The organism is Listeria weihenstephanensis (genome assembly GCF_003534205.1).
Taxonomy (GTDB): Bacteria; Bacillota; Bacilli; order Lactobacillales; family Listeriaceae; genus Listeria_A; species Listeria_A weihenstephanensis.
In genome coordinates this window covers 2,684,250-2,741,920 of the sequence record NZ_CP011102.1, presented here as the reverse complement: position 1 = coordinate 2,741,920, position 57,671 = coordinate 2,684,250, and the positions used below count along the sequence as shown (strand labels likewise).

The window sequence follows — 57,671 nt, the reverse complement described above, 5'->3', positions numbered from 1 at the left end:
AAATCAGGCGAAACGTTCCGCGGCAAGGCTTACATGACGAAGGTTTTGAAAACATTTGGTGCGGGAGATTCTTATGCTTCGGCGTTCCTGTACGCGCTTATTACTGGAGAATCGATTGAAACAGCGCTGAAATTTGGAAGTGCTTCGGCTTCGATCGTGGTTAGTAAACATAGTTCATCTGAGGCGATGCCAAGTGTTTCGGAGATTGAAGATTTGATTGCGGCACAAGTTTAAAAAAAGAGGTGGAAGATAAAATGGGAACGATTCGCCTAACAACGGCACAAGCTTTAATAAAATTTATCAATCAGCAGTATGTCGCGATTGATGGCAAAATTACGCCATACGTCGAAGGGTTATTTCAAGTTTTTGGACATGGGAATGTGGTCGGAATCGGTCAGGCATTGGAAGAAGATCCAGGTCATTTGAAAGTGATCCAAGGCAAAAATGAGCAAGGAATGACACATGCAGCGATCGCTTTTGCGAAACAAAACTTGCGGAAAAAGATCTTTGCGATTTCCACATCGGCAGGTCCTGGATCGGCGAATCTAGTGGCGGCAGCTGGGACGGCATTTGCGAATAATATTCCTGTATTGCTTTTGCCAGCGGATACATTTGCGACGCGACAACCAGATCCAGTTCTGCAACAATTGGAGCAGGATTATAGTGCGGTGGTGACGACGAATGACGCGCTGAAGCCAGTTTCTCGGTATTGGGATCGGGTGACGCGTCCCGAGCAGTTGATGAGCAGTTTGTTACGCGCTTTTGAAGTGATGACGAACCCGGCAACATCAGGTCCTGCAACGGTTTGTATTTGTCAGGATACGGAAGGCGAGGCGTACGATTTTGACGAAGCATTTTTTGAAAAGCGGATTCATTATATCGATCGCAAAGCACCGACGGAACGGGAACTTGTTGGGGCGCTGGAACGGATCAGGGAAAGTAAACGACCTGTGATCATTGTTGGCGGTGGCGCGCGTTATTCGGAAGCTCGCGAGGTATTGATCGCTATTTCGGAAAAACATAATATCCCGCTAGTGGAGACGCATGCTGGGAAATCAACGGTAGAATTTCAATTCAAAAATAACCTAGGTGGGACGGGAATCCTCGGTACAAGTGCTGCCAACTCGGTGATTCGAAACGCAGATTTGGTGATTGGAATCGGCACGCGATATACGGATTTCACGACGTCATCAAAAACGGCTTTTAATTGGGACAAAACACGCTTTTTGAACATCAATGTGAGCCGCCCGCAAGCGTATAAATTAGATGCTTTCCAAGTGGTGGCGGATGCAAGAGTGACACTCGAACTTCTTGCTGAACGACTCGGTAATTATGAAACAACGTATGGCACGGAAGTGGCGACTTTGAAAGCAACATGGCTTGTAGAGCGCGATCGCCTTGCTAATATAACGTTTAAGCGTGATAATTTTGACCCAGAAATTAAGAACCAATTTTCACAAGAAATTTTAAATGAATATTCGGATGCGCTAAATACGGAATTATCGCAAACGGCAGCGTTTCTTGCAATTAATGATACAGTTGCCGAAGATAGCATCGTAGTTGGGGCAGCTGGCTCTTTACCTGGTGACTTGCAACGACTCTGGAACCCACTTGTTCCAAACACGTACCATTTAGAATACGGATATTCGTGCATGGGGTATGAAATTTCCGGTTCACTGGGCGCTAAACTCGCTGCGCCAGAACAAGAAGTATATGCGATGGCGGGTGACGGCAGTTTCCTAATGCTTCATTCCGAGTTTATCACGGCACTGCAATATAACCACAAAATCAACATTCTGCTGTTCGATAACTCCGGTTTTGGCTGTATTAATAATCTGCAAATGGAGCACGGCAGCGATAGTTATTTCTGTGAATTTAGAACGGCGGATAACCAGATTATGAATATCGATTACGCTAAAGTAGCAGAAGGTTATGGCGCGAAAACTTACCGTGCTAACACAATTCCTGAGTTAAAAGCGGCACTTGAGGATGCTAAAAAGCAAACGGTTTCCACGCTGATCGAAATGAAAGTCCTACCGAAAACGATGTCAGATGGCTATGATGCTTGGTGGCACGTTGGCGTTTCAGAAGTTTCCACGAAAGATAGTATTCAAAAAGCGCATGAAGCTATAGAAAAGAAATTGGAGAAAGCTAAAAAATACTAATACCATAGGGGGTATTTGCTCATGATTACATGGGGAATCGCGCCGATCGGCTGGCGCAACGATGATATACCGGAAATTGGAGCAGGAAACACGTTGCAGCATCTACTGAGTGATATCGTAGTCGCTGGTTTTGAAGGCACGGAAGTTGGCGGTTTTTTTCCAGAAGCGGACGTTCTAAATAAAGAGCTCGCGCTTCGGAATTTGAGAATCGCCGGGCAATGGTTTAGCAGTTTTATCATTCGTGATGGTGTCGATTCGGCAAAAAAAGCGTTTACGGAGCACTGTGCTTACTTGAAAAAAGTGAACGGAAATGTCGCGGTTGTATCGGAACAAACGTATAGCATTCAAGGATTGACGAAGAACGTTTTCACGGAAAAACCACATTTCACCGAGCAAGAATGGACGCAATTATGCGAGGGACTCAATGAACTTGGTACGATTGCTGATGCGCATGATTTGAAACTGGTATACCATCATCATTTAGGAACTGGTGTCGAGACGCTTGCAGAAGTGGATCAACTGATGGCTGGTACGGATCCCGCGCGCGTTCATTTGCTTTACGATACAGGTCATATTTTCGTCGCGGAAGGCGATTACATGGCGCTGCTTGAAAAACATATCGATAGAATCGCGCACGTTCATTTTAAAGATGTAAGAAAAGACGTGATGGCTGCGTGTAAACAAGAAGGGCTCTCCTTTTTGCAGTCGTTTTTAAAAGGCATGTTCACCGTACCTGGCGATGGTTGCATTGATTTTGTCGAAGTATACAATCGCTTACAGAAATCTGGATATAGCGGCTGGATTGTCATTGAAGCAGAGCAAGATCCCGCTGTGGCCAATCCTTTGGAGTACGCCTTAATTGCTAGGAAATACATTGATGAGAACTTGCTACAAGCAAAAATAGGGGAGCGATCGATATGAAAAGTCCAGAACAAGCGGGTCCGGAAGTAGCTTTGGAACAGGCGCCAGCGAATAAACGAACGCCGAAAGCTTACTTGCGACTAATCACAATTATTTCAACATTTGGTGGTTTGTTATTCGGTTACGATACAGGTGTTATAAACGGAGCGCTTCCCTACATGTCAAAAGCAGGTCAACTGAATTTATCGCCTGCCGGAGAAGGTATTGTGGCGAGTTCCCTCCTATTTGGAGCTGCATTTGGTGCCATATTTGGCGGTAGATTATCCGATCGTAGTGGTCGTAGACGAAATATCATGACGCTGGCGATTATCTTCTTCATCGCGACACTTGGCTGTACATTTGCGCCGAATATGGGTGTCATGGTCATTTTCCGTGTGTTACTAGGGCTTGCAGTCGGTGGAGCTTCGGTAACTGTACCAACATACTTAGCAGAAATGTCCCCCGCGCATAGACGGGGTCGGATGGTAACGCAAAATGAATTGATGATTGTAACCGGTCAATTGCTTGCCTTCACGTTCAATGCTATCATTGGAACAACGCTTGGTGAAGATGGCAACGTATGGCGTTACATGCTTGTGATCGCAACGATTCCAGCCGTTATTCTGTGGTTCGGAATGCTGATCTTACCAGAAAGTCCACGTTGGCTAGCTTCCAAAGGTAAAATTGGCGATGCCTTGCGCGTGTTACAACAAATTCGAGAAGAAAATGAGGCGAATAATGAGTTAACAGAAATCAAAGATAACATCGCCGCTGAAAAAGAAATTCAAAAAGCGACATTCAAAGATTTGAGTGTCCCTTGGGTGAGGCGAATTGTCTTTATCGGAGTCGGAATCGCGATTGTCCAGCAAATTACCGGCGTCAACTCGATCATGTACTACGGCACTGAAATTTTGCGAGATGCAGGGTTTGGGACCGAGGCAGCGCTGATTGGGAACATTGCGAATGGCGTCATATCTGTGGCCGCAACCTTCCTAGGCATTTACTTGCTTGGAAAAGTAGGACGGCGACCAATGCTGATTACCGGGCTGATAGGCACGACTTGCGCCTTACTTTTAATTGGAATTTTGTCGATGTTACTACAAGGAACTGAAGCGCTACCATATGTAGTTCTAAGCTTGACGGTCACATTCCTTGCGTTCCAACAAGGCGCGATTTCACCAGTAACGTGGCTGATGCTTTCTGAAATTTTCCCGCAACGATTACGCGGAATAGGCATGGGAACCACCGTATTTTGTTTATGGATTACGAATTTCCTCGTTGGTTTTTCATTCCCTATTTTACTGGCAAACGTTGGCCTATCCGTCACATTCTTCATGTTTGCAGTACTCGGCGTTTTTGCGATTCTTTTCGTTAAAAAATACTTACCAGAAACAAAAGGTCATTCTTTAGAGCAGATCGAATATTATTTCCGGAACTATATTAAATTTAAGTAAATGAAAGCGCTATAAATCTATGAATTGGAGGAATAAATGATGAATTTACGATTTGGAGTTATTGGAACAGGTGCCATTGGACGCGAACATATTAAACGGATTAGCCACACGCTAGCAGGTGCTGAGGTCGTTGCTGTAACCGATGTCAACCAAGCTGCCGCACAACAAGCCATTGAAAATTTTAACTTAAATGCCAAAGTATATCCAGATGATAAAGCGCTAATCGCGGCCGAAGATGTCGATGCGATACTCGTTTCTAGTTGGGGACCAGCGCACGAAGAGAGCGTACTTGCGGGCATCGAAGCAGGGAAATACATTTTCTGTGAAAAACCGCTAGCAACAACAGCAGAAGGGGCACGCCGTATTGTCGACGCGGAAATGAAACACGGAAAACGCTTGGTGCAAGTGGGTTTTATGCGCCGATACGATCATGGTTACGTCAAATTGAAAGAAGCGATTGATGCGAACGAAATCGGTGAGCCGCTAATGATTCGCTGTGCCCATCGAAATCCTACTGTACCAGAAACGTATTCAACCGATATGGCCGTGACGGACACGCTGATTCATGAAATCGATGTTTTGCATTGGCTTGTAAATGATGACTATGCCAGCGTTCAAGTCGTTTATCCGAAGAAAACCAAACATGCGCTACCGCACTTACGCGATCCACAAATTATGATTATTGAAACAAAAGGCGGCATCTCGATTACTGTAGAAGTTTTCGTGAATTGCCAATACGGTTACGACATTCAGTGCGAAGTGATCGGCGAAGAAGGCATCGTGAAATTACCTGAGTTCTCCAACATCATCACTCGCAAAAGTGGCAAGCTGAGCCAAGATATTTTGATGGATTGGAAAGACAGGTTCCTAGAAGCTTACGATATCGAAATTCAAGACTTCATTGATTCCATTCACAAAGACGGCGCACCACAAGGGCCAACATCATGGGACGGCTATATTGCATCTGTCACAGCCGCTGCATGCGTGAAAGCCCAAGAATCAGGCACAACCGAATCTATCGAACTCGATGAACGACCAGCATTCTACGAAGAAAAAGGAGCGAAAAAGAATGAAGTTAGCGCTTGATCCAAGTATGTTCCGCGATAATATGACGATCGAACAAATGATTTACAAAACCGCAGAACTTGGCTATAAATACATCGAACTCAGTCCACGCGAGGATTTCTGTCCGTTTTATAAATATCCAAAAGTCGACAAAGCAAAAATAAAACTCGTGAAAAAATGCTTGCGAGATACTGGCCTTGAAATCTCGTCCCTGTTACCGCTCTACAATTGGGCGGGACCAGACGAGGAACGTCGTGTCGCTGCGGTTCGCAATTGGAAACGCGCCATCGAAATCGCCGTCGAACTAGACGTTGATTTGATGAATAGCGAGTTCAGTGGCACGAAATACAATCCGGTCGTATGCGAAGAGAAGTTCGTAAAATCAATGGATGAGCTCATGCCTGTTTTCGAAAAAGAAGGGGTGCGTCTGAACCTGCAGGCCCATCCACTCGACTTTATCGAAACCAATGCTGGAGCTATCGATATGATTCGCGCCTTGGATAAAGATTGGATTAAACTCGTCTACTCAACGGCGCACACGTTCTTTTACGATGACGGCGTTGGTGATGTTGGCAAAATGCTAGACGAAGCCGGCGATCTGCTCGATCAAGTCCTGTTTGCCGATACATTTAACCACAAAGCTGCGTATGGCCTGCGCTACATTGTGAATCCACCCGATGCCGAAGTGACGATTCACCAACATCTCAACATCGGACAAGGCGAGGTCGATTTTGATACGATTTTCCGTAAAATGCGCGAGATGAAATTCGATGGAATCGCGACAAATGCGGTTTTTGCTTGGGTTGATAAAGCCGATGAATCCAGTGATTTCATGCTAAAAACGATGAAAAAAGGTCTAGGCCTTAGCTAAATAAGAAAAGAGGAGACACACGATGAAGTTATGTTTCAATGAAGCAACGACACTTGAAAACTCTAATTTAGAAAAAGATTTAGCGATTTGTGAAGCGAATGGCTACGATTATATCGAAATTAGGAGTATGGACAAACTGCCAGAGTACTTAGAGACACATAGCATTGACGAGCTCGCTGAGTATTTCAAGACACATCACATTAAACCGTTAGCTCTAAACGCGCTTGTATTTTTCAACAATCGTGACGAAGCTGGTCATGCCGCAATCATTCAAGAATTTAAAGAAATGATGGCAATCTGTGATAAAATTGGCGCGAAATATGTTGTGGCAGTTCCACTCGTAACGACCGATAAAATTTTGAAAAAAGACATCAAAGCAAGTAGCGTAGCGGTACTCGAGGAACTATCCGACATTGCAAAAACACATGGCGTCAAGATTGCCGTTGAATTTGTTGGACATCCAGAGTGCACCGTCAACACATTTGAAGATGCGTATGATATCGTTCAAAGTGTCAATCGCGAAAATGTAGGTCTCGTATTTGATTCCTTCCATTTCCACGCGATGGGCTCTAATATCGATAGCCTAAAAAACGCAGATGGCTCCAAAATCTTCATTTTTCACATCGATGACACCGAAGATTTCCAAATCGGCCTGTTAACCGATGATGACCGCGTTTGGCCAGGCCACGGTGCGATAGACCTTGACGCGCACATCCAAACCTTAAAAGAAATCGGGTATTCCGACGTTGTTTCCGTAGAACTTTTCAGGCCAGAGTATTACAAATTAACACCAGAAGAAACGATCCGAAAAGCAAAAGAAACCACCGTCAAAGTAGTGTCCAAATATTTCAGCATATAGCATAGAAATCCACGAGTGGCAACAAAAGCTCGTGGATTCTGTTTCAATACGAGGAGGTATAATATGTTAGTAACTCTAAACGAAGTACTTAAAAAAGCGCACAGCGAAAAATACGCAGTTGGCCAGTTCAACATCAATGGCTTATCATGGATTCACGCCATCCTAATCGCCGCCGAAAAAGAAAAAGCCCCCGTTATCATCGGCGCGTCAGATCGAATGATAGACTTTCTAGGCGGATTCCAAACGATCACATCGATGGTTAAAAATCTAATCACAGAATACAGTATTACAATCCCCGTCGTGCTCCACTTAGATCATGGAACCACCGTCGCGCGCTGCAAACAAGCTATCGATGCCGGCTTCACATCCGTCATGTTCGACGGCTCCAAATATCCGATTGCAGAAAATATTCGCCTAACCAAAGATGTCACCGATTACGCCCACGCGCACGGCGTCGATGTCGAAGCAGAAGTAGGCACGGTTGGCGGCAACGAAGACGGCTTAATCGGCAACATCAATTACGCCGACCTAGAAGAATGCGTCATGCTCACCAAAGAAACCGGCATCGACGCACTAGCAGCAGCACTCGGTTCCGTCCACGGCAACTATCAAGGCGAACCCGTCCTAGGATTCCGAGAAATGGCCGCCATCCAAGACGCCATCCAGATCCCGCTCGTTCTCCATGGCGCATCCGGCATCCCGCCCCACCAAATCAAACGCGCCATCACGCTTGGCCACGCCAAAATCAACGTCAACACCGAGTGCAATAAATCCTGGCTCACAGCAATCCGCCAAGCACTCACCGAAAATCCCGACACACACGAACCCCAAGTCATCTTAGAACCAGGCCGCAAAGCAATCACAGCAACCGTCCAAGCAAAAATCCAGGAATTCGGCTCCACAGGCAAAGCATAGTTAATTTTTGAAACCCCCTCCGAATCTTGCTATACTAAACAAGCAATCAAAAAGCAATAGAAAAGAGGAATTAGAAATGATTCATAAAATCGGTCAAGTCATGCTTTACGTCAACGATCAAGAAGCATCAGCAAAATTTTGGACAGAAAAAGTAGGTTTTGTCATCACCTCCGAAAGCGCACCAACAGACGGACAGCGCTGGATTGAAATCGCACCAACTAAAGATTCCGCAACAAAATTCGTGCTCCAAGACAAAGTAGCCGTTGCCAAAATGCAACCAGAAATGAATCTAGGAACACCATCGATCCTCTTGTATGGAGAGAACCTTGATGCCATGTACGAAGATTTCAAATCAAAAGGCATCACAGTTGGCGATCTAATCGACGTCCCAAATATGGGCCGTGTCTTCAACTTTGCTGATAATGAAAACAACTATTTTGCGATCCTTCAAAAATAACATCCAAATAAGCCTAGCTGCTCATTTTTCATTAACGAGCAACTGGGCTTATTTTATCGGAGCCCCCTATAAAATACAAAGAAGTTATTCCATCACATAAGAAATCTGTCGACCACCAGTAACGCAAAAAAGTGGGGAGATCGACAGATTTTGATAAACGATTGCGCTGGAAGGGATTTGGTGTTTTTGATGGGATGGAGGAAGTGGAGTAGGTAGGGAAAAAACAATTTTTTCTGGAGGTCGACAGATTTGGGGTGTTGAGGTATGATGGGAGTAGGGACGAAATGGAACGGGTTTTATCTAAGTAATGTGAAATGTAAATATTGGTATATACTACCTGTGTATTCACGTCAAATGTTTTATCTAAGTAATGTGAAATGTAAATTTCGAAAAAACGACGGACATTCGTGTCATAAGCCCAGTTTTATCTAAGTAATGTGAAATGTAAATCGCGAAATTAAAGATGAAATTGAAAAAGTAGGGTTTGTTTTATCTAAGTAATGTGAAATGTAAATGTGCTTATTTTTGCGTTGACCTTGATTTCGTGCATTGTTTTATCTAAGTAATGTGAAATGTAAATACAATCGCATTTGCAGCTAAATCAGCTTGCCCAATGTTTTATCTAAGTAATGTGAAATGTAAATTTGGTAGCACATGCTGATATCCCATCGGATTATGGTTTTATCTAAGTAATGTGAAATGTAAATCTGACACTAATATTTCACGTTTTGTGATTTCGATGTGTTTTATCTAAGTAATGTGAAATGTAAATACTTTATTACGGCAGGCACCCTTCAAGCTATCGACAGTTTTATCTAAGTAATGTGAAATGTAAATTCGTTTACACCCATCGCATCAATTGAGAAATCCCCGTTTTATCTAAGTAATGTGAAATGTAAATGTTCCTTGTACCGCACAAGAAACAGCAGCAGAGAAATCTTTTATCTAAGTAATGTGAAATGTAAATCCGAATACGAGATATTTAGATCAGCTGAAGGCGGCGGTTTTATCTAAGTAATGTGAAATGTAAATACGCATCATCATATCATCACCAAACACAATCGAATGGTTTTATCTAAGTAATGTGAAATGTACATTCTTTTGTTCCCCATACGGGATTGATGCTGCACCACCGGTTTTATCTAAGTACTGTGAAATGTAAATAAGCTAACATCTACACTAACGATCGTTCCCCCTAGTTGTTTTATCTAAGTAATGTGAAATGTGAATTACTTCCATGCTTTTTTTAGTGCAAATATAGTTTGGTTTTTATCTAAGCAATATGAAATATAAAATCCACTGCCGACGTAAATGCCCCCCATGCCATGATCATTAACCTCCACACAAAAAAGCCCCGTAAAATCGTCGAATGATTTCACGGGGCTTTCACATTTATAATTATTTAGAAGTTGATGTTTCAGTTGAACTTGACGCAGATCCATCATATTGCGTGAATGCATCTTTCAAGTCTTTATCATCGATTTTAACGTCTGCTTTTTTGTACAGTTTTTGTAGTGCAGCAGTTTTTGCTTCAGCAGTTACTTTCGATGCCAAGTAGTCTTTCTTCACTTGTGCTTTATCTTTCTCGAAAGTAGTTTTTGTTGGGTGGTCTAGCATCTTGATGATGTGGTAACCAGCGTCTGTTTTAGTAACTGGGCTGATGTCACCTTTGTTTTTCAAAGCGTAAGCAGCTTTTTCGAATTGTGGTAACATTTTACCAGGACCGAATGGAGCTAATTTACCGCCTTCAGTAGCAGAAGCTGTATCAGTTGAGTTAGCTTTTGCTAATTCTTCAAAGTTACCGCCAGTTGTTACTTTTTTGTGAAGTTCGTCTGCTTTTGCTTTATCAGCAACTAAGATGTGTTCTACAGTGATCTCTGGTTGCCACGTTTTGTAATAAGCTTCTAGCGCTTTATCACTTGTGTCAACAGAAGCTTCTGCAGCTTTTGTGCTTAGTAGATCGAATTTCAGGTAATCAGATTTAAATGTTTTTTCAGTGTAACCACTTTGTTGTAACATGCTTGCAAGTTGGTCACCATATTGATCTTGGAAAGTTTTGTATGCAGCATCAATTTCTTTGTCTGATACTTTATATTTATCTTCTAAGATCTTAGTCATTGCTAATTGTGATACGTATTGATCGCCAACTTTAGCTTTCATAGCATCATATAGTTCTTGTTGTGTTACGTCGCCTGCTTTGGTTTCAACAACGGCGTCATTTGCGGAATTTCCACAAGCTGCTAAGCTGAATAGACCCATCATTGATACCATACCTAATACTAATTTCTTCTTCATTAAATAATACACGCTCCTCAAAGTTTTAAATACGTTCTGCTTAACTACACATTTATCATACCACATAATAGGTGATAATAAAGTAAAATGTCAAAAATCTAATCTATTTCTAATTTTGTGTTTCGCTTCTCTCATTAGGACAATACAATTCCTTCAAGCGCCGCTGAAAAGAGAAGTAACAGGACAGCAATATTTACAATTCGATAAAATAATTGACATTGCTTTGGGTTGAACTCTTGTTTTGTAGCATATCGCTCGACTAGCAAATTATAAGCAAATAAAGCGATCACGCCAAATACGGTATATAGGACGTAAAGTAACACTATAACCCTCCTTACTCTTCTGAAACAAGTACCGAAAAGCCACGATCAGCATCTTCTACAAAAGTATGTTTTGGTGTTCCGATAATGTTTCTAATATGAAGAAAATCTGGGTAGCACATACCTGCATGAACCGCGACCAAAATAATAAACAGTGGCGAATGAAACACAGGTGTTAGGATCATCGCTAAGATTAACCCTACCGAGATTAAAAGGAAAGGTAGACTAAGCGATATGATATAGCGCCATTTTGGGATAACCCGGCGAACTCTTACTTGTAAGCACGGCAAAACATAAAAGTGTTGTTTGAAGCGCATTTGCACGTCCTCACGATAACGCAAGAAGGCGAGTAAATGTAACCCTTTATGAATCGGATACAAAAAAAGTAAGGCTAGGAACGTCGGCATTGCAAAAATGGGGACGAACTGACCTGGGAAAACCAGATTTTCAATTAAAAAAAGCACACACATGACAGCAAGTGAAACCAAACTGGATTTAAAAAAGACGCGGTTGTATTCATCTTTTCGTTCCACATTTATTGTCTTTAAACAACGCATGGCTAACATAGCCTCCATTACAATAGAAATAGGTGACCTTACCATAAAAATGTGTGTTATTGCAACATACAAACTTACTGATCACTTTAGTATTGTAGTCCCTGTGGCTACTTTTTTCAACCCTTTTTTAGGAATATTTCTAGCCTTGTGAATAATGTGTGACCAATGTGGCATTTTATACGTTTTAAAAAGGCGCAAATGCACTACGAGAGAACAGTTTGCGCCTTTTTGTTTAATTGGTTTCTTTTTTGTCTTTTTTAAGTGTTTTTTCTAAATCTGAGATCGTTTTTTGCATATCTTTAATCTCTTCTTTTAGACGTGCTTTCTCGGGTTCCATTTCTTCGTTCCAATTGGCAACCGATTCTTTAATATCTGTAGATAGATCTTTTAGTAAAGTTGTGCCTTCTGTACCTAAAACTTGAACAGATTGTAGCAAGTCTGTGGCGTTATAGGCAAGTTCTTTCAAGATGACACCAGCTTCACCAGATTTAGACATGATATCTTGGCGTAAGTCGCGCCCTGATTTAGGTGCGAGGGCAATCGCGGTCACAGCACTCGTGATACCACCGATAAGTACACCGATTAATACGGATTTTGTGTTCATAAGTCAATCACTCCTTTAAACTTCTTTAGCAATTTTGTCGGCTAGTTCTTGAAAGGCAACTTCTGTATACCAGTTAGCGTTATCTGCCCATTTCAAGCCGAAATCATCTTTGTGCGAGTAACGCGGAATCAGATGGATATGGTAATGAAAAACGCTTTGTGAGGCGATTTCTTCATTATTATTCAAAATGTTGAGTCCTTTTAAGGGTAAGGCTTTTTTGAGACCCGCAGCAATCTTTGGAACACGCCTGAAAATTTCTGCAGCTGTTTCTTCCGGTAAATCAAAAATGTTGCGTGCATGTTGCTTTGGAATGACAAGTGTGTGGCCTTCTGTTACCTGCCCTAAATCAAGAAAAGCGTATACTTGGTCATCTTCGTAAACTTTAGCAGAAGGAATCTCGCCGTTTACTATTTTGCAGAAAATACAATCATCCATATATAGACACCTCCGAAAAATTTCACTCTCGTTCTATCTAATGTACCATAAAAGCACATAAAACGCATGTATGAAACAAGAACAAAATAGTTAATTTATAGCGAAAACGGTATCAACTGTGCTATTATAAGGTCAATAAGATGGATAATAGGAGTGATAACATGGCTTTAGTAGAGGTTCATAACTTAACTGGTGGCTATACGAAACGTCCAGTTTTAAAAGATATTTCCTTTGAGATTGAAGAACGTCAAATCGTCGGGCTAATCGGTCTAAATGGCGCTGGTAAAAGTACAACGATTAAGCATATTACTGGTCTGATGCAACAGAAAAAAGGCACGATCACGATCAATGGACACACGTTGACGGAAAATACGGAAGAGTATCGCAAGCAATTCGCCTATATTCCAGAAACGCCAGTATTATATGAAGAGTTAACGCTAAAAGAGCATTTGGAGCTAACGGCGATGGCTTATGGTTTGACGGAAGAGGAAATGAAGACGCGAATGGCGCCACTGCTTAAAGAGTTTCGGTTGGAGAAAAAGCTGAACTGGTTTCCCGCGCATTTTTCAAAAGGGATGAAGCAGAAGGTCATGATTATGTCGGCGTTTTTGATTGAGCCGAATTTGTATATTATCGATGAGCCGTTTGTGGGACTTGATCCGCTTGGTATTCAGTCGTTGTTGCAGTGGATTGAGGAGATGAAGGATACGGGCGCAAGTATTTTGATGTCGACACATATTTTGGCGACGGCGGAGAAGTATTGCGATAGTTTTATTATTTTGCATGATGGGATTATTCGCGCGCAGGGAACACTCGCTGATTTGCAGGCGGATTTTGAAATGCCAGGAGCCTCGTTGGATGAGATTTACGTACAATTAACGAAGGAAGAAGAGCAGGCCGATGAAGTTTGATGCGGTAGATTTATTTAAGAAGCGTTTTGGTAGTTATATGGAAGAAGTCAGCAGATATATGCGCTATATGCTGAATGACCACTTGCTATTTGTGCTGATTATCGGTGTCGGGGCGTTCGTTTACTCGTATTCTGGCTGGGTGAAGACGCTGACGCCAGTTTTTCCAGCTATTCCTTTGATGGTGATTTTGTTGACGGCGGCGATTGCGGTGACGACGATTAATACGTTGCTCAAACGGCCGGATGCGGTTTATTTGATCGTACAGGAAAAAGCGATGGATCAATATTTCAAAAAGGCGAACATGGCTAGTTTCTGGATGCAGATTTATATTTTTATTTTAGTTTTAGCGGCGTGTATGCCGATGTACGCTACGGTGACTGGATTTAGTTTTTCGCGATTTTTCCCGTTGTTGGTTGTGATGCTTTTGATCAAACTGTGGAATGTGTATTTCCAGTGGGAGACGATGAAGCTTGAAAATACGGATACGACGTGGTTGTTTACGAGAATTATCGTGAGTGCGGCGCTGATTTATTTGGTGCTGGCGTTCAACTTGATTTGGTCGATTCCAGTCGCATTAGTTGTGCTACTTGCAAGTTATATATGGATGAAACGCAAAACGGTAGGCCTAACGATCAAGTGGGAGTATTTGATTGATAAAGAAGAAGCACGGATGAATCGGTTTTATCGTCTGGCGAATTTATTTACGGACGTGCCCCATTTAAAAGGAACGGTGCGCCGTCGGATGTATTTAGATTTCTTATACCGTCCGATTCCGTATGCGAAAGAGAAGTCATTTGCGTATTTGTGGAGCCGTACGTTTGTGCGAACGAATGAATTTATGGGACTTTACGTACGCCTCACGGTGATTGCGTTCCTGTTACTCGTTTTCGTGCAAGGATTCTATCTCAATATTATCTTTTCGTTGCTGTTCATTTATTTGACAGGATTCCAGTTTATCCCGATGTTGCGCCATTTTGACGGGCAAGTAATGTTAAAGCTTTATCCGATTGATGACCATTTCAGACGACGCTCGTTCATTCATTTCTTGCGGATTTTACTCGTTGCGCAGGCATTGTTGTTTGGGATCGTTGGCATCGCACAAAATGGATCGATTGATGGCGTAATCATACTTGCGATAAATTTGGCATTTGTAGCTGTGTTTACGTTTGTGTATGTGCCTTATCGTGTGAAGAAAATTTATGCATAACAAAAATACGTTGTTGAGATCTTGCTTCAACAACGTATTTTTCAACTATTTAATTGAAACCCTACTTCTCGTCATGAATGTATTCAGGGAAGTGGAACACGTCAACATGTGAAAAGCCGCTTTGTGAACTGTTGTTACGAATAAGATCCATGATTTTGTTGTGTTCTGAGCCGGTTTTCCAATGTTGGTAATCGTCACCGCTATCCCAGAAGGTCAAAATTAAAAATTTGTTTTCCGTTTTAGATTTTAGCATTTGCGTGCATTGTAAACCGCGTGCTTCGTGCAATTTTAAAGAAACGGATTGGTATAATTTCTGGAAAATGGGAACTTCTTCGGAACGTAAATATAAGTATTCGAATGTCACGGTACCGTGGCCTTTAATTTCGCCGAAGTTCTGGTTGATGCGGTACGATGCGGCTTCTTTGAATACGGTTGGTTCGGCTGTTTCCTCAAGCAATACAGAGTCACCAAAGTTTTGTAGTAAAATGATGTTTCGTGTTGGATTGTCAGAAAGAATTTGACGGAGGTAGTGCTCGGTTCCACTTGTGATATAAGCATATTTCATGTTAATGGCCTTCTTTCTTAATAAGATAGTTTACTTCTATAGTTAGATAGTACATCTATATTCCACTTTCTGCAAAAATAAAACGTTATGGAGTCCGATATCTGGTTTTTGATTTGAAATTTTGGTATGCTGTAGATTGTAATAATTCCAAAGTACGCACGAATTTTATGTGCTTTAATGAACAATGAAGGGGTTTTGTTTATGAAAAAGTTAGAAAATGACTTATTTTTACGTGCCGCTAGAAAAGAAGCTGTGGATCAGATTCCAGTTTGGTATATGAGGCAAGCAGGGCGCTCACAGCCAGAATATTGCAAGCTTAAGGAAAAGTATTCATTATTTGAAATTACGCATCAGCCGGAGCTATGTGCTTATGTGACGCGTCTTCCGGTCGAACAGTATGGCGTGGATGCTGCGATTCTTTATAAAGATATTATGACGCCACTTCCTGGAATGGGTGTCGATGTGGAAATTAAAAGCGGTATTGGGCCAGTAATCGCAAACCCGATTCGTACGGGTCAAGATGTGGAGCGCTTATCGTTTTTTCAGGCGGACGAGCATGTACCGTATGTTTTGGATACGATTCGTTTGTTGACAGAAGAGCAGCTTAGCGTGCCGTTAATCGGTTTTGCGGGTGCACCGTTTACGCTTGCGAGTTATATGATCGAAGGCGGACCATCAAAGAGCTACCACCAAACGAAGGCATTTATGTACACGCACGAGGCTGAATGGCATATGTTGATGCAAAAATTAGCGGTGATGACAGCGGATTATTTGATCGCGCAAATCAAAGCCGGAGCAAGTGCTGTACAGATTTTTGATTCATGGGTTGGGGCGCTTAGTGCGGCAGATTATCGTACATATATTAAACCGGCGATCACGCAAATTGTGACGACAGTAAAGCAGTCTAGTCCTTTGACACCGGTTATTATGCAAGCGGTTGGCGCGTCACATTTGTTGCCGGAATGGCGTGACATGGATATTGATGTTGTTGGCGTGGATTGGCGAACGTCGATCACGGATGCAAGAGCGCGAGCTGGTGGCAAAGCGTTGCAGGGGAACCTCGATCCATCGCTACTTTTGGCGCGTGATAAATGTTTGACGCAAGCGGAACTTATTTTAGAAGAGGGCACGCAAGCACCTGGTTTTATTTTCAACTTAGGACATGGCGTTTTCCCAGAAGTATCGCCCGCGATGTTGAAAGAATTGACGGCATTCGTACACGCGAAAAGTGCAATTTTATTAAGGAGTGGAGAAAAGTGAGCAAAAAAGTTGGTTTATTAGTGATGGCGTATGGAACGCCGTATAAAGATGAAGACATTGAGCGTTATTATACAGATATTCGTCATGGTCGTACGCCAAGTCAAGATTTGATTGATGATCTTCGTTCGCGTTATCATGCGATTGGTGGACTTTCACCGCTAGCTAAAATTACGCAAGCACAGGCTTATGGTTTGGCGGAAACACTGAATAATATGCAGTCAGATATTGAATTTAAAACGTACATTGGCTTGAAACATATTGAGCCATTTATTGAAGATGCCGTTCAGGAAATGAAAAATGATGGCATAGAAGAAGCGATTTCAATCATTTTGGCGCCGCATTATTCGAGTTTTAGCGTGAAGGAATATAACGGTCGTGCGCTTAAAAAGACGGAAGAGATTGGCGGACCAACGATTAAGACGATTGATAGCTGGTATGATGAGCCGAAATTTATCGATATGTGGGCGAAGCGAATTAACGCGGTCGAGATTCCAAAAGATGAGCTGGATCAAACGGTTCTTGTTGTTTCTGCGCATAGTTTACCTGAGAAGATTAAAGAGCACGGCGATCCATACCCTGACCAACTAGCGGAAACGGCAGAATTAATTTTTGTGAATGTCGATGTACCGCATTATGCTTTAGGTTGGCAAAGTGAAGGCAAGACTGGGACGCCATGGCTTGGTCCTGATGTGCAGGATTTAACGCGCGCACTTTTTGAAGAGCATGGCTACAAACATTTTATTTATACGCCAGTTGGTTTTGTGGCGGAGCATTTGGAAGTATTGTACGATAATGACTACGAATGTAAAGTTGTGACGGACGAAATTGGAGCGACATATCACCGTCCGCCGATGCCTAATGACGACAAAGAGTTTTTAGATGTCTTGGCAACGGTCGTTTGGAAAAATTGGAAGTAATAAGATAAATATAAATAAAAAGGTGAGTGTTTCCTGTGGTTAAGAAAAAAATAGTTGTAATCGGTGGGGGGATTACAGGATTATCAAGCACATTTTATTTGAAAAAAGAACTCGAAAAACAAGGTTTAGATTATGAATTGGTGCTACTGGAAGCTGGAACGAAAGTCGGCGGAAAGATTGAAACGGTACGGCAAGATGGCTATGTGATAGAACGGGGACCGGATTCATTTTTACGTCGGAAACCAGAAATGAAGAAACTGGTAGCGGACTTGGATTTGGAGGATCAGTTGGTCGAGAATGCGACGGGAGATAATTATGTGCTCGCGAAGCAAGGTCTGCACCCGATTCCCAAAAGTTCCATTATGGGGATTCCAGCGCGCTATCGGCCATTTTTTAAAACGGGTTTATTGTCGGCAAGTGGTAAAATACGCGTGCTCGGAGATTTATTTGTAGGAAAGCAACAAGTGGATGGAGAAGATATGGCACTTGGAACTTTTTTGAGAGCACGTGTTGGTGATGAAATGGTGGATAATATTTTAGAGCCATTGATGTCGGGAATTTATGCTGGTGATCTGGATGAGATGAGTGCCGAGGCAACAGGTGAGCGGTTTTTGAATTTGGAACGGGAGTACGGGAGCCTGATTAAAGGGGTTCGCGGGATCTATGATAAAACGACGGCGCAGCAAAGCACGACATCTACTTTTCTGACGATGCGTGGCGGTTTAGCAACGATTGTTGAGGCTTTAGAACAAGAACTTTCTGCAAAAATTATTAAAAAAGGCAAACGTGTGCAGAAGATTACTAGGCAAGCGCGAGGTTATGAGCTGACGATTTCGAATCAAGAGAAGCTTCAAGCGGATAGTATTTTTATTGCATTGCCGTATCATGAAATTGTACCGATGTTCCGAGATGATTCGAATTTTGAGGAGATTGGTGAAGTTCCTGCTGCAAGTGTGGCGGCGGTGTCGATGATTTTTCCAAAAGATGCGATTGAGAAAGATATTAAAGGAAGCGGATTTGTCGTATCGCGAAATGAAGATTTTTCGATGACGGCGTGTTCGTGGATTCACCAGAAATGGCCTCACACTGTTCCTGATGACAAGGTATTGCTTCGCGCATTTGTTGGTCGTAGAAAAGAAGAATCTATTGTAGACTTGGCGGATAAGGCAATAGAAGAGACTGTTTTGAATGATTTGAATCGGATTATGACAATTAATCGAGCGCCAGATTATACGATGGTTACGCGGTGGCGGAATAGTTTGCCACAGTATACAGTTGGCCATGTACAGCGAAGAGAAGCGATTTTTGAGGAATTCAGGAAGTCGTATCCAGGAATTTTTGCGGGAGGTGCCTCTTTTGATGGCGTAGAGTTATCAGAGTGTGTGCGCCAAGGAATAGATGGAACGACCGCTGTTTTGAAACACTTGGAGAGTATTGAAATATAGAATGAAATAACAGTTATGAGTAAAGCTTGTTTATTAATGTCGTAGTTGGCATCGATAAATAAGCTTTTTGTTTCTAACGGACAAAATCTGTTGGGGCTTATATGAGGCATCATTTCTGGTGATATGGAGTTTTCAAAATGCATGGAAGTGGAGTGGTATGTAATCTATCGGCGGGTGCTATGGGCTGGATTTGGAGGTGGGTTGTGTTTTTTGTTGAAGTTTAGAATTTAGAGAAGGTGGGATCTCGAAATTCATGTGATTGTTTTTGTTTTGTGCCTTTGGATCCAGCTCCAGAAGCCAGCCCCTCGAAATTTTCGTAGCCTCCGAAAAATCCAAAAGATGGATTTATCTGCGCCTCCTAACAAATTTTTTCGGGTCTAACGGGCTTCTTCTGCTTTTCAGGTGATCCAGCTCCAGAAGCCAGCCTCTCGAAATTTTCGTAGCCTCCGAAAAATCCAAAAGATGGATTTATCTGCGCCTCCTAACAAATTTTTTCGGGTCTAACGGGCTTCTTCTGCTTTTCAGGTGATCCAGCTCCAGAAGCCAGCCCCTCGAAATTTTCGTAGCCTCCGAAAAATCCAAAAGATGGATTTATCTGCGCCTCCTAACAAATTTTTTCGGGTCTAACGGGCTTCTTCTGCTTTTCAGGTGATCCAGCTCCAGAAGCCAGCCCCTCGAAATTTTCGTAGCCTCCGCAAAAACCAAAAGCGGGTTTTCACTGCGCTCCCTAACAATTTCTGTCGAGGCTAAGCGGGCTTCTTCCGCTTTTCTTAATTTATTACCAGAATACTACCCAGTTTTAATCATATTCTCATTTTTCTCGGGCATAATAGCATTATAGACAAACCCACTACGGGAGGAAAAAACAATGAATAGATTAGAAAAGAAAAGAATTGCTGAGAATGTCAATTTATATATAAGGTTGAACGGCTTTACGAAACGCTCTTTTGCGAAGGCTACTAATTTTTCTCAAAGTACGGCGGAAGCGATTTTGAATGGCAAAGTCATAAGTAATGCGAAATTCAATAAATACATAGTGAATATAACGGAAACGCTAGGTTTGGATGCTCATTATTTTAAACAGGATAAGGAAACTATCTTGTCCATGCCGATTCATTATCAAGAGGAAGAAGATAAGATTCATATTGGTGACGAGAAGTACAATACGATTAGTGCAATGCTAAAAATTGGCGATGTCTATTATAGTAATTTGTAAGTGAGAACCGGTTGGTGTCCAAATAGGATGTCAATCGGTTTTTTTGATTGGAGAAATGAGGTACTGCAATCGTGTGCATGATGATCGAACTTGTGGTATTGTGAGAGGATATATTGTTTGAAGAAGGGATTTGATGAGTTGAAACCAGCAGCGATTTGTTTTTTTGATTTGGATGGGACGCTATTGACGAGTGAATCTGTTGTGGCGGAGAGTTCTGTGCGGGCGCTTAAGGAATTACGCGCGAAAAATGTTATGCCAATTATTGCGACGGGGCGGACGTTGTGTGAGATTGAACATGTTCTTCTGGCAACGGAAATGACGTCTGTGATCGCGATGAATGGGCAATATGTTTTATATGATGGGGAAGAAGTTTACACGAATCCAATTGATGTCGATGAGATTACGGCGCTACATGAAGGCGCAAAGTCTCAAGGTGTGGAAATGGCATTTTATACGGAGGCAAAAATTCGGGCAACGGTGCAAAATGATGTTATGGAGAAGCATTATCGTTTTTTGGGTGAGGAATCCCCTGAGGTCGACGGGGAACTTTACTTGAAGGAACCGATTTATATGTTATTGCTATTGCTTGAAAGTGGTGATGATTATTTCCCAGAGCGTTTCCCTTATTTTCAATTTGTGCGGAATACGCCATTTAGTAATGATGTGGTGCCAAAGGGTGGTTCTAAGGCGCAGGGCATTGCGAAACTTTTGGAAGTGATGGGTTTTGAGGATGTGCCGACTTATGCGTTTGGAGATGGCATGAATGATTTGGAGATGTTCGGGGCGGTTGACCACGCGATTGCGATGGAGAACGCGGTGCCGGCATTAAAAGAGAAAGCGGAGTTCGTTACTGCGGATAATAATAGCGGTGGGATTGAAAAGGGACTGCGATTGTGCGGTTTGCTTTAAATGCAGACATGAAAAAGCCAGATGATTGCTCATCTGGCTTTTTCTAGCGCCCTTAAACTGCCTTCCACAAAGCATTGATGTTTAAGGGGTTGGCAGTGGAATCTTCACACTGCTTGTAGGCTCATCGCATGAAGTAATCTTAACACGCGACTCTTTGAATGTAAAGGTTTATTTTGATAGAGATCTTAAATACGCTAGCGTGCGTTTACGATAAGTGGATCATTAGAGCTTCGTATGGTTGTAATACTAAGTTGGTTGTTATATCTTCACGCGGATAGTTGGATTCAAGAATTTGTAATGTTTTATCGTGGTGACGTGCAGGCAATTCCCAAGCGACTTCCTCTGCGCTAAAATTACCAACAACGATTACTGTTTCGCCATTCCATTGACGCTCGTAATCATAAATAATTTCGCTTTTTGCATCGAGTAATTTAAAATCACCATTTGCAAAAATATCACGGTCGCGACGCAGGGCAATAAGGCGCTGATATGTGTAGAAGATCGAATCAGGGTCAGCGAGTGCTTTTTCGACGGTCCAGTTATCCTCGTGAATGGGCGCTAACCATGGTTCTCCGTCTGTAAAACCGTGATGCTTTTCGTCATTCCATTGCATCGGGATACGGGAGTTTTCACGCGATTTTTCACGTAGAATTTGTAGTGCATCAGCTTCTGAAATGCCGTCTGTGAGCATTTGTTTATAGGCATTGCGAGATTCTGCGTCGTCATACTGCGAAATATCCGTGAAATTCGCATCGGTCATCGCGATTTCCTCGCCTTGATAAATATAGGTCGTTCCTTGTAAGCCGAACAGTATAATCGCTAAAAGTTTCGCGCTCTTTTCTCGGTAGGCTTGGTCATCTGCAAAACGTGCGAGTGCCCTTGGCTGATCGTGATTCGTCCAGAAAAGCGCGTTCCAACCGCCACCCTCTGCCATTTTCAACTGCCATTCTGCCATCACGCGTTTCAAGTCAGTGAGTTTGTATTTTGCGCTGGCCCATTTTTTACCGTCGGGATAATCGACTTTCATATGGTGGAAATTAAACGCCATGCTAAGTTCTTGACGCTCGGGATTCGTGTATTTAATACATTCTTCTGGTGTAGTGGAGGACATTTCGCCAACTGTGACGTGATGATACTTATCAAAAACGCGACGGTTCATTTGGTGCAAATATTCGTGAACGTGTGGCCCGTCAACGTAAAATTTACGACCATCATCTTGCGCGGTAGCAAGCGAATCATTTGGGAAATCAGGATTCTTGGAGATGTTGTTAATGACGTCTAGACGGAAACCATCGATGCCTTTTTCGCCCCACCAAGCCATCATTTGATAGATTTCCTCTTGTAGTTTTGGATTTTCCCAATTGAGATCAGGCATGCCGACTTCATATAGATGTAAATAGTACTGACCAGATGCGGTATCTAGTTCCCATGCGGAGCCGCTGAACTTAGAAAGCCAGTTATTCGGTGGTCCGCCGTCTGCCGCGGGATCTTTCCAAATATAGTAATCGCGATACGGATTATCCTTTCCTTTTAGCGCTTCTTGGAACCAGCGATGTTGGTAGGACGTGTGATTAACCACCATATCCATCATAATTTTCAAATCACGGGCATGAGCTTTTTCTAGGAGTTCGTCAAAATCGGCCATCGTTCCGTATTGGGGGTCCATCGCGTAATAGTCCGCAATGTCATAGCCATTATCGCGTTGTGGTGATACGTACATTGGTGTTAGCCACAGCAAATCAATGCCGAGTTTTGCTAGGTAATCTAATTTTTCTATAATGCCACGGATGTCACCGATACCATCACCGTTCGTGTCGTTAAAACTACGCGGGTAAATTTGATATACTGTTCCTTTTTGCCACCATTCGTTATTCATGTTTAAAATCCTCCTAGAATCCTGTATTTCCTTGTTTTCGTTTTGCCATGCCGATGATGAATGTTAGTACAAATGGTACGCCGATTGCGATAACCATGCCGATTGCGTAAGCGCCCCAGCCAGCTCGTGTGATCGAGAGGATTGAGAATAATCCACTGACACCGATAGATTGTGAGATGACGCCGTTGTAAGCGATGAAACCGCCTGCGAGTCCTGCGCCGATCATTGAGCAAACGAAGGCGTATTTGGCTCGTAAATTGACTCCAAACATGGCGGGTTCGGTGATGCCGAGATAGGCTGAAAGCGCGGATGTGAGTGCGATGCTGCGGTTCTTTTTATCTTGCGTTACGAATGCCATTGCCAGAGCTGCCGAACCTTGTGCGGTATCGGAAAGCGCCTGGATAGGCCAAAACATCGTTCTACCAGTTGTTGAAATAAGTTGTAAATTGACAGCAAGGAAGGCGTGATGCATGCCTGTGATAACGAGTAGGGCAAAACAGCCACCAAATAGGACGCCTGTAATGATCGGTGATACGTTTGATAGGCTTACAATACCGTCTGTAATCCAATTGGAAATCCATAATGTGATCGGACCAATCGCGATTAACGATAGGGCGCTCGTCACGAGAAGTGTCACGGGAGCAACGACGAGCAATTGGAAGGCATCGGCAACCACGCGACGGAGCGCTTTTTCAATGGAAGCGTATACCCAAGCGGCCACAAGAACTGGCAATACTTGACCTTGATAGCCAATTTGCGCGATTTCAAGTCCGAAGAAATTCCAATAATGAGGTTCTTTCACGCCAATATCATAAGCACTCATCAGCGCTGGATTCACGAGGACAAGCCCTAAAACGATCCCCATCAGCGGGTTTCCACCAAAATATTTCACGGCAGACCAACCGACAAGTGCTGGTAAGAAGGCAAAAGCGGTTCCGGCGATCATACTAATCATGCCAGCAATACCAGCCAGATTCGGATACATATCAACAAGCGATTTACCTTCCACAAAAATTCCTACACCAACGAGGACATTATTAATACCAAGTAAAAGACCACTAGCTACAATCGCTGGCAAAATTGGAATGAAGACGTCACCTAGCATTTTTACGATTTTTTGAAGCGGATTTAATTTCTTAGCGTTCTCATTTTTGAGTTCTGCCGTTGTAACTTCTTTGACATTTGTTTGGCGAACGAGTTCTTCGTAAGCTTTATCTACCGTTCCTTGTCCAATAACGACTTGATATTGACCGTTGGAGCTGAAATTTCCGCGAACGATGTCGATTTCTTTCAGCGCGGCTTCGTCTACAATGGATTCATCTTTGAGTTGAAAACGGAGACGCGAGATACAGTGCGTTGCCATGCTAATATTATCTTCGCCACCAATCGCTGCTATAATCGCCGCGACGTTCTTTTTTGTCACTTTTACCATTTTAAATTCCCCTCTTTCTGAGCTAACTATAAAATGTAATCGATTTCATTTTCAATAGGTTTATTATAAGTTGTTTAAACAACTTATGCAAGCCTTTTCTTTAAATTTGTTTAAACAAATTTAAAGAAACCCCGCCAAGGCGAGGTTTCAGGGTTAAAAAGTTTCGATTCATTGTTTTTCTTGCAGTGTTAACGTGATATCGGATTGTTTTGCAATGGATTTATTGGATGCTACTTGATGGCACATTTTAACGAGTGAAAGTGGAGTTCGTGGATTACCCTTTTAACCGCTGCGCAGAATCGAAAAATACAAACCGATCTGGGCGGTGTCTCGATTCGGTATATTCAAACATCGTGCCATTTGCATCGTACGCGTAATTTTTCACGACGGCAAGGCAATCATAGCCTGCTAAATCAAGATATTTTTTATCATCTTCTTGTGCTTTTTCAACGACGATATAGCGCTTCGAAGTTACGATTTTCACTTTTAGCTCCTCTTCAATATATTCATAAATCGATGCGGCCGCTTTTTCAGGTGTTAAATCGCGGACAACGGAACGATCAAAATAATTCACATCAAGAATCAGCGCCTCATCTTCAACTAAACGGAGCCGCTTTATATAATAAACTTCGGTACCGACCGATAGCATCGTTTTTTGAGCCAGCGCCTCATCCACCGTTAACTCCTCAAAATGAACGACCTCGGTCTGAAACGTTTTATGGTTGCGAACGAAGGATTCTTTCATGCTTTCCACGCCGCCAAACATGAACTCAATCGACTCATGTCGGTGAATGACCATGACCCCTTTACCGCGCACACTTTGAATATAACCATCTTTTGCAAGTTCGGAAATAGCTCGACGAACAGTGTTGCGACTGCAATTGAAGCGCTTGATAAGCACTTGTTCTGTTGGCAACATTTCTTTAAAAGCATATTGGTCTTCCTCAATGTCTTTTTTCAGCTCTAAATAGATATCATGATAAACAGCTTTTCCCAATGTATGTACCCCCGTTTTTGCTTATTTGTTTAAACAGCTTCATGTATGTATTGTACTAAAGATATTTTGATAAGGGAAGAGGATGCTTCTGTTGGATGTATTTGTAAAAAAGTGATATATTAGTATTGAATGGAAACAATCAAGAGGGGGATAGGGATGAGACTTAAAATTAGTTGCGAGTTGACGTCGGATAAGATTCCGGCAGATTATAGACGGAAAGTCGTCAGCGTGATGAAAGCGGGTTTATCGAAGTCAAATGAGGAAAAGTATAAAGAAATGTATGGCGGTAATAAACAGAAAAACTTTACATTCTCCGTATACCTTCCAAAACCAGTATTTAACGGGACTGTTATTGAGTTAGAACAGAAAAAATTAGTGATCAATTTTGCTACGGCCGATGCGGAGCTAGGTATTAATTATTACAATGCACTCATGAACGTGCGGAATAAATTACTGCCATTTTCAACAATGAATCAAATTCGAGTGAAAGATATTAAAATTGTGCGTGAAGAACCGATTGTTTCCGACCGAATCGCATTTAAAACGCTGTCGCCAATTGTATGCCGAGACCATAATAAAGAGACGAGAAAAGACTGGTTTTATTGGTGGGAAGAGGATGCTTTTGAAGCGATTTTAAAACGAAATCTATATTTTCAATTACGTGATAAATTTGGCGAATACGTAAAAGATGATATCGAGGCATTACAATTTAAAAAAGTAGCCATTAAAAAGACTGTTGTTGTATGTTATAATCTTCACGTTGCTTGCTCGCTCGGTAAATTTGAGCTTGTCGGCCAACCTTATTTATTAAATCATTTTGTCCAAGGCGGTATCGGCTCAATGCGCGGTATGGGTTTCGGCATGATCGAAACGATATAAAAAGAACCTTAATCTAATCAACATGAACGTGTTTCTTTACTACTTTACACTAATAAAATACGCCAACATTATCTTATTAATAATTGATAATGTTCATTTGCATGTCCGAAAATCCACAAAAATATATTATGTTGCCATGTTTGGTCTTGGCAGTGCGATTTTATCTCAATTTGGTTTATAGGTAACGGGGAATTTGTAAATGAAAGGTTTTCAAGCAATTCTCGTCATGGTATACTAAATTCATAATCCATGGATGGGAGAGAATTAGATGAATGATACGTATAGCAGTGCAGAACAAACAGTGACAGGCGCCACGAAGGCAGAAATTATGCAAAAGGTACTAAACTGGTTTGTCATTTCTTTAGTAATGGCGACGCTTGGGACGGTGATTGGTCGCGGGATTCCGATGTCGTTTTATATACCGCTTGTTGTTTTAGAATTTGCGTTATTGATCGCGATGATCTTTGTACGCCGTAGCAAGAGTGCCTCGAAAATAGGCTATGGTTTATTATTGGCATTTGCCTTTGTAACAGGTTTAGTTTTAGCGCCAACATTGCAATGGTATTTGGACGCAGGAGCTGGTAACGCGGTTCTGATGGCCTTTGCAACGGCAACGGTTACTTTTACGGTACTCGGATTTGTCGGTGCGAAGATGAAAACTGATTTATCTTTCATGGCAAAAGGATTATTCGCGGCATTGATTATTTTAGTTGTTATCTCGCTAATTTCGATCTTTTTCCCGCTAGGTTCGTTGATGTCAACGATTTTTGCAGGAGCAGGGACGTTATTGTTCTCGCTGTATATTTTATTCGATTTTAATCAGATTATGAAACGGGATGTTACGATGAAGGATGTGCCGGTACTTGCGCTGAGCTTGTATTTGGACTTCTTGAACTTGTTCTTGTTTCTTTTAAGGCTTTTCACCGGCCGCAACTAATTCATCAAAAGCGTGCCCGCCAAACGATCATTTCCGTCGTTAAAAGCTGTGCTCCGATGCTCATGTACAAATCGTACATTCCGCTTCGGTGCTCGCTTTTGCCTAGGAACTAATCATTTGGCGGGCACGCTTTGGTTTACTGGTGAATTCTGGGTTTTGGAGGTTTAGAGATTTAGGGAACATGGGCGCTTTGCTGCATGCTTTTATCATCGATGTCGAATTTTGGATTGAAGTAGGAGTTTGTTAATCCGTACTACTACATCATAATTTCTGCTATTTATGAGGACATCACAATAAGACTGTACGAGAGGTATACCAAGGAAAAATGCTCAAAATCTAGCTTTTTTGTGTGGACAAATATGTAAAAAGGGTCTATAATAATCATATGGTCAGTAAAGGTCAGTGATTCGAAAACTCCTTCTTAAAGCGGAGGAATTTTTGCGGCTGATCTTTTATAATAGAAAGAAACTAGAAAAGAGGTGCGTTATTCTATGGAAATGCAAAAATTTACACAACAGGTCCAAGAAACAATCGCGGCAGCTCAACAACTAGCTATTGAGGGTAAGCAACAACAAATAGATACGGCACATATTTTCGCATCATTGCTTGAACAAAGTGATTTTGCGAAGCGAGTATATGAGGTCGCGGAAGTCGATGTCAAAAAACTACAAGCTGTCGTGCAAGCGGAAATAGAGAAGTTACCGAGTGTAACGGGAAGCAATGTGCAATACGGCCAAGCGATGAGTCCATCTTTATACGAACTTATTGCGGATGCTGGAAAAGAGCAGCAAAAGCTCGAGGATGACTATATATCAACCGAGCATTTATTGCTTGCGATTATGAATCAGAAAAAGAATCCAATCACCGAGGCAATCGGGATTTCGAAAAAACAATTGAATGAAGCAATACTACAAATAAGAGGAGGAAAACGAGTGACAACACAAAACGCAGAAGAACAATATGAAGCACTATTAAAATATGGTCGCGATCTAGTTGCCGAAGTGCGCACTGGAAAAATTGATCCAGTCATCGGTCGTGACGCTGAAATCCGTAATGTAATTCGCATTTTATCACGTAAAACTAAAAATAACCCAGTTCTAATCGGAGAACCAGGTGTTGGTAAAACAGCGATCGTCGAAGGACTCGCACAACGGATTGTCAGAAAAGATGTACCAGAAGGCTTGAAAGATAAGACGATTATTTCATTGGATATTGGTTCTTTACTTGCTGGGGCGAAATATCGCGGTGAGTTTGAAGAACGTTTGAAAGCTGTTTTACAAGAAGTAAAAGACAGCGATGGCGAGATTTTACTATTTATCGATGAAATCCATACGATCGTTGGCGCTGGTAAAACAGATGGCGCGATGGATGCGGGAAATATGCTAAAACCAATGCTTGCCCGCGGGGAACTTCACTGTATTGGCGCTACAACACTCGACGAATACCGTCAATACATTGAAAAAGATCCAGCACTTGAACGGAGATTCCAAAAAGTGCTTGTTCCTGAACCAACCGTCGAAGATACAGTTTCCATTTTACGGGGACTAAAAGAACGTTTTGAAATTCATCATGGGGTTAACATTCACGATAATGCGCTTGTTGCAGCAGCGACACTTTCGAACCGCTATATTACCGACAGATTTTTGCCAGATAAAGCGATTGACCTTGTGGATGAAGCGTGCGCAACGATCCGCGTGGAAATTGATTCGATGCCAAGTGAGCTCGACGAAGTAACGCGTAAAGTGATGCAATTAGAAATCGAAGAAGCCGCGCTAAAAGAAGAGAAGGACCCAGCGAGTGAACGCCGTTTGGAAATACTCCAAAAAGAGCTCGCAGATTATAAAGAAGAAGCCAACAAGATGAAATCAAAATGGGAATCTGAGAAAAATGAAATCGGCAAAATCAGAGAAGTTCGTGAACAAATCGAACATTTACGTCATGAATTAGAAGAGGCCGAAAATAATTATGATTTAAATAAAGCCGCAGAACTTCGCCACGGACGGATTCCAGAAGTGGAGAAAGAACTTGCCGCTTTAGAAGAAGAAAATCGGGAAAAAACAGAGAATGAGGATCGACTTTTACAAGAAGAAGTGACCGAGAATGAAATTGCAGATATCGTCGGCAGATGGACAGGAATTCCAGTGAATAAACTCGTAGAAGGCGAACGTGAAAAACTGTTGAAACTCGCTGATTCGCTAAAAGAAAAAGTCATTGGTCAAGAAAACGCAGTACAATTAGTAAGTGATGCTGTGATTCGTGCACGTGCCGGAATTAAAGATCCGCGTCGCCCGATTGGTTCCTTCATTTTCCTAGGCCCAACTGGTGTCGGAAAAACCGAACTGGCCAAAGCACTAGCCTTCAATCTTTTTGATGCGGAAGATCACATGATTCGAATCGATATGTCGGAGTACATGGAAAAACACGCCGTATCAAGACTTGTCGGTGCTCCTCCAGGATATATTGGCTATGAAGAAGGCGGTCAACTAACTGAAGCCGTTCGACGCAATCCGTATTCGATCATTTTACTTGATGAAATTGAAAAGGCGCATCCCGATGTGTTCAATATCTTACTCCAAGTGCTGGATGACGGTCGTATCACCGATTCCCAAGGACGCCTGATCGATTTTAAAAATACGGTGATCATCATGACGTCGAATATTGGCTCCACAATGTTACTCGAACGCACGGTAAATGGCGAAATCTCCGAGAAGCTAGAAGAGGACGTGCTAGAAGTTCTACAAGCATCCTTCAAGCCTGAATTTTTGAACCGTGTAGACGATATTATTCTTTTCAAACCACTCACTCTTGAAAACATCAAAGGCATTGTTGAAAAAGTGGTTGCGGAATTGGAAGCGCGTCTTGCTGGTCAAGAAATGAAAATCACGATGACAGACGAAGCGAAAGAATTCATTGCTGAAGAGGCGTACGATCCAGTTTACGGCGCTCGTCCATTGAAACGCTATATCACACGCCAAATCGAAACACCACTTGCCCGTGAAATCGTTGCAGGAAACATCTTGCCACATTCCGAAGTAGCAATCACACTAAAAGATGGTGCATTCGATTTTGATATTGTGAACAACTAAAAATTCCACGCGGAGGTTTAGCGAGGATATCGCTGAAATTAGTTTTTCAATAGTTATGCTTAGCGCTTTGCTCAGACTTTCTTTTCCGAGCAAAGCGTTTTATACTTAAGAAAATAGGGAAAAATGCAAGTGGTATGGAAATGAAATGCGGAGAGGATGAAAGAAATGAAATTAGTATTAATTCGTCACGGACAAAGTGAGTGGAACAAGTTAAACCTATTTACAGGTTGGCATGATGTCGACTTATCAGAACAAGGCGTTGAAGAGGCAAAAAGAGCAGGCGAGCTAATTAAAGAAGCAGGACTTGAATTCGACGTGGCCTTCACATCAGTCCTAACCCGCGCTATCCGAACACTGGATTTCGCCTTAGCAGGTTCCGATCAATTGTGGGTTCCCGTGTACAAATCATGGCGCTTAAACGAAAGACATTACGGCGCATTACAAGGCCTAAACAAAGAAGAAACAGCCAAAAAATACGGGGCAGACCAAGTCCAACTATGGCGTCGTAGCTATGACACATTACCACCATTACTAGAAGAAGGTGACGAACGCCAAGCAAAAAATGATCGCCGCTATCAGTTATTAGATACGAGCACAATTCCAACAGGCGAAAATCTAAAAGTAACCCTAGAACGCGTTATCCCATATTGGATGGACACAATCGCACCAGAAATAAAAAGTGGCAAACGCGTCGTCATCGCAGCACATGGTAACAGTTTACGCGCTTTAGTCAAATTTTTAGAAGGTATCAGTGACGATGATATCATGGAAGTTGAGATTCCAACCGGCGTACCATTAGTGTACGAATTGGATGATGAATTAAAACCAACGAACAAATATTATCTAGGTGAATAAATAAAAAAAGTATGTTGGCCAGTTTTTTGGTCAACATACTTTTTTTATTTGATATCGTAAGTTTCGCTTTCTTTGGGCATCAATACAGGAATAATGAAAATCGCGATGGAAATAGCGACCGCCATAATAGTTCCCATTGTGAAATCGTAAGTCGTTGCAATAACAGAAGCAGCAACATACTCAGACATTTGAGCTAAAATAAACACCCAGAAAAATGTCACAATATAACGCATGACACAACACCTCCATTCAAGGATTCCTGTCATCATTCTAGCATAAAAACGATAAATTGAACAAGTATTTGTCTATATATATGAATATATTGTAAAAAAACGTTTACAATAAATCGAGTCCGTGATACCATATTATAGGAGGGCTGTTCTTGACTATGATTTAGGATATGATAACTATGTGAGTGTCTATATTGAATGTTCTAGCATTCTTTAAGCGTAAGTTTTAATAGAGTACAATATAGAAGATATTACATAGAGATAAAAGGAGAATTTACATTGAATATATTTTTAGTTGTACTATTAGTAATTATATTATTCGTTATCGTTATTTCAGGAGTTCTATTTTGGAAATTTAATTTAAAGAATGTTAATAAAAAAGAGCAAACTACGTTGGGAATTATAAAAGATTTCTCACCTCTTCTAGTTGCTTATGCTGGTATCGTTATTGCAGCATTTCCTTATCTAGGCCCTGAAGAGCGAATTCCGGTCATATTCCCAGGATATGAAGAAAAGATATCCGAAATTGAAAAATTAAAAAAAGAAAATAGTGAATTAAAATATACAATAGCTAATCAAGCACAAGAACAAGGTAAATTATCTGAAAAAAATAAAGACTTAGCACAAAAGAAATACGCAGAATTAAGCAAAATATCTTTAGTTGTAGATGGTTTGCCAACTAACAAAGGTAATAATGTAATTGCAGCTGTTAATGATTCAATCTACTATAATGAAGATATATTGAAAAGTCTCATTGATCAAGAATTAAACTATGATGAAGATGCTAAAACCATTTACATTGGATCTAAATCTGATCAAAAGGTTACAAAACAAGCTTTATCAGAACAATACAGTATATTATATGGTGGGGAGAACTATACCTCGCTTGAAAATACTGACGAAGACTACCATGTAGGTGGGAAAATCATAAATGATGGCTTTATTTTTAAAGAATATAGTTTCGGAGATAATATAGCTTTATTAAATACGGATACAAAGTTTACTAAAATGGAATTTGATATCGGTAAGTTAGACGAATCCACAAGCTCTCTAGAAGACGCTAAAATGAAAGTTGAATTGAGTGGTGTGCAAAAATATCAAGAAAATATACGTGCTGATATAACTTCACATCATTATGAGTATGATATTACTGATGCAACAACTGTTAAATTTCTAATTTCAGATAGTCGGTCAGGGTTTGGAATTTATAATATTATTTTTACTAAGTAATACTGTTACTTAGATGACATACGTAAAATATGCTGAGCCAACTGTTGAGGCTCGGCTTATTTACTTGTGAGGAATGCAATTTGATAATTTCTATTGTTAAATAAGTGATTGTCTGTTAAAATTAGGACCAGGTAATAAAAAAAGCTGAACATGCTGGCTCATCCCTGACAGAAATAGTGACAAACATGGTGCAAGCCATCACTTAGACTTTTGCCGTGTTTGTCACTATTTCCGAGGGGATGGCGTGTAAGGCTGGATTGGGAAAGCTACAAACCAAAAGCCTCGCCAATTCACCAAACAAAATACGCGAGGCCAGAAAACCCCAAATTACCACCTACTCATTCGCAAAAACAGCAATTATCCTTTTTTTATATGTACGACCCCGAAGCGAGTTAAGGCGCTTCACCACTAATTTTTCTTGGAGGAATACAAAAATGAATGCAGGTATTTTAGGTGTTGGAAAATATGTACCAGAACGCGTATTAACAAATGCAGATTTAGAAAAAATGATGGATACATCCGACGAGTGGATTCGCTCGAGAACAGGAATCGAAGAACGCCACATCGCGCGTGAAGATGAATATGTACACGATATGGCTTACGAAGCAGCAAAAGCAGCGATCGAAAACGCAGGATTAACACCAGCGGACATCGATCTAATTATCGTGGCAACAGTAACACAAGAATCCAATTTCCCATCCGTGGGTAACATTATTCAAGACCGTTTAGGCGCAAACAATGCAGCAGCAATGGATCTAGGAGCAGCATGTGCCGGTTTCACATTCGGAACGGTAACAGCCGCACAATTCATCCAAACAGGCGCATACAAAAATATCGTCATTGTTGGTGCAGATAAACTATCAAAAATTACAGATTGGGATGATCGCAGCACAGCGGTCCTTTTCGGCGATGGCGCTGGAGCAGTTGTTATGGGGCCAGTTTCTGATGGCCGCGGTTTGTTATCTTTTGATCTAGGTTCAGACGGATCAGGCGGTAAATATTTAAACTTAAACGAAAAACGTAAACTATACATGAATGGCCGCGAAGTTTTCCGTTTTGCCGTGCGTCAAATGGGTGAAGCATCGTTACGCGTGCTTGAGAGTGCAGGTCTAGAAAAAGAAGAATTAGATTTATTAATTCCGCATCAAGCGAACATTCGTATCATGGAATCGTCTCGTGAACGCCTAGGCTTACCGGAAGAAAAATTAATGAAAACCGTTCATAAATACGGAAATACATCGGCATCTTCTATTGTCTTAGCGCTAGTTGACGCTGTTGAAGAAAATCGCATTAAAGAGGATGACAATATTTTACTAGTAGGTTTTGGTGGTGGCCTTACATGGGGTGCTCTAATCCTAAAGTGGGGTAAATAAATAGAATTTATGTCTACCTTGGATAAATTGGCGACAAACGCTCGCATTCTGCAAGTTTGGTGGACTTCCGGTTCTCATGTACAAGTCGTACACTCCGCTTCCGGCTTCCACCAAACTTGCAGAATACAAACGCTTTCGCTCAATTTGTTTAAATCAGAATAAGTAGGCTACCCAGATACCAATTTAATTCCAAATTCTCGGTAGCTCTTAATTTTGTTGTAAGTTTAGTAGTTTGTTTACGCGCAAATGCTAACTTTTTAAGAAATTGACTTTCATTTATGATATAATGAGGGTGTCTTTTTATATTTTTGTTATGTGGTAATAGTAATTTTTCGTAGGACCAACTACTGCTAATATTAGTGGAAGTTATTTTGTATGTGATAATGGTAGAAGAGGAGATGAAATGATGGAGAACAAACGTGTCGTAGTAACGGGTGTTGGTGCTGTTACTCCAATAGGTAATGACGCCAAAACAGCTTGGGAAAATGCCAAAAAAGGTGTGAATGGTGTTGCTGAACTTACACGACTTAATCGCGATGATTTCCCAGTTAAAATAGCTGCGGAACTGAAGGATTTTGATATTGAGAAGTATATTGAGAAAAAAGATGCTCGCAAAATGGACCGCTTCACGCATTATGCGATTGCAAGTTCGGATATGGCGGTTGCCGATGCTGGTTTGACAATTGATGATTCGAATGCCGAGCGCGTTGGTGTTTGGATTGGTTCAGGAATCGGTGGTATGGAAACGTTTGAAACGCAATATGAGGTCTTTTTAAATCGTGGTCACCGCCGCGTTAGCCCATTTTTCGTGCCAATGATGATTCCCGATATGGCGAGTGGTCAAGTGTCGATTCGTCACGGCGCAAAAGGAATCAATTCAGCGACAGTAACGGCTTGTGCTACAGCTACGAACTCGATTGGTGATGCTTTTAAAGTCATCCAACGCGGCGATGCTGACGTGATGATTACCGGTGGTGCTGAGGCGCCAATCACGAAAATGTCCGTTGCAGGCTTCGTTGCCAATAAAGCCTTGTCACTGAATCCAGATCCAGAAACAGCTTGCCGTCCATTCGACGTGGATCGCGACGGTTTTATCATCGGCGAAGGCGCTGGGATCTTTATTTTAGAAGAGCTAGAACATGCCAAAGCCCGCGGTGCTAAAATTTATGCCGAAGTGGTTGGTTACGGCGCGACTGGTGACGCCTACCATATTACTGCTCCAGCTCCAGGCGGAGAAGGTGCCGCTCGTTCGATGCAAATGGCGCTAAATGACGCTCAAATTGGAATCGATGGCGTAGATTATATCAATGCCCACGGTACAAGCACGCCATACAACGATGATTACGAAACACAAGCAATCAAAACAGTTTTTGGCGAGCATGCTAAAAAACTAGCGATTAGCTCTACAAAATCAATGACAGGTCATACACTAGGCGCATCTGGCGGTATTGAAGCGATCTTCAGTGTACTCGCAATCCGCGACAGTGTAGTGCCTCCAACGATTCATTTAAATAATCCAGATCCAGTTTGCGATTTAGACTACGTTCCAAACGTAGCCCGCGAAATGAATGTGGATGTGGCAATGTCCAATTCCTTTGGTTTTGGTGGACATAACGCAACACTTGTTTTCAAGAAATATCAATAATACGACAAAAGGAGATATCTGATTTTGAGATATCTCCTTTTTTTGAGCAAAAAAATAGCTTTTTCATAATGAATAGCTTACAATTAAATTGCGCACAAATTAAATAGGAGGAAGAATCATGGCCAGCCAAAAACGAATCCTAGAAGAACAACTATGCTTTTCTATTTATACTGCCTCACGCGAATTTACAAAATTTTACCGACAGGCATTGGAACCTTTTCAACTTACTTATCCACAATATCTAGTTCTCTTAGCGCTTTGGGAAGAGCCAAAACAGTTAGTTAAAGAACTAGGAAGCCATCTCGCGCTCGACAGCGGAACCTTAACGCCGATGTTGAAACGAATGGAAAACATGGAATGGGTCAAACGATCACGTAGTAAAGACGATGAACGAAAAGTTTACATCGAACTTACCGAGAAAGCAAAAGACATGAAGCAAGCCGTTTTAGAGAGTGTGGATGACTGTATTGCCAAGCTCGCCTTCACGCAAGAAGATTACTTACAGATGCTTCAGGGAGTACAGGAATTGACGACCAAAATACAAGAAAATAATGGAGGAATAAAAAATGAAAAAATTATATGAAACAACAGTAATCAATACCGGCGGACGTAAAGGGGAAGTACATTCTCCAGATAATATTTTCTTCCAAGATATCGTATCACCAAAAGAATTAGGCGGAGAGGGCGGTTCAGGCTCAAATCCAGAACAATTATTCGCAGCCGGCTACTCAGCGTGTTTTAACAGTGCATTAGAACTTGTCATGTCCAAACAAAAAATAGAAGCACCAAGCACAGTCGAAGGAACAGTATCTTTATACAGCGATCCAGAAGACAATGGTTTCAAAATCGGTGTAGTGCTAGACGTTCATATCGAAGGCGTAGACAAAGAAACGGCGCAAAAATTAGTAGAAACCGCACATCAAGTTTGTCCATACTCGAAAGCAACGCGTGGCAACATCGAAGTAGAACTAAACATCATCTAAAAATCAAAATCCCGTCACAGCTCAAAGTCGTGACGGGATTTTTCTGCGTATTATCTTCTTTTACGACCCAAACCGATCGTATTCTCCATTTTCTTCAGCGTTTTATTAGCAACACGGGCTGCTTTTTCTGCGCCTTTATCTAAAATATCATCTAGTTCAGGAGACTTCAAAAAATGCTCATAACGCTCTTGAATCGGCGCTAGTTCATTCACGACAACCTCAGCAAGATCCGATTTAAAATCACCATATCCCTTGCCTTCATATTTTGCCTCAAGTTCTTTGATGGACTCACCAGTAATCGCAGAATAAATCGTAAGCAGGTTTGACACGCCAGGCTTATTCTCTTTATCAAATTGAACGATCCCAGAAGAATCCGTCATCGCGCTCTTAATTTTTTTCGTAATCACATTCGGCGGATCAAGCAAGAAAATCGCGTTCTTCTTGTTATCGTCCGACTTACTCATTTTACGCGTCGGGTCTTGAAGCGACATCACACGTGCGCCTTGTTTCGCAATATAAATATCAGGAACAACAAAAACATCCGTATCCGCATTTTTCTTATTAAATCGCTCCGCTAAATCACGCGTCAGCTCAATATGTTGCTTCTGATCATCGCCAACAGGAACCAAGTCCGTTTGATACAACAAAATATCCGCTGCCATCAATGGAGGGTACGTCAACAACCCAGCGCTTACACCAGCCTTACCAGTCGATTTATCCTTAAACTGCGTCATTCGCTCAAGCTCACCAATATACACGTTACACTGTAAAATCCAAGCCGCCTGCGCGTGCGCTGGAACCTCTGATTGAATAAATAACGTCGACTTCTCTGGATCGAGTCCAACAGCCAAATAAAGCGCTGCTAAATTGCGAATTCGTTGGCGTAACTCCAGGCGGTCCTGCGGTACAGTGATCGCATGCTCATCCACGATACAATAAAAACACTCATATTCCTCTTGAAATTGGCCAAACTGCTTCAAAGCACCAATATAGTTTCCTAAAGTTAAATCCCCACTCGGCTGAATCCCTGAAAAAATAGTCTGTTTCATCATTATTTCCTCCTCATAATCAATAAAAAAACGCCCATCCCAATTATAAAAATAGGGACGAACGTTATATCCGCGGTACCACCCTAAGTATCTCTATTTAAAGAAATCACTTAGCGAAATGAAAAATCATCTCTAAAGATAACGGTTTAACCCGTCATTTGCTACTCCAATGTTCACAAATGATGCCAAAGAGTCCATTCCAAAAAGGTCGCTATCTGTTTTCACCAACCACAGATTCTCTAAAGTAAACGAGCCTAAATCTACTAATCTCTTTGCTAACACATTTAAATATATACCCTCATAATAGCAAGAAATAGACTAGCCGTCAATGCTTTAACTATAGTAAAAACCGAGGGCAATAAAGCTCGTAGCAAGCACGACAAGCGAGCTATACAACAAACTAAGATAACCAACATTCACCAATTTCGACAAAGGCACATCAGCAAACTCATTTTCCTCTTCCCGACGCATTCTCCGAGTCACTTTTCGCATCCCAGTATGGATCAAGTCAAAGAAACCAGATTGCATAATATACAGTATCAAACCGACGAGAAATACAATCGCAGCTACGATAAAGGAAACGTTGATGTAGTAAAGCAGTGAAACTTGCCAATAAAAAGTAAGCATAATAAAAAATATTAAAATCTCTTGAATGACTGCAAAAATTGTTACACGCTTGAGCAAAAATGTCACCTTCCAATCAAAAATTCTCTCTCCACTTTATCATAAATAAAGTAAAAAAACTATTCAATCCAGCATAATAGCGAAATAAATTCAAAAAACTTTAACACAGCAAAAGACTAACGCGCGCAAGGTATTTGCATTTATATAATAAAATTAAATTAATCGAATTTATAAAAACTGCTTTATTTTTCTGAAAAAATAGTATATAGTAATTCTACACTTGAAAAAGGGAGAGGGTTATTTATGAAGTTGAAGAAAAATTGGGGCTTGCTATTGATGCTCACTATCATGACCGCAGTACTTGTGGCATGTGGAGGCGGAGATACAAGCAAAGATGAAGTCAGCACATCAGGCAAGAAAACGGTAAATCTAATGGAATCAGCTGAAATTCCATCGATGGATTCTAAAAAAGGAACAGACGGTGTTAGTTTTACGGCTCAAAACACGGTGTTCGAAGGCTTGTATTATTTGGATAAAGATGATCAAGTACAACCAGGTGTAGCGAAAGCAGATCCCGAAATTAATGATGACCAAACGGTTTACACGATCAAATTACGTGATGATGCTAAATGGTCAAACGGCACATCCGTTACCGCGAAAGATTTCGTATATTCTTGGAGAAAAATAGTAGATCCGAAAACAGCTGCAGAATACGCCGTTATTTTCAGTGGTGTAGTTAAAAATGCAACAAAAATTACAAACGGTGAAATGAAGCCAGAAGAACTTGGCGTAAAAGCAATTGATGATAACACACTCGAAGTAACGCTAGAACAACCAGTTCCATATTTCCATTCGCTACTAACATTCCCAACATTCTATCCACAAAATGAAGAATATGTTGAGAAACAAGGTAAAGACTACGCCAAAGATAGCGAGCATATGATTTATAACGGTGCGTTCACGATGAAAGACTGGAACAACACCAGCAAATCATGGTCGTATGAAAAGAACAATAAGTATTGGAACAAAGGCGATATTAAGTTAGATAAAATCAATCTGCAAGTAATCAAAGATCCAGGAAGCGCTGTAAACTTATATACAACAGGCAAACTTGACCGCGCGACACTTTCCGGTGATTACGCGAAACAAAAACAAAGCGATAAAGATTTCACGTCCAATCTAGATGCTTTCGTTTATTTCCTCAAATTTAATCAGAAGCTAGATGGTAAAGCGACCATTTTTGCCAATGAAAATGCACGTAAAGCTATCGCAACTGTGATAGACAAAGAAACGATGGTGGATACTGTCCTTGCCAACGGTTCTGAACCAATTGACGGGCTCGTACCATCGAAGTTCACCTTTAATCCTGAAACAAAAGAAGATTTCCGCAAAGAAAACGGCGATCTATTAACGTATGATAAAGCTAAAGCACAAGAATACTGGAAGAAAGCAAAACAAGAACTAGGACAAGACAGTATTACACTTGAGTTCCTTAGCGACGACCAAGAATTCAGTAAAAAAATGTCCGAATACATCCAAAACGAACTTCAAACAAGTCTAGATGGCCTAAAAATAAACATCAAAACAGTGCCATACAAATCACGTTTGAAATTGGATGAAACACAAGATTACGAACTACAACTAGCACGTTGGGGCCCGGATTATCAAGATCCATCCACATTCCTTGGCGTATTCGAAACAACAAGTAGCTATAACCGTTCAAGCTATTCGAACCCAGAATACGACAAATTGCTAAAAGAAGCAGCAACAACACTAGCAACAAAACCAGAAGAACGTTGGAAAGCACTTCTACAAGCAGAGAAAATTCTCATCGAACAAGATACGGGCGTAGCACCACTTTATCAAAATGGCGTAGCAGCACTACAAAATCCAAAAATGACAGGTTTCGTTTCGCATCTATTCGGCGCACCGTATTCTTATCAGTGGATTGAGATTAAATAAACAAGGGCTTAAAGGCGAAGTATTTCTCCTATTATTAGGGAGAGGTACTTCGCCTTCCTTCTATAAAGAATAAATGGAAATGAAACCCTCATCAGCGCGAATATCTAACAAAACTAGTTAAATTTTCTGTCATTGAGAGATAGCTTGGAAATGGCTTATATAAACACTTTGTAAATTTTTTGTTAAAGTTTTTTTATTTTTTAGTGTATTTATGTAGACAGATGACGAAAAAAAGTATATAAATAAATATAATCCTACTAAAAGTTAGTGGATTGTATTTCGACTAAATATTATACATTCAAAAATAAAATTGTTTTCGAGTACATAACGTGTTTGAAACAGTGGAGCATTGGATCATATTATTTTAATCGATTTATTTATTCAGAAAACTTAATAAAAGGGAAAAGATAATTGCTAGATTCACACAAAGTGATAGATTACCAGAACAATGTTCATTTGGCATTGGGATAGGCTAATTGTGTCAGTTTGCGGAAATTTTGCAATAACTTATAACTTTCATCCTTGTTTTCGTATATTTCGAAAAAATAATTTACAAAGCTCAAATTTTTAGAGTATAATAGTAAGCGGAATGATTTTTCTGAAAAATAAAAAAGGGAGGTTTACTAATGAAAAAATCTAAATTGTTTTTAGTTTTAGGATTAACATTAGTACTAAGCGTGGTACTAGCAGCATGTGGAGGCGGAAGTGATTCCAAATCTAGTGGAGGCTCAAAAGATTCGGAGCAAGTATTGAACTTGATGGAATCAGCACTTATCCCATCAGCGGATAGTACCAAAGCAGATGATGCAGTTGGATTAAACGTAATTAACCAAACAAATGAAGGTCTGTATGCACTTGATAAAGATGGTGTAGCTCAACCTGCAGGCGCTACTGAGAAAGCAACAGTTAGTGACGACAAAAAAGTTTATACATTCAAACTTCGCGATGATGCAAAATGGTCTAATGGAGATCCTGTAACAGCGCAAGATTATGTATACTCATGGCAACGTGCCGTAGATCCAACAACAGCAGCAACTTATTCTTACTTATTTGATGGATTAGTTCAAAATGCTTCTGAAATCATCAAAGGTGAGAAAAAACCTTCTGAATTAGGAATCAAAGCAGTAGACGATAATACATTAGAAGTAACATTGGTTCAACCAACGGCTTACTTCGATTCATTACTAGCATTCCCAACATTCTTCCCACTTAACCAAAAGTTTGTTGAAAGTAAAGGCGATAAATACGCTTTAGATAGCGATAGCATCCTTTACAACGGACCATTCAAATTAACTGATTGGAACGGAACAGGTAAAACTTGGGCGTTCGTACCGAATGATAAATATTGGGATAAAAAAGCTGTTAAACTGAAGAAGATTAACGTACAAGTAGTTCAAGATCCAGGAACTAGCGTAAACTTATATAATACTGGTAAATTAGACAAAGCTCTATTATCAGCTGAATATGCAGCACAAAACAAAGGTAAAGACGACTATAAAGTAGAAGAAGAGTCATCTGTATTCTACATTAAATTTAACCAAGAACGTAATGGTAAGAAAACACCACTTGCGAACAAAAACATCCGTACAGCCCTAGCGCTTTCTATGGACAAACAAAGCTATGTAGATACTGTTCTACAAAACGGTTCTATCCCAGCAAACGGTTTAGTTCCTAAGAAATTCACTTTCGATCCTAAAGATAACAAAGACTACCGCGATGAAGTTGGCGATGTTGGAACTTATGATTTAGATGCAGCGAAAAAAGCTTGGACACAAGGTTTGAAAGAACTAGGCGTTACTTCATTAAACCTTGAATTTACAAGTGATGATACAGAAAATGCGAAAAAATCAAGTGAATTCTTACAAAACCAATGGGAGAAAAACCTATCTGGCTTGAAAGTAACGCTTAAAAACGTACCATTTAAAATCCGTTTAGCAAATGACCAAAAACAAGATTATGATTTCTCTATGAGTGCTTGGGGACCAGATTATCAAGATCCATCTACCTTCTTGAACTTATTCACAACAGGCAATACACAAAACAGAATGAGCTATTCTAACGCAGATTATGACAAGATCATGGATCAAGCGTCAGGTGCTCTTGCTGGTGATTCACAAGCTCGTTGGGACGAAATGCTTAAAGCAGAACCAATTCTAATCACAAAAGATCAAGCGATTCAACCACTTTACCAACGTGCGAAAGCATTCTTGGAACAACCATACGTGAAAGATCTACAAAAAAATGCGTTTGGTCCTGATTATACGTTCAAAAACACGTATATCTCTGGAAAATAAGTTTAACGCATATGATTTAAGAAATGCTTGACTTTGATTGAGAGAGTATATTCTATATACTCTCTCTTTTGATGATGAATAAGGATTAGTTACATATCCGAATGATAAACAATGAAAAAATCAGTTTATTATGCTTGAGTTGCAGAATACTCGAAATGAATTTTTAGACAGCTTGATGTGTTTGTTACGAAAGGGATTTGTTCTAAACTTAATGAAATAAGCATCGCTGGAATCTCTTTATAAATCGAGCCATTATGAAAAGCTAGAAAAAAACAGTTAATTAGAAAACAAAGCTCGCTATGGTTGCAGGCTTATGATAAAATAAGAAAATATTCTATAAAATAAATTGTATCGGGGGGTGTAGAGATGATTAAATATGGATTAAAAAGGCTAATGTATATGGTAATTACGATGTTCATTATCGCGACAGTGACATTCATTTTAATGCAATATCTACCGGGTTCACCGTATCGTAATGAAGCAAAAATGTCACCAGAGCAAATTCAGATTATGAATGATCAATATGGATTAAATGATCCAGTGCCAGTACAATATCTTCGCTACATGGGGGATTTGTTACACGGTGATTTAGGGGTATCTTTCCAGTTGGACAATAGACCGGTATCTGAAATTCTAGGAAATCTGATAGGGCCTTCGATAACGATTGCATTAGAAGCTATTGTTTTTGGACTATTATTTGGTATTATTCTTGGTGTTATAGCCGCAATGTATCAGAATAAATGGCCCGATTATACGAGTACCTTTATAGCGATATTAGGGAAATCTATTCCTTCATTCGTATTCGCAGCACTCTTGCAGTATTGGATTGGTGCAAAATTGGAATGGCTACCCGTTGCTGGTTGGGGTACATTTGAATACACGATACTACCAGCTCTGGCACTCGCTATGTTCCCACTCGCCACAGCCGCCCGTTTTATGAGAACGGAGCTTATCGACGTGTTTGGTTCGGATTATGTGTTACTGGCCAAAGCCAAAGGGAATAATCGTGTGGAAGTTGCATGGAAACACGCGATTCGTAATGCACTGATTCCGCTTATCACAGTTATTGGCCCGCTTTCCGTTGCGCTAATGACAGGTTCACTTGTTATTGAAAATATCTTTGGTATTCCAGGTATCGGAAGCCAGTTCGTTTCAGCTATACAAACAAATGACTATCCTGTAATCATGGGGACAACGTTGCTTTTTGCAGCTATGCTTGTTTTCGTTATTCTAGTGGTAGATATTCTTTACGGATTGATTGACCCTCGAATCCGTGTGTCGGGAGGTAAATAATAATGACGGAGCCAAAAATTTCAAAAGAATTATTTCAACCCGCACATATCGATGCCTCAGAACATGAGAAAATTCTTCGTCCAAGTCTTACTTTTATGCAAGATTCTTGGATTAGAATTAGAAAAAATAAAGCGGCACTTGTCAGCATTATTGTTTTAGTTTTGATTATCATTATGTCTTTTGTAGGGCCGTTAATTTCGGGTTATACATTTGAAGAACAAACAACAACGGAAGCATCTTTACCGCCGAAAGTACAAGGTTTTGATAATATGCCTTTTTGGAATGGTAAACAAAATATCAATGGTGAAGAAGTAGATGTTTATAAACAAAAGAATGTACCAGCAGACACGTATTACTGGTTTGGGACGGATACGCTCGGTCGTGACCAATTCACTCGTGTTTGGAAAGGAACGCAAATATCCTTATTCATTGGTTTAGTTGCTGCCTTCTTTGACTTAATTGTAGGTGTAACTTACGGTATGATCTCTGGTTTCTCTGGTGGTCGTGTCGATAATTTCATGCAACGTATCTTGGAAGTTGCTTCGGCGATTCCAAACTTAGTTGTCGTTATTTTAATGCTACTCGTTCTCGATCCTGGTATCATGTCGATTATTATCGCGATTGCGATGACCAGTTGGATAACGATGGCCCGGGTTGTTCGTGGGCAAGTTTTGAAATTAAAAGATCAAGAGTTTGTTTTAGCATCTAAAACGCTCGGTGGTTCTACGCCAAGTATTTTATTTAAGCATTTACTGCCTAACTTATCAGGCGTTATCATTATTAACGTTATGTTCAGTATTCCGAGTGCGATATTCTTCGAGGCTTTCTTAGGATTTATCGGACTAGGTATTCCAGCGCCACAAGCATCTCTTGGAACGCTTATTAGTGAAGGGTACAAGACCTTGCAAGTTTTACCGTACATGGTTCTTTATCCAACGCTCGTACTATGTATTATCATGATTGCATTTAACTTAATTGCTGACGGCTTACGTGATGCGTTTGATCCGAAAATGCGTGATTAAAGGTGAGGTGAGGAAGAATGGAAAAACTATTAGAAGTAAAAGACCTGCATATTTCGTTCCACACGTATGCTGGTGAAGTACAAGCAATTCGTGGCGTGAGCTTTGACCTAATTAAAGGAGAAACACTAGCAATTGTTGGTGAGTCTGGTTCGGGTAAATCCGTAACAACAAAGTCTATCATGCGTTTATTGCCAGAAAGCAATTCCAAAATTAAATCAGGAGAAATCCTATTTAACGGTATAGATATCGCGAAAGCATCTGAAAAACAAATGCAAAAAATTCGTGGTAAAGAAATTTCGATGATTTTCCAAGATCCGATGACCTCATTAAATCCAACAATGACTGTCGGCAAACAAATTGCAGAGCCAATCATCAAACACCAAAAGATTGGTAAAAAAGAGGCCTTGCAAACAGCGCTTCGTTTACTGCAACTTGTTGGTATTCCAAATGCAGAAGAACGTTTGAAGCAATATCCGCATCAGTTCTCTGGTGGTATGCGTCAACGTGTTGTTATCGCGATTTCGCTCGCTTGTAATCCACAAATCCTGATTGCCGATGAACCAACAACGGCACTCGACGTGACGATTCAAGCGCAAATTTTAGATTTGATGAAGGATTTACAGAAAAAAATTGATACATCGATCATCTTCATTACGCATGACCTTGGTGTTGTTGCGAATGTTGCGGATCGTGTAGCTGTTATGTACGGCGGTAAGATCGTTGAAATTGGAACGGTTGATGAAATTTTCTATAATCCGCAACATCCATATACGTGGGGACTTATTAGTTCGATGCCGACTTTGGATACGGAAGAAGAAGAGCTTTTTGTTATTCCAGGTACGCCTCCTGATTTACTGGATCCTCCAAAAGGAGATGCCTTTGCTGCGCGTAATCAATATGCGATGCAAATCGATCTAGAACAGGAGCCACCAATGTACAAAATCTCTGACACGCATTATGCAGCAACGTGGTTATTGCATCCAGATGCACCAGAGGTAACTCCTCCTGATGCCGTATTACGTCGTCAAGAACAATTTGCAGCGACACATCCTGGTATGCAAGCTGTTCATGCGAAGGGGGTTGAAGTAGATGGCTGAGAAGGAAAAATTACTCGAAATTAAGAATTTAAAGCAATACTTCAATAAAGGAAAATCAAGCGAAGTTCGCGCTGTAGATGGTATCTCTTTTGATATCTATAAAGGCGAAACACTTGGACTTGTAGGCGAATCTGGTTGTGGTAAGTCAACAACTGGACGCACAATTATTCGCTTATACGATGCCACTGATGGTCAAGTTTTATATGATGGTGTTGATGTGCATGGTCGTAAATCACGTACAGAAATGCATGAATTCCGTCGCAAAATGCAAATGATTTTCCAAGATCCATATGCATCATTAAATCCGCGTATGAAAGTGAAGGACATCATTGCAGAGGGTATTCGTATTCATGGTTTAGCAAAAACACCATCTGACTTAACGAATCAAGTCTATGAATTGCTTGAAACAGTTGGTTTGAGCAAAGAGCATGCTGGTCGTTATCCACATGAATTCTCTGGTGGTCAACGTCAACGTATCGGGATTGCTCGTGCGCTTGCGGTTCAACCAGAATTTATCATTGCCGATGAGCCAATCTCAGCACTCGATGTTTCGATTCAAGCTCAAGTAGTCAATTTGCTAAAACAGTTACAAAAAGAAAAAGGCCTGACATACCTATTTATCGCGCATGATTTGTCAATGGTTAAATATATTAGTGATCGTATTGGTGTGATGTACTTCGGTAAATTGGTGGAATTAGCACCGGCTGATGATTTATATCGCGCACCACTACATGCTTATACCGAATCACTACTTTCTGCAATCCCACTTCCTGATCCTAATTATGAACGGACACGTATTCGTAAAACATACGATCCAGCGATTCATAATTATACGGGAAATGAAGATTTGCAGATGCGTGAAATCGCGCCAGGACATTTTGTACTATGTTCTCCTGAAGAAGTAGTAACATATCAAGAGAAACATGCAAGATTAACGGCAGAAGCAGCAGTTCCAGCAGAATAAAAATTTTCAGAGCCGTTCTCTATTTTTGAGGACGGTTCTTTTTATGGCGGACAAATTCCAATAGTTATCTCATATTATTCTCATGAAATTCTCATTTTAGAAGCTCTATTTTCATCTTATTCTAGTTTTAAAGAGGTATAGTGAGGGTACATACATATAACGAGTTAATTTCAATAATTATTTCACTTGGAGAACTTTTTTTAAAATAGTGTATTGCTTTTTGCTATTTTGGTGTATAATGAAAGTAGGTCTTAAAAGAGATCGTTTCCAATAGATATATTGTTAGGAAATTCGTTACATTGAATGAAACAATAAACCAATAAGGAGTGTGAATGTCTAATGGTAACGTTATACACTTCACCAAGTTGTACGTCTTGTCGTAAAGCACGTGCATGGCTAGAGGAACATGATATCCCTTACAAAGAGAGAAACATATTCTCTGAGCCACTAAGTTTAGGGGAAATCAAAGAAATTTTAAGAATGACAGAGGATGGTACGGATGAGATTATATCCACACGTTCTAAGACATTCCAAAAATTAAATGTGGATTTAGATAGTTTGCCACTTCAAGAATTATTTGAGCTAATTCAAAAAAATCCAGGGTTGCTAAGACGTCCGATTATTATTGATGAGAAACGTCTACAAGTGGGCTATAACGAAGATGAAATTCGTCGTTTCTTACCACGCCGAGTTCGTACGTATCAATTACGTGAAGCTCAAAAACTGGTTAATTAATCTTATTTGGACTACCAATGCTTTTCTAGGTATTGGTAGTTTTTTTGAGCAAATTCATGTTTTTAGGGTTATTCACATGATTTTATTATAAAATATAGCGCTTTTTATGGAAATAAGGAGTTTCTACTCTTGAATTATGGGTAAATATAGGCTAAGATAGTATTCTTCAATAAAATAGTGGCTTTTGTGAGAATCAATTATTAGCCCTTTTTTTTGAATTACGCTACAATGATACTAACAACAAATGAATTACCCTTCATTGTCAATGTTGAAGATGGAAGGGAGAGTGTGTGACGATGGAAATTGAACGTATTAATGAGAATACAATAAAGTTTTATATCTCTTATATGGATTTAGAAGAACGCGGCTTTAATCATGAGGAAATATGGTACGACCGCGAGAAAAGCGAGGAGCTTTTTTGGGATATGATGGATGAACTTAAGTATGAAGATGAGTTCTCTCCGGATGGACCACTCTGGATTCAGGTACAGGCTTTAAAGCATGGATTAGAAGTGCTCGTAACGAAAGCGAATCTAGGAAAAGGCGAAACTGGTTTTGAGATCAACATGGATCAGGCCGATGAGCTTGCTGAGGAACGTATTGAGAAGCTACTAGAAGAGCATTTTACTCCGTCCACAATTATTGAGGGTACGGAAGAAGATACGTTAGAGTTCATTCTGGAATTCCGTGAATTTGAGGATTTGATCACGTTGTCTAAGGCGACGGGACTCGATCAGCTATCCACGAAGCTTTACCATTACAAAGATAAATACTATCTATATGTAGAGTTTCCAGAAGCAAAATTTGATGAAAAGAACATTGACAATGTTGTCAGTATTTTATTAGAGTATGGGGATGAAACGAATTTAACTGGATATGTACTTGCCGAGTACGCAAAAGTTATTTTCGAGGATCCTGCGTTACCGCAAGTGAAGAAATTTTTTAACTAAAAAAGCTTTTTGGCTCGATTTACGCTGTGAAAAACACGTGAATCGAGTCTTTTTGCGTTTTTAGAAAAAGAAGAAGGAACTGGCGAACTTTGGGCGAATATAGTTAGTATACAGACCAAGAGAGGCAGTGAAAGCAATGTTTACCGCAAAGGACCAAACTGGAAAAATAATTGTCGTGACGAGAGGAAATATAGAATTTTTAAAGAAAAAACGAGCGCAGTATTCGTGTAGCTGTTGCGAGGAACGGGTAATCTTGAAGGCTGGTGAGATTAATACGCCTCATTTTGCCCATCTGGCGTCAAGTAAATGCAAGTTTGCGTCGGAAGGTGAGTCTGAACGACATCTGAATGGAAAAAAGTATTTTTTGGAATGGCTTATTCTGCAAGACCACCAGACGGATGTAGAGGTGTATTTAAGCGAAATAAAGCGACAGGCGGATATTCTTGTGGATGGGCATACTGTGATCGAGTATCAATGCTCTACTGTCCCTGTGAAGGAGTTGCGCCAACGAACCGAGGATTATCTTATGGCGGGGCTTTGCGTACATTGGATTCTCGGGCAAGACATACGGATGGTGAAGGGAAGATATTATTTGACGGCTTTCCAACAGGCTTTTATTAAGAAGGGTCCGAAACTGGGGTATTATTTGATGCAGTATTTACCAGAAAATAACCGCTGGACTTTGTTGTATCATATTACGATGGATACGACTAATCGGTTTTATGCGCGGGCAATGACGTTTGAAGGGCGAGTCCAGCTAGGTGTTATTAAGCGTGCGGTACAGCGGATCAAGTATGCTAGTTTTTATGTGAAACGAGATGTTGCTTTTGAGCGGCAGAAGCAATGTTATTTCTATACGCGATTTAAGAAGCAGAGTACATTTTTGAGGGATGTATATGAGCAAGGCTATCATCTGCAGTACTTACCGATGGAGGTGGGGGTTGTTTTACCAATGCAATTTAGAGTGAAAACACCTGCGATGGAGTGGCAATTTTATTTGTGGAAATCGTTTTTGCGGATGTTGGATCGTGGTGATTCCTTTGAAGTGACGGGGGTAATGACTTTATTTGAGAAACATGTGGTTTTGATGCCGCTTATTTGGGATGAATACCGCGCGGAGCTTTGCCTGGAATACTTGCAATTCCTTTGTAAACAGGGAATTTTGCGGGCGGATGGGGTGGAGCGATATGTTGTGTTACAGCAGATGAAGGAAGTGGTGAACGAAGAGGCTCGCTTTTTGGATATCTGATTTTTGCAATTTCATTTGGATTAGCTCATAATGAATGAAAAAGTAATTATTGGAGGTATAAGATTTATGAGTGAGAAAAAAGTAGCCGCACTACCAGCACGTGAAGAAGTGCCCGTAGAACTAACATGGGACTTAACGACAATTTTTAAAAGTGATGATGCGTGGGAAGCATCTTTTGTAGCATTAAAGGAAGAAGTGAAGGAGGCGCAGGCATTTCAAGGAAAGCTGGGCGAGAGTAGCGATATGTTGTTGCAAGCAATGCGCTATCGTGATGAGCTCTATGATCGTTTAGGGAACTTGTATGTCTATGCTCATTTGAAACAGGATCAGGATACGACGAATACGACATATCAGGGATTGTATAGTCGTGCTGGTAGTTTATTGACGGAAGCTTCGGCTGCTATTTCTTATTTTGAACCAGAGATTTTAGCGATAGATGAGGCGAAATTGAAAGGCTTTATCGCGGAGAATGCTGATTTACGATTGTATGCGCATTTGTTGGAAGAAGTGAACTTGAACCGTCCGTTTGTTTTGTCGGAGAAGGAAGAAGCTTTATTGGCGCAGGCTGGGGAAGTTTTGGGAAATGCTTCGCGAACGTATAGTATTTTAAATAATGCGGATATGAAGTTTCCTGAGATCGAGGACGAGAATGGGAATATGGTGGAAATTACGCATGGTCGTTATGGAAAAATGATGGAAGGTAAGAATCGGGATGTTCGTAAGGCGGCATTTAAAGGTATGTATGGTGCTTATGAGGGCTTGAAGAATACAATCGCTACGACGCTAACGGGGCAAGTGAAGAAGGGAAATTTTTATGCGAAGGTTCATGGGTTTGAATCGGCGCGACATGCGGCTTTGTTTGGCAATCATATTCCAGAGGCTGTGTATGACTCGTTGTTGGAGGCTGTGAACGATCAGTTGTCGTTGCTACAGCGTTATGTGGGTCTTCGCAAGCAGTTGCTTGGATTGGATGAATTGCGGATGTATGATATGTATACGCCGCTCTCAACGGATGTACATTTGGCGTTCACGTATGACGAAGCGAAAGATATTGTTTTGAATGGACTAGCGCCTTTGGGGGAAGAATACCAGGGGATTTTGAAGGAAGCATTTGAGAGTCGTTGGATTGATGTTGTTGAAAATAAAGGGAAACGTAGTGGTGCTTATTCATCGGGTGCTTATAGTACGAGTCCGTATATCTTGATGAATTGGCAGGATACGATTGATAATGTGTTTACGCTGGCGCATGAGTTAGGTCATAGTGTGCATAGTTACTATACGCGTGAAAATCAGCCATTTGTGTATGGGGACTATCCGATTTTCTTGGCAGAGGTTGCTTCGACGACGAATGAGAACTTGTTGACGGATTATATGTTGAAGAAATATGATGATCCAAAAGTGCGTGCCTATTTGCTGAATCATTATTTGGACGGTTTTAAAGGAACGGTATTCCGTCAAACGCAATTTGCTGAGTTTGAGCATTTTATTTATCAGGCGGATCAGAAGGGTGAGGCGTTAACGGCTGAATTCTTAACGGAGAATTATTTTGCTATCAATGAGAAGTATTATGGCAGTGAGATTGTATATGATGAGGAGATCGGGCTGGAATGGTCGCGGATTCCGCATTTCTATATGAATTATTATGTGTTCCAATATGCGACAGGATTCAGTGCGGCATCAGCGCTTAGTGATCGGATTTTACATGGTAGTGCAGAAGACATTGAGCATTATTTGGCATTTTTAAAAGCTGGAAGTTCTGATTTTCCAATTGAGGTGTTGAAAAAAGCTGGGGTGGATATGACTACGTCTAAACCCGTGACGGATGCGTTGAAAGTTTTTGAGCAGCGTTTGAATGAGCTGGAAGAATTGGTGAAGTAGATTTGGTTTTTTGTTTATCTTTGTGAAAAATAGTGATGTGAATAAATAAATATTATTTTTGTTATTGATAAAATAGGGTTCTTCATTGAGAATCCTATTTTTGTTTTTTTATGAAAAATATTCTGGATTTTGGAGTATAAAGGCTTTGTTAAATGGAAAACATCTGATTTGAGATGAAATAAGCATGATATTATGACTTATTATTTGTTTAGGGATATTGTTATATACGAATGAAGATTATCTGGTAGGATGAGTCGATTTAGATCACTAAAAAAAATCTTTGTGAAACATTGAATTATTATCTTAGATGTGGTATATTATTGACGTGAAATAAATCACAATACAAATACCCCCTTTATTTGATTGTGTGAATTTCTCCTTTTGATTGCGCTGAGAAAAGCCGTGGCCTTGTGTTGCGGCTTTTTTCGTTAGTATTGCTAATAAAAATGTTGAGGTAGATTATTTCCTACCCCAACATTTTCTATAGAACCGAATTTATAGCCTCTATTTATTTAATTTGCCACATGATAATTCCAGAACCGAATGCTTTTCCAACAGAAACTCCACCATAATAAGCATTTCCATATAATTGAGCTTGAAAAGTGCTTCTAAGTAGTGGTTGTGATATGTGCCCAGCAAAGCTATTAACAGGAGTGTTACCGTGTAATAAACCAGAATTCGTATTGGTCACACGTATTGTTCCTTTGAATGAGTTTGCGGATACGTACATAGTGGTTCGCCAGTTGATGTAGTTTGGTTTGAATGTAACCCAAAGTTTCAATTGTCCGACTAATTTAGTACTTCTTAATAATTTTACAGGACTTTGTAAATTGGGCTCAGCCATTATGTCTACTGTTGCTGAGTCTTGCCCTAGACTAACTCCTTCAAAAGCTTCAGCTGCTTCTTCTGGTGTAATTTCTGCATGCGGATTACTAGGTGATATAAAAAATAATCCCCCTGAAATTAGTAATAAGGCTCCTAGATATTGAACTATATTTCTTGTTATGTTCATTTTATCCCTCTTTTCTTTGTTGTTTTATTCACATTGATGGTATCATTAGTTTTGTAGGAAATCAAATTATTTGTAAAGGAGTGAACAAATTGTTCGATGGAACTATTCAATCAGGAACTGCTATTTTAAAAGATAAGTACGGCCTTACAGAGAAATCGGTCTCAAAGCTGTTAGGTATAGATGTAATAAATCTGGACGAGGATTATAGGTCTAACCCTGACAGCCGAACTACTCATGCGGAATATATATTACCTTTTTTGGTAGGATCTCTTGATGCAACAAGTGATGATGAAAAATTATTAGGAGTTATTGATGGATTGATTCATTATTTTGATCTGAGTATTGAAACGTTGGCTTTGTATGCAGAAATAACACCAGATGAGATGAAAAATTTTATTAGCGATTCTAATTCTCTTGTAGTAGAGAAAAAATATCATATGGGAATGCGAATTATGTTAATTCACTTTGTTTTAAAGGAATCTTATCGCTTAGAAATGGATAATTAAAAATGATGTTTCTAAAGTAGTTTAAAATAAAAATCCAGGGTAACTCATGAAAATGAGTTACCCTGGATTTTATTTTTTTAACCGAGTCCTGAAAGGGTTTGGATGATTAATTGGATGTTCAGTACGCTGAGCACGATGGTTATGATCCATGCTAGGCTAGTGACCCATAAGCGGTTTCGGAATTCGCCCATTAGTTTTTTGCTACTGGTGAAAATTGTGAGTGGGATCATGGAGAATGGTAGCGCAATACTTAGGAAAACTTGGGTGTAGATTAGGAGTTGCTCGACTGCGTTCTCTTGGTCGCCGTAAATCACGATACAGATAATGACTGGAATGATAGCGAGTATTCGTGTGATTAGTCGGCGCATCCAGACGGGTAATTTCATGTGGATGAAGCCTTCCATGACGATTTGACCGGTTAATGTTCCTGTGATTGTCGCGTTTTGCCCTGATGCGAGTAAGGCGACTGCGAAGAGAACGCTTAGGGCCGGACTCGCAATGGCGCCAACAATGGCATTATTTTGCAGAGCATCGTAGAGTTGGGTGAACTGACCTAGGTTGCTGGTATCTTGTCCGAAAAATAGGGCTGCGCCTAGAATAAGAAGTAGGCAGTTGACGATGAATGCTGCGGTTAGCTGAATATTGGAATCAATTGTCGAAAATTTGATGGCTTCTTTGAGTGATTTTTTATCGTTACGATCGTATTTTCGAGCTTGAACGATCGATGAATGTAGGTAGAGATTGTGTGGCATAACGGTCGCGCCGATGATGCCGAGTGCTAGGAATAGTGCGCCTTTGTCTGTGATAACTTCTTTTTGTGGGACGAATCCGCCGAGTAGGTCGGAAACGTTAGGTTGAGATAGTATGACTTCGTATAAAAAGATCACAAGGATAGTTAGGATGAGTGTTACGACGATGGCTTCTATTTTGCGGAAGCCGAATTTTGCTAGTACGAGAAGTAGGAAAACGTCGAGCACTGTTATGATAACGCCGAGTATGAGTGGTATGCCGAATAGCAGGTTTAGGGCTACGGCGCTACCGATGACTTCTGCAATATCGGTTGCCATGATGGCGAGTTCGGCAATAATCCACAGAACAAATCCGCCTTTTTTTCCGGTTTTTAAGCGGGTGGCTTGGGCGAGGTCAAGGCCGGTAACGATGCCGAGTTTGGCACACATGCTTTGGAGTAACATAGCGATAAGGCTGGACATCAGGATGACGCTTAGTAGTAGATAGCCATATTGTGATCCACCTTGAATCGAGGTGATCCAGTTACCAGGATCCATGTAGCCAACTGCGACGAGCGCACCAGGGCCTGAGTAAGCTAAGAGTTTACGCCAGAAGCCGCCGTTTTTTGGAATGCTAACGCTATTATTTATTTCTCCTAAACTGGAACCGTTTGGAGGGGTGTGTTTTATTATTTTTTTATCGTTTTTTTTATCAGTCATATTCAAAATCCTCTCAATGTTTCCTTAGTGCAACAAAATTAGTTTAATGCAATGAGAGCGAAATTGCAAGTTTTATGCTGTTTTTTGGTAATAAAAATTTATTTGGAAACGGAAGGTATTTTCAAATCTTGCTTTTATGTTGGAAAACGGTTATTTTTTGGTGGGAAAGAGAGTATAATGGTTGTATGGATATGGAAAGAGGAGTTGGGTGATTTGATGACGGTGGAGCAGTGGCGTGCAATTTGTGAGAATGATGTGGCGTTTGATGGGCAATTTTTTTATGCGGTTAGTTCGACGCGGATTTTTTGTCGGCCTTCGTGTAAGTCGCGGACGCCTAAGTTTGAAAATGTCGAGGTGTTTTTGGATGCGGCGGATGCGATTGCTGCGGGATATCGGCCTTGTAAACGGTGTAAGTCGGGCGGGGAGCGATTGCCGGATGTGGAGTGGGTCGCGCAGGTTGAGGCGTTTGTGAGAGAGCATTATCGGGAGCATTTGACGCTTTCACGGATTGCGGATGGGTGTCATGGCAGTGCGTATCATCTGCATCGGGTTTTTAAGGCGCAGACGGGGATGACGCCGCTTGATTTTGTGCATGTGGTGCGGATTCGGGAGGCGTGTGTGTTGCTGGAAACGACGGAGATGCGGGTGATGGAGATTGGTGCTGCGGTTGGGATGCCGAATGCGGCGCAGTTTGCGACGTTGTTTAAGCGGACGCAGGGCGTGACACCGAGCGGGTATCGGAAAACGTGGAAGGGGTTGGATGGCGATGAAGATGGTGTATTATGATCGGCTGGATGTGGCTGGGATGGCGCTTTATATTGGGATTAGCGAGCGTGGATTGGCGTTTGTTGGCTCGGATGGGGCGGATATAGCTGAGTTGGAAAAGTGGGGCGAGAGGGTTCGCGTGGATTTGATAGTAGATGAGATGCGGGTGAAGCCTTATGCGGAGGGGATTGCGGCGTATTTGACGGGGGCGCGACGGGATTTTGATTTGCCGCTGGATATTACAGGGACGCCTTTTCAGGAGGCGGTTTGGCAGGCGTTAGTTGCGATTCCGTATGGGGAGACGAGGACGTATTCGGAGATTGCGCAAGTGATTGGGAAACCGCAGGCGGTGCGGGCAGTTGGGACGGCGATTGGGGCGAACCCAGTTTTGATGGTGGTGCCGTGTCATCGTGTGATTGGAAAAAATGGAAAAATAACGGGGTACCGTGGTGGTATCGCGATGAAGGAACGATTGTTGCGATTGGAGGCTTAACCTTGCCAAAAACAGCTTTTTAAGCGAACGTTGCCATTTGGTGTGAAGGGGATGCCTTCTGCTTTTAGTAGGTCATATTGGGCGGACCACCCCGGAACGAGTCGGCCTTGGGAGTTGACAACGCGGTGGCTTGGGATGCTGGCGTCGCTCGGTGTTAAGCGCATGGCTTGGCCAACAAGTCGCGAATTTTTCGGACGTCCGAGCATATACGCGATTTGACCGTATGTTGTGACTTTTCCGTGTGGGATTTGGCGGACAAGATTGTAGATGTCTTGCTGAAATTCGGCGTGTTGCATAACGTGTTTCCTCCTATATATAGATAGTAAAAGAGAGCAATGAGGAAAACTGCTCTCTTTTTTGCGTGCTCATTAGCGATTTTGGATGACTTCGGTTTTGTAGCCGTCGGGATCCATTACGAAGAAATAGGTTGGTTTTGTTCCCGGTAGGCCTTTTAAGTCGGTGACGCTGTAGCCGGCTTTTTCGAAGGTTTCGTGTGTTGCGGATAGGTCATCGACGCCAACTGCGAGGTGTCCGTAGCCGTTTCCAAGATCGTAGGCTTCTGCTTGATCGTAGTTGTACGTTAGTTCCAATTCGAATCCGCCTTCTTCAAATGCAAGGTAGACGAGTGTGAATTTGTGATCTGGGAAATCTTTACGACGTGTTTCTTTCAGGCCAAATGCTTCGGTGTAGAAAGCTAGCGATTTGTCTAAGTCCTTGACGCGAATGCACGTATGTAGCATTTTGATACTCATGATAAAATTCCTCCTAAATAGCGATTTTCTCTCGTTTTCATTGTAATATATCCACGCATTGATTACAAATTTTGTTGTTTGTAGGAGTCGGTGATGACGTTTATAAACGCGCCGAGTAGCAGGATAATCGAGACGAAATAGAGCCAGAGCATGATGACGATCATGATGCTGAGACTGCCGAAACCGAGAATTTTATCACCTTGAAAACTGACATAGGCGGAAAGTAGTTCGGTTGCAGCAAGCCAGCCGACTGTGGCAAATAGGGCACCGATGACGCTTTTTCTGATTTTCCATTTGACGTTTGGAACGAGCCAGTAGATGATGAGGAATAAAATGAATAGGAAAATTGGCGTGATGAACCATTTTGCAGCGCCTAAATTAGCGAGGGCATCAAGATTCAGATCGAATTGGTCTTGCAAGAAGCCTACGATTTGTTCGCCGAATGCGAAAACAAAGACGACGGCGCCGAGGATTACGATGATAACGAGCATCATAACGAATGACATGACGCGGGTCACGATGAAATTTTTGCGATCTGGGGCTTGGTAGACGATGTTTAGGACTTCTTGTAGGGCGCTGAAACATTTCGAAGCGGACCAAATCGCGGTGATTAAACCGAGTGAGATGGCGGTGCCGCTTGCGTTGGTGAGCATGCTTTCGATGACGGGATGCAGGATATCGTACACTTCTGGTGGCATGAATGTTTGGAGCGTGGAGTATACTTCTTC

At 41.1% G+C, this 57,671-nt stretch carries 55 protein-coding genes, 1 CRISPR repeat array and 1 other annotated feature (2 of these 57 cut by a window edge); of the genes, 38 read left to right on the top strand and 17 right to left on the bottom strand.

What is annotated here, in order from left to right:
- From iolC to UE46_RS13225, 9 genes are all read left to right on the top strand, one after another.
- A protein-coding gene (iolC, locus tag UE46_RS13265) for a 5-dehydro-2-deoxygluconokinase (RefSeq protein WP_036059353.1) crosses the window boundary here: on the top strand, nt 1–234 show its 3' portion. The gene continues 744 nt to the left of window position 1, outside the view; only the last 234 of its 978 coding nucleotides appear in the window; the start codon falls outside the window, past its left edge; it ends in the stop codon at nt 232–234.
- Between the two features lie 20 nt (nt 235–254).
- Nucleotides 255–2,165 (top strand): 3D-(3,5/4)-trihydroxycyclohexane-1,2-dione acylhydrolase (decyclizing), encoded by a 1,911-nt coding sequence (gene iolD / locus UE46_RS13260; RefSeq protein ID WP_036059356.1) that lies wholly within the window; start codon nt 255–257, stop codon nt 2,163–2,165.
- 21 nt (nt 2,166–2,186) lie between these two features.
- Nucleotides 2,187–3,086, top strand: a complete 900-nt coding sequence (iolE, locus tag UE46_RS13255) for a myo-inosose-2 dehydratase (RefSeq protein WP_036059358.1) — start codon at nt 2,187–2,189, stop codon at nt 3,084–3,086.
- The gene (locus tag UE46_RS13250; protein WP_051492811.1) at nt 3,083–4,519 is read left to right on the top strand and encodes a sugar porter family MFS transporter; all 1,437 of its coding nucleotides are present in this window, start codon (nt 3,083–3,085) and stop codon (nt 4,517–4,519) included. The genes iolE and UE46_RS13250 overlap by 4 nt, the downstream gene beginning before the upstream one ends.
- 39 nt (nt 4,520–4,558) lie before the next feature.
- A complete protein-coding gene (iolG, locus tag UE46_RS13245; protein ID WP_036059361.1) occupies nt 4,559–5,605 on the top strand; it encodes a bifunctional inositol 2-dehydrogenase/D-chiro-inositol 1-dehydrogenase in 1,047 nt (348 codons plus the stop codon).
- On the top strand, nt 5,589–6,455 hold the full coding sequence (locus UE46_RS13240) for a sugar phosphate isomerase/epimerase family protein (protein ID WP_036059363.1): 867 nt from the start codon (nt 5,589–5,591) through the stop codon (nt 6,453–6,455). Before iolG ends, UE46_RS13240 begins: the two co-directional genes overlap by 17 nt.
- Nucleotides 6,456–6,477: 22 nt before the next feature.
- On the top strand, nt 6,478–7,314 hold the full coding sequence (gene iolI / locus UE46_RS13235; RefSeq protein ID WP_036059365.1) for a 2-keto-myo-inositol isomerase: 837 nt from the start codon (nt 6,478–6,480) through the stop codon (nt 7,312–7,314).
- 63 nt (nt 7,315–7,377) lie between these two features.
- Nucleotides 7,378–8,229, top strand: a complete 852-nt coding sequence (fba, locus tag UE46_RS13230) for a class II fructose-1,6-bisphosphate aldolase (protein WP_036059367.1) — start codon at nt 7,378–7,380, stop codon at nt 8,227–8,229.
- Between the two features lie 76 nt (nt 8,230–8,305).
- Nucleotides 8,306–8,686 (top strand): VOC family protein, encoded by a 381-nt coding sequence (locus UE46_RS13225; protein ID WP_036059368.1) that lies wholly within the window; start codon nt 8,306–8,308, stop codon nt 8,684–8,686.
- A 293-nt stretch (nt 8,687–8,979) separates the two neighbouring features.
- A CRISPR array of direct repeats spans nt 8,980–9,981; the repeat unit is 29 nt; unit sequence GTTTTATCTAAGTAATGTGAAATGTAAAT.
- 103 nt (nt 9,982–10,084) lie between these two features.
- Here the strand turns inward: UE46_RS13225 and UE46_RS13220 are convergent.
- From UE46_RS13220 to UE46_RS13200, 5 genes are all read right to left on the bottom strand, one after another.
- The gene (locus tag UE46_RS13220) at nt 10,085–10,981 is read right to left on the bottom strand and encodes a peptidylprolyl isomerase (protein WP_036059369.1); all 897 of its coding nucleotides are present in this window, start codon (nt 10,979–10,981) and stop codon (nt 10,085–10,087) included.
- Between the two features lie 134 nt (nt 10,982–11,115).
- Nucleotides 11,116–11,304 (bottom strand): hypothetical protein, encoded by a 189-nt coding sequence (locus tag UE46_RS13215; RefSeq protein WP_036059370.1) that lies wholly within the window; start codon nt 11,302–11,304, stop codon nt 11,116–11,118.
- 11 nt (nt 11,305–11,315) lie between these two features.
- Entirely contained in the window at nt 11,316–11,858 is a 543-nt protein-coding gene (locus UE46_RS13210; protein WP_185424118.1) for a DUF3267 domain-containing protein, read from the bottom strand.
- A gap of 232 nt (nt 11,859–12,090) precedes the next feature.
- The gene (locus UE46_RS13205) at nt 12,091–12,462 is read right to left on the bottom strand and encodes a YtxH domain-containing protein (protein WP_118907692.1); all 372 of its coding nucleotides are present in this window, start codon (nt 12,460–12,462) and stop codon (nt 12,091–12,093) included.
- Nucleotides 12,463–12,477: 15 nt separating this feature from the next.
- Nucleotides 12,478–12,897 (bottom strand): HIT family protein, encoded by a 420-nt coding sequence (locus UE46_RS13200; RefSeq protein WP_036059373.1) that lies wholly within the window; start codon nt 12,895–12,897, stop codon nt 12,478–12,480.
- Nucleotides 12,898–13,058: 161 nt separating this feature from the next.
- Between UE46_RS13200 and UE46_RS13195 the strand changes: the two genes are divergently transcribed.
- Both UE46_RS13195 and UE46_RS13190 read left to right on the top strand, forming a co-directional pair.
- Nucleotides 13,059–13,808 carry an ABC transporter ATP-binding protein gene (locus tag UE46_RS13195; RefSeq protein ID WP_036059374.1) on the top strand — a complete coding sequence of 250 codons (750 nt, stop codon included), beginning with the start codon at nt 13,059–13,061 and terminating at the stop codon, nt 13,806–13,808.
- Complete coding sequence (locus UE46_RS13190) at nt 13,798–15,015, top strand: ABC transporter permease (protein ID WP_036059375.1); 1,218 nt, start codon at nt 13,798–13,800, stop codon at nt 15,013–15,015. Before UE46_RS13195 ends, UE46_RS13190 begins: the two co-directional genes overlap by 11 nt.
- Nucleotides 15,016–15,076: 61 nt before the next feature.
- Here the strand turns inward: UE46_RS13190 and UE46_RS13185 are convergent, their stop codons facing one another.
- Complete coding sequence (locus UE46_RS13185) at nt 15,077–15,580, bottom strand: antibiotic biosynthesis monooxygenase family protein (protein ID WP_036059377.1); 504 nt, start codon at nt 15,578–15,580, stop codon at nt 15,077–15,079.
- 201 nt (nt 15,581–15,781) lie between these two features.
- Between UE46_RS13185 and hemE the strand changes: the two genes are divergently transcribed.
- The 5 genes from hemE to UE46_RS13160 all read left to right on the top strand — a co-directional run bounded on the left by hemE (nt 15,782) and on the right by UE46_RS13160 (nt 21,327).
- Complete coding sequence (gene hemE / locus UE46_RS13180) at nt 15,782–16,840, top strand: uroporphyrinogen decarboxylase (protein ID WP_036059379.1); 1,059 nt, start codon at nt 15,782–15,784, stop codon at nt 16,838–16,840.
- Nucleotides 16,837–17,757: a ferrochelatase gene (gene hemH, locus UE46_RS13175; RefSeq protein WP_036059380.1), complete on the top strand. Its 921-nt coding sequence runs from the start codon at nt 16,837–16,839 to the stop codon at nt 17,755–17,757. Before hemE ends, hemH begins: the two co-directional genes overlap by 4 nt.
- A 35-nt stretch (nt 17,758–17,792) precedes the next feature.
- Nucleotides 17,793–19,202, top strand: coding sequence for a protoporphyrinogen oxidase (gene hemY / locus UE46_RS13170; protein WP_036059382.1), 1,410 nt, complete (start codon nt 17,793–17,795; stop codon nt 19,200–19,202).
- An 868-nt stretch (nt 19,203–20,070) separates the two neighbouring features.
- Nucleotides 20,071–20,418, top strand: a complete 348-nt coding sequence (locus UE46_RS13165) for a hypothetical protein (protein WP_036059383.1) — start codon at nt 20,071–20,073, stop codon at nt 20,416–20,418.
- 138 nt (nt 20,419–20,556) lie between these two features.
- A complete protein-coding gene (locus UE46_RS13160) occupies nt 20,557–21,327 on the top strand; it encodes a Cof-type HAD-IIB family hydrolase (protein WP_036059457.1) in 771 nt (256 codons plus the stop codon).
- 205 nt (nt 21,328–21,532) lie between these two features.
- Here the strand turns inward: UE46_RS13160 and UE46_RS13155 are convergent, their stop codons facing one another.
- The 3 genes from UE46_RS13155 to treR all read right to left on the bottom strand — a co-directional run bounded on the left by UE46_RS13155 (nt 21,533) and on the right by treR (nt 25,632).
- Nucleotides 21,533–23,203 carry an alpha,alpha-phosphotrehalase gene (locus UE46_RS13155; RefSeq protein ID WP_036059384.1) on the bottom strand — a complete coding sequence of 557 codons (1,671 nt, stop codon included), beginning with the start codon at nt 23,201–23,203 and terminating at the stop codon, nt 21,533–21,535.
- 13 nt (nt 23,204–23,216) lie between these two features.
- Entirely contained in the window at nt 23,217–24,635 is a 1,419-nt protein-coding gene (treB, locus tag UE46_RS13150; protein WP_036059386.1) for a PTS trehalose transporter subunit IIBC, read from the bottom strand.
- A 274-nt stretch (nt 24,636–24,909) separates the two neighbouring features.
- Complete coding sequence (treR, locus tag UE46_RS13145) at nt 24,910–25,632, bottom strand: trehalose operon repressor (RefSeq protein ID WP_036059387.1); 723 nt, start codon at nt 25,630–25,632, stop codon at nt 24,910–24,912.
- Nucleotides 25,633–25,788: 156 nt separating this feature from the next.
- On the opposite strand from treR, the gene cas6 reads away from it, so the two are divergent.
- From cas6 to gpmA, 4 genes are all read left to right on the top strand, one after another.
- Complete coding sequence (gene cas6 / locus UE46_RS13140; protein ID WP_036059389.1) at nt 25,789–26,511, top strand: CRISPR-associated endoribonuclease Cas6; 723 nt, start codon at nt 25,789–25,791, stop codon at nt 26,509–26,511.
- A 268-nt stretch (nt 26,512–26,779) separates the two neighbouring features.
- The gene (locus tag UE46_RS13135) at nt 26,780–27,448 is read left to right on the top strand and encodes a Bax inhibitor-1 family protein (RefSeq protein WP_036059392.1); all 669 of its coding nucleotides are present in this window, start codon (nt 26,780–26,782) and stop codon (nt 27,446–27,448) included.
- 491 nt (nt 27,449–27,939) lie between these two features.
- Nucleotides 27,940–30,534, top strand: a complete 2,595-nt coding sequence (gene clpB / locus UE46_RS13130) for an ATP-dependent chaperone ClpB (protein WP_036059393.1) — start codon at nt 27,940–27,942, stop codon at nt 30,532–30,534.
- 165 nt (nt 30,535–30,699) lie between these two features.
- Nucleotides 30,700–31,389 carry a 2,3-diphosphoglycerate-dependent phosphoglycerate mutase gene (gene gpmA / locus UE46_RS13125; RefSeq protein WP_036059396.1) on the top strand — a complete coding sequence of 230 codons (690 nt, stop codon included), beginning with the start codon at nt 30,700–30,702 and terminating at the stop codon, nt 31,387–31,389.
- A 44-nt stretch (nt 31,390–31,433) separates the two neighbouring features.
- Here gpmA and UE46_RS13120 read toward each other — a convergent pair whose 3' ends face one another.
- The gene (locus tag UE46_RS13120) at nt 31,434–31,622 is read right to left on the bottom strand and encodes a YjzD family protein (protein WP_036059397.1); all 189 of its coding nucleotides are present in this window, start codon (nt 31,620–31,622) and stop codon (nt 31,434–31,436) included.
- A gap of 276 nt (nt 31,623–31,898) precedes the next feature.
- On the opposite strand from UE46_RS13120, the gene UE46_RS13115 reads away from it, so the two are divergent.
- The 5 genes from UE46_RS13115 (at nt 31,899) to UE46_RS13095 (ending at nt 36,850) form a co-directional block, all read left to right on the top strand.
- Nucleotides 31,899–32,849, top strand: a complete 951-nt coding sequence (locus tag UE46_RS13115; protein ID WP_118907691.1) for a hypothetical protein — start codon at nt 31,899–31,901, stop codon at nt 32,847–32,849.
- Nucleotides 32,850–33,283: 434 nt separating this feature from the next.
- A complete protein-coding gene (locus tag UE46_RS13110) occupies nt 33,284–34,222 on the top strand; it encodes a beta-ketoacyl-ACP synthase III (RefSeq protein ID WP_036059399.1) in 939 nt (312 codons plus the stop codon).
- A 406-nt stretch (nt 34,223–34,628) separates the two neighbouring features.
- On the top strand, nt 34,629–35,867 hold the full coding sequence (gene fabF / locus UE46_RS13105; protein ID WP_036059401.1) for a beta-ketoacyl-ACP synthase II: 1,239 nt from the start codon (nt 34,629–34,631) through the stop codon (nt 35,865–35,867).
- Nucleotides 35,868–35,982: 115 nt separating this feature from the next.
- Nucleotides 35,983–36,450: a MarR family winged helix-turn-helix transcriptional regulator gene (locus UE46_RS13100; protein ID WP_051492814.1), complete on the top strand. Its 468-nt coding sequence runs from the start codon at nt 35,983–35,985 to the stop codon at nt 36,448–36,450.
- On the top strand, nt 36,434–36,850 hold the full coding sequence (locus UE46_RS13095; RefSeq protein ID WP_036059405.1) for an organic hydroperoxide resistance protein: 417 nt from the start codon (nt 36,434–36,436) through the stop codon (nt 36,848–36,850). Before UE46_RS13100 ends, UE46_RS13095 begins: the two co-directional genes overlap by 17 nt.
- Nucleotides 36,851–36,900: 50 nt before the next feature.
- Here the strand turns inward: UE46_RS13095 and trpS are convergent, their stop codons facing one another.
- Nucleotides 36,901–37,899, bottom strand: a complete 999-nt coding sequence (gene trpS, locus UE46_RS13090) for a tryptophan--tRNA ligase (RefSeq protein ID WP_036059409.1) — start codon at nt 37,897–37,899, stop codon at nt 36,901–36,903.
- Nucleotides 37,900–37,949: 50 nt separating this feature from the next.
- Nucleotides 37,950–38,185 (bottom strand) — a binding site (T-box leader).
- A 47-nt stretch (nt 38,186–38,232) separates the two neighbouring features.
- Nucleotides 38,233–38,592 (bottom strand): DUF3899 domain-containing protein, encoded by a 360-nt coding sequence (locus tag UE46_RS13085; RefSeq protein ID WP_233230933.1) that lies wholly within the window; start codon nt 38,590–38,592, stop codon nt 38,233–38,235.
- A 234-nt stretch (nt 38,593–38,826) separates the two neighbouring features.
- On the opposite strand from UE46_RS13085, the gene UE46_RS13080 reads away from it, so the two are divergent.
- The 10 genes from UE46_RS13080 to pepF all read left to right on the top strand — a co-directional run bounded on the left by UE46_RS13080 (nt 38,827) and on the right by pepF (nt 51,967).
- Complete coding sequence (locus tag UE46_RS13080; protein WP_036059412.1) at nt 38,827–40,485, top strand: peptide ABC transporter substrate-binding protein; 1,659 nt, start codon at nt 38,827–38,829, stop codon at nt 40,483–40,485.
- 626 nt (nt 40,486–41,111) lie between these two features.
- Nucleotides 41,112–42,779 carry a peptide ABC transporter substrate-binding protein gene (locus UE46_RS13075; RefSeq protein WP_036059413.1) on the top strand — a complete coding sequence of 556 codons (1,668 nt, stop codon included), beginning with the start codon at nt 41,112–41,114 and terminating at the stop codon, nt 42,777–42,779.
- 366 nt (nt 42,780–43,145) lie between these two features.
- Nucleotides 43,146–44,072, top strand: a complete 927-nt coding sequence (opp3b, locus tag UE46_RS13070; protein ID WP_036059416.1) for an oligopeptide ABC transporter permease — start codon at nt 43,146–43,148, stop codon at nt 44,070–44,072.
- Between the two features lie 2 nt (nt 44,073–44,074).
- Entirely contained in the window at nt 44,075–45,094 is a 1,020-nt protein-coding gene (gene opp3C, locus UE46_RS13065) for an oligopeptide ABC transporter permease (RefSeq protein WP_036059419.1), read from the top strand.
- A 17-nt stretch (nt 45,095–45,111) separates the two neighbouring features.
- Nucleotides 45,112–46,191: an ABC transporter ATP-binding protein gene (locus UE46_RS13060; protein WP_036059421.1), complete on the top strand. Its 1,080-nt coding sequence runs from the start codon at nt 45,112–45,114 to the stop codon at nt 46,189–46,191.
- Complete coding sequence (locus tag UE46_RS13055; RefSeq protein ID WP_036059423.1) at nt 46,184–47,155, top strand: ABC transporter ATP-binding protein; 972 nt, start codon at nt 46,184–46,186, stop codon at nt 47,153–47,155. Before UE46_RS13060 ends, UE46_RS13055 begins: the two co-directional genes overlap by 8 nt.
- Before the next feature lie 339 nt (nt 47,156–47,494).
- Nucleotides 47,495–47,890, top strand: coding sequence for a transcriptional regulator SpxA (gene spxA, locus UE46_RS13050; RefSeq protein WP_036059428.1), 396 nt, complete (start codon nt 47,495–47,497; stop codon nt 47,888–47,890).
- Between the two features lie 296 nt (nt 47,891–48,186).
- Entirely contained in the window at nt 48,187–48,840 is a 654-nt protein-coding gene (gene mecA / locus UE46_RS13045; RefSeq protein WP_036059429.1) for an adaptor protein MecA, read from the top strand.
- A 136-nt stretch (nt 48,841–48,976) separates the two neighbouring features.
- Nucleotides 48,977–50,089: a competence protein CoiA family protein gene (locus UE46_RS13040; RefSeq protein WP_118907689.1), complete on the top strand. Its 1,113-nt coding sequence runs from the start codon at nt 48,977–48,979 to the stop codon at nt 50,087–50,089.
- A 66-nt stretch (nt 50,090–50,155) separates the two neighbouring features.
- Nucleotides 50,156–51,967: an oligoendopeptidase F gene (gene pepF / locus UE46_RS13035; RefSeq protein ID WP_036059430.1), complete on the top strand. Its 1,812-nt coding sequence runs from the start codon at nt 50,156–50,158 to the stop codon at nt 51,965–51,967.
- Nucleotides 51,968–52,475: 508 nt separating this feature from the next.
- Here pepF and UE46_RS13030 read toward each other — a convergent pair.
- The gene (locus UE46_RS13030) at nt 52,476–52,979 is read right to left on the bottom strand and encodes a hypothetical protein (RefSeq protein ID WP_036059431.1); all 504 of its coding nucleotides are present in this window, start codon (nt 52,977–52,979) and stop codon (nt 52,476–52,478) included.
- Between the two features lie 89 nt (nt 52,980–53,068).
- Between UE46_RS13030 and UE46_RS13025 the strand changes: the two genes are divergently transcribed.
- Complete coding sequence (locus tag UE46_RS13025; protein WP_036059432.1) at nt 53,069–53,485, top strand: HTH domain-containing protein; 417 nt, start codon at nt 53,069–53,071, stop codon at nt 53,483–53,485.
- Between the two features lie 77 nt (nt 53,486–53,562).
- Here the strand turns inward: UE46_RS13025 and UE46_RS13020 are convergent, their stop codons facing one another.
- Complete coding sequence (locus UE46_RS13020) at nt 53,563–54,933, bottom strand: Nramp family divalent metal transporter (RefSeq protein WP_036059433.1); 1,371 nt, start codon at nt 54,931–54,933, stop codon at nt 53,563–53,565.
- Between the two features lie 177 nt (nt 54,934–55,110).
- Here UE46_RS13020 and UE46_RS13015 point away from each other — a divergent pair, with 177 nt between their 5' ends.
- Nucleotides 55,111–55,719 carry a bifunctional transcriptional activator/DNA repair enzyme AdaA gene (locus tag UE46_RS13015; RefSeq protein WP_036059458.1) on the top strand — a complete coding sequence of 203 codons (609 nt, stop codon included), beginning with the start codon at nt 55,111–55,113 and terminating at the stop codon, nt 55,717–55,719.
- Nucleotides 55,694–56,191, top strand: a complete 498-nt coding sequence (locus tag UE46_RS13010; protein WP_233230932.1) for a methylated-DNA--[protein]-cysteine S-methyltransferase — start codon at nt 55,694–55,696, stop codon at nt 56,189–56,191. Before UE46_RS13015 ends, UE46_RS13010 begins: the two co-directional genes overlap by 26 nt.
- Here UE46_RS13010 and UE46_RS13005 read toward each other — a convergent pair.
- From UE46_RS13005 to UE46_RS12995, 3 genes are all read right to left on the bottom strand, one after another.
- Nucleotides 56,188–56,487 (bottom strand): MGMT family protein, encoded by a 300-nt coding sequence (locus UE46_RS13005; RefSeq protein WP_036059434.1) that lies wholly within the window; start codon nt 56,485–56,487, stop codon nt 56,188–56,190. The two genes, UE46_RS13010 and UE46_RS13005, sit on opposite strands and share 4 nt — an antisense overlap.
- A gap of 72 nt (nt 56,488–56,559) precedes the next feature.
- On the bottom strand, nt 56,560–56,943 hold the full coding sequence (gene gloA / locus UE46_RS13000) for a lactoylglutathione lyase (RefSeq protein ID WP_036059435.1): 384 nt from the start codon (nt 56,941–56,943) through the stop codon (nt 56,560–56,562).
- A 62-nt stretch (nt 56,944–57,005) separates the two neighbouring features.
- A protein-coding gene (locus UE46_RS12995) for a YihY/virulence factor BrkB family protein (protein ID WP_051492817.1) crosses the window boundary here: on the bottom strand, nt 57,006–57,671 show its 3' portion. Its footprint extends 171 nt past the window's final position; only the last 666 of its 837 coding nucleotides appear in the window; its start codon lies beyond the right edge, outside the window; its stop codon occupies nt 57,006–57,008.

Coding starts and splice junctions, on each gene's coding strand:
- gpmA (WP_036059396.1), top strand. CDS start 30,700: ATGAAATTAGTATTAATTCGTCACGGACAAAGTGAGTGGAACAAGTTA.
- cas6 (WP_036059389.1), top strand. CDS start 25,789: ATGAGACTTAAAATTAGTTGCGAGTTGACGTCGGATAAGATTCCGGCA.
- clpB (WP_036059393.1), top strand. CDS start 27,940: ATGGAAATGCAAAAATTTACACAACAGGTCCAAGAAACAATCGCGGCA.
- UE46_RS13210 (WP_185424118.1), bottom strand. CDS start 11,858: ATGCGTTGTTTAAAGACAATAAATGTGGAACGAAAAGATGAATACAAC.
- fabF (WP_036059401.1), top strand. CDS start 34,629: ATGGAGAACAAACGTGTCGTAGTAACGGGTGTTGGTGCTGTTACTCCA.
- UE46_RS13190 (WP_036059375.1), top strand. CDS start 13,798: ATGAAGTTTGATGCGGTAGATTTATTTAAGAAGCGTTTTGGTAGTTAT.
- UE46_RS13015 (WP_036059458.1), top strand. CDS start 55,111: ATGGTTGTATGGATATGGAAAGAGGAGTTGGGTGATTTGATGACGGTG.
- iolD (WP_036059356.1), top strand. CDS start 255: ATGGGAACGATTCGCCTAACAACGGCACAAGCTTTAATAAAATTTATC.
- UE46_RS13135 (WP_036059392.1), top strand. CDS start 26,780: ATGAATGATACGTATAGCAGTGCAGAACAAACAGTGACAGGCGCCACG.
- gloA (WP_036059435.1), bottom strand. CDS start 56,943: ATGAGTATCAAAATGCTACATACGTGCATTCGCGTCAAGGACTTAGAC.
- UE46_RS13165 (WP_036059383.1), top strand. CDS start 20,071: ATGAATAGATTAGAAAAGAAAAGAATTGCTGAGAATGTCAATTTATAT.
- opp3b (WP_036059416.1), top strand. CDS start 43,146: ATGATTAAATATGGATTAAAAAGGCTAATGTATATGGTAATTACGATG.
- mecA (WP_036059429.1), top strand. CDS start 48,187: ATGGAAATTGAACGTATTAATGAGAATACAATAAAGTTTTATATCTCT.
- UE46_RS13080 (WP_036059412.1), top strand. CDS start 38,827: ATGAAGTTGAAGAAAAATTGGGGCTTGCTATTGATGCTCACTATCATG.
- pepF (WP_036059430.1), top strand. CDS start 50,156: ATGAGTGAGAAAAAAGTAGCCGCACTACCAGCACGTGAAGAAGTGCCC.
- iolE (WP_036059358.1), top strand. CDS start 2,187: ATGATTACATGGGGAATCGCGCCGATCGGCTGGCGCAACGATGATATA.
- UE46_RS13095 (WP_036059405.1), top strand. CDS start 36,434: ATGAAAAAATTATATGAAACAACAGTAATCAATACCGGCGGACGTAAA.
- UE46_RS13030 (WP_036059431.1), bottom strand. CDS start 52,979: ATGAACATAACAAGAAATATAGTTCAATATCTAGGAGCCTTATTACTA.
- UE46_RS13055 (WP_036059423.1), top strand. CDS start 46,184: ATGGCTGAGAAGGAAAAATTACTCGAAATTAAGAATTTAAAGCAATAC.
- UE46_RS13075 (WP_036059413.1), top strand. CDS start 41,112: ATGAAAAAATCTAAATTGTTTTTAGTTTTAGGATTAACATTAGTACTA.
- UE46_RS13060 (WP_036059421.1), top strand. CDS start 45,112: ATGGAAAAACTATTAGAAGTAAAAGACCTGCATATTTCGTTCCACACG.
- hemE (WP_036059379.1), top strand. CDS start 15,782: ATGAAAAAGTTAGAAAATGACTTATTTTTACGTGCCGCTAGAAAAGAA.
- UE46_RS13240 (WP_036059363.1), top strand. CDS start 5,589: ATGAAGTTAGCGCTTGATCCAAGTATGTTCCGCGATAATATGACGATC.
- UE46_RS13020 (WP_036059433.1), bottom strand. CDS start 54,933: ATGACTGATAAAAAAAACGATAAAAAAATAATAAAACACACCCCTCCA.
- UE46_RS13200 (WP_036059373.1), bottom strand. CDS start 12,897: ATGGATGATTGTATTTTCTGCAAAATAGTAAACGGCGAGATTCCTTCT.
- spxA (WP_036059428.1), top strand. CDS start 47,495: ATGGTAACGTTATACACTTCACCAAGTTGTACGTCTTGTCGTAAAGCA.
- UE46_RS13040 (WP_118907689.1), top strand. CDS start 48,977: ATGTTTACCGCAAAGGACCAAACTGGAAAAATAATTGTCGTGACGAGA.
- UE46_RS13220 (WP_036059369.1), bottom strand. CDS start 10,981: ATGAAGAAGAAATTAGTATTAGGTATGGTATCAATGATGGGTCTATTC.
- UE46_RS13225 (WP_036059368.1), top strand. CDS start 8,306: ATGATTCATAAAATCGGTCAAGTCATGCTTTACGTCAACGATCAAGAA.
- UE46_RS13185 (WP_036059377.1), bottom strand. CDS start 15,580: ATGAAATATGCTTATATCACAAGTGGAACCGAGCACTACCTCCGTCAA.
- UE46_RS13250 (WP_051492811.1), top strand. CDS start 3,083: ATGAAAAGTCCAGAACAAGCGGGTCCGGAAGTAGCTTTGGAACAGGCG.
- trpS (WP_036059409.1), bottom strand. CDS start 37,899: ATGAAACAGACTATTTTTTCAGGGATTCAGCCGAGTGGGGATTTAACT.
- treB (WP_036059386.1), bottom strand. CDS start 24,635: ATGGTAAAAGTGACAAAAAAGAACGTCGCGGCGATTATAGCAGCGATT.
- UE46_RS13195 (WP_036059374.1), top strand. CDS start 13,059: ATGGCTTTAGTAGAGGTTCATAACTTAACTGGTGGCTATACGAAACGT.
- UE46_RS13005 (WP_036059434.1), bottom strand. CDS start 56,487: ATGCAACACGCCGAATTTCAGCAAGACATCTACAATCTTGTCCGCCAA.
- UE46_RS13010 (WP_233230932.1), top strand. CDS start 55,694: ATGGCGATGAAGATGGTGTATTATGATCGGCTGGATGTGGCTGGGATG.
- UE46_RS13155 (WP_036059384.1), bottom strand. CDS start 23,203: ATGAATAACGAATGGTGGCAAAAAGGAACAGTATATCAAATTTACCCG.
- iolI (WP_036059365.1), top strand. CDS start 6,478: ATGAAGTTATGTTTCAATGAAGCAACGACACTTGAAAACTCTAATTTA.
- UE46_RS13120 (WP_036059397.1), bottom strand. CDS start 31,622: ATGCGTTATATTGTGACATTTTTCTGGGTGTTTATTTTAGCTCAAATG.
- iolG (WP_036059361.1), top strand. CDS start 4,559: ATGAATTTACGATTTGGAGTTATTGGAACAGGTGCCATTGGACGCGAA.
- UE46_RS13205 (WP_118907692.1), bottom strand. CDS start 12,462: ATGAACACAAAATCCGTATTAATCGGTGTACTTATCGGTGGTATCACG.
- opp3C (WP_036059419.1), top strand. CDS start 44,075: ATGACGGAGCCAAAAATTTCAAAAGAATTATTTCAACCCGCACATATC.
- UE46_RS13110 (WP_036059399.1), top strand. CDS start 33,284: ATGAATGCAGGTATTTTAGGTGTTGGAAAATATGTACCAGAACGCGTA.
- fba (WP_036059367.1), top strand. CDS start 7,378: ATGTTAGTAACTCTAAACGAAGTACTTAAAAAAGCGCACAGCGAAAAA.